At 52.5% G+C, this 56608-nt stretch carries 58 protein-coding genes, 1 tRNA gene and 1 pseudogene; 36 read left to right on the top strand and 24 right to left on the bottom strand.

Annotation, left to right across the window (positions count from 1 at the left end; all coding sequences use genetic code 11):
* Positions 1 to 160: 160 nt before the first annotated feature.
* Both GKG34_RS07070 and GKG34_RS07065 read right to left on the bottom strand, forming a co-directional pair.
* Entirely contained in the window at positions 161 to 412 is a 252-nt protein-coding gene (locus GKG34_RS07070) for a DUF6061 family protein (protein WP_097782243.1), read from the bottom strand.
* Between the two features lie 177 nt (positions 413 to 589).
* Positions 590 to 676: transfer RNA gene (locus GKG34_RS07065), tRNA-Leu, on the bottom strand.
* Positions 677 to 906: 230 nt separating this feature from the next.
* Here GKG34_RS07065 and GKG34_RS07060 point away from each other — a divergent pair.
* Together GKG34_RS07060 and GKG34_RS07055 are read left to right on the top strand one after the other, a co-directional pair.
* On the top strand, positions 907 to 1281 hold the full coding sequence (locus GKG34_RS07060) for a DUF3592 domain-containing protein (RefSeq protein ID WP_005946540.1): 375 nt from the start codon (positions 907 to 909) through the stop codon (positions 1279 to 1281).
* A gap of 14 nt (positions 1282 to 1295) precedes the next feature.
* Positions 1296 to 2249, top strand: coding sequence for a hypothetical protein (locus GKG34_RS07055; protein ID WP_005946538.1), 954 nt, complete (start codon positions 1296 to 1298; stop codon positions 2247 to 2249).
* Positions 2250 to 2306: 57 nt separating this feature from the next.
* Here GKG34_RS07055 and GKG34_RS07050 read toward each other — a convergent pair whose 3' ends face one another.
* Together GKG34_RS07050 and GKG34_RS07045 are read right to left on the bottom strand one after the other, a co-directional pair.
* A complete protein-coding gene (locus GKG34_RS07050) occupies positions 2307 to 4082 on the bottom strand; it encodes an ABC transporter ATP-binding protein (protein ID WP_005946536.1) in 1776 nt (591 codons plus the stop codon).
* A complete protein-coding gene (locus GKG34_RS07045; RefSeq protein ID WP_347474434.1) occupies positions 4079 to 5818 on the bottom strand; it encodes an ABC transporter ATP-binding protein in 1740 nt (579 codons plus the stop codon). The genes GKG34_RS07050 and GKG34_RS07045 overlap by 4 nt, the downstream gene beginning before the upstream one ends.
* A gap of 199 nt (positions 5819 to 6017) precedes the next feature.
* On the opposite strand from GKG34_RS07045, the gene GKG34_RS07040 reads away from it, so the two are divergent.
* The 3 genes from GKG34_RS07040 to dnaK all read left to right on the top strand — a co-directional run bounded on the left by GKG34_RS07040 (position 6018) and on the right by dnaK (position 10143).
* Positions 6018 to 6968: a glycosyltransferase family 2 protein gene (locus GKG34_RS07040; RefSeq protein WP_044954315.1), complete on the top strand. Its 951-nt coding sequence runs from the start codon at positions 6018 to 6020 to the stop codon at positions 6966 to 6968.
* 165 nt (positions 6969 to 7133) lie between these two features.
* Positions 7134 to 8234: an SseB family protein gene (locus tag GKG34_RS07035; RefSeq protein ID WP_005946528.1), complete on the top strand. Its 1101-nt coding sequence runs from the start codon at positions 7134 to 7136 to the stop codon at positions 8232 to 8234.
* Between the two features lie 91 nt (positions 8235 to 8325).
* Positions 8326 to 10143: a molecular chaperone DnaK gene (dnaK, locus tag GKG34_RS07030; protein WP_044954314.1), complete on the top strand. Its 1818-nt coding sequence runs from the start codon at positions 8326 to 8328 to the stop codon at positions 10141 to 10143.
* Positions 10144 to 10278: 135 nt separating this feature from the next.
* Here the strand turns inward: dnaK and GKG34_RS15655 are convergent, their stop codons facing one another.
* From GKG34_RS15655 to GKG34_RS07010, 5 genes are all read right to left on the bottom strand, one after another.
* Positions 10279 to 10416 (bottom strand): hypothetical protein, encoded by a 138-nt coding sequence (locus GKG34_RS15655; protein WP_005946525.1) that lies wholly within the window; start codon positions 10414 to 10416, stop codon positions 10279 to 10281.
* A 235-nt stretch (positions 10417 to 10651) separates the two neighbouring features.
* Entirely contained in the window at positions 10652 to 11416 is a 765-nt protein-coding gene (locus GKG34_RS07025; RefSeq protein ID WP_347563434.1) for an amino acid ABC transporter ATP-binding protein, read from the bottom strand.
* Complete coding sequence (locus tag GKG34_RS07020; protein ID WP_154255872.1) at positions 11406 to 12170, bottom strand: amino acid ABC transporter permease; 765 nt, start codon at positions 12168 to 12170, stop codon at positions 11406 to 11408. The genes GKG34_RS07025 and GKG34_RS07020 overlap by 11 nt, the downstream gene beginning before the upstream one ends.
* Positions 12171 to 12281: 111 nt before the next feature.
* A complete protein-coding gene (locus GKG34_RS07015) occupies positions 12282 to 13121 on the bottom strand; it encodes an amino acid ABC transporter substrate-binding protein (RefSeq protein ID WP_154255871.1) in 840 nt (279 codons plus the stop codon).
* Positions 13122 to 13317: 196 nt separating this feature from the next.
* A complete protein-coding gene (locus GKG34_RS07010; protein ID WP_044954313.1) occupies positions 13318 to 13893 on the bottom strand; it encodes a nitroreductase family protein in 576 nt (191 codons plus the stop codon).
* A gap of 179 nt (positions 13894 to 14072) precedes the next feature.
* Here GKG34_RS07010 and GKG34_RS16050 point away from each other — a divergent pair, with 179 nt between their 5' ends.
* The 3 genes from GKG34_RS16050 to GKG34_RS07000 all read left to right on the top strand — a co-directional run bounded on the left by GKG34_RS16050 (position 14073) and on the right by GKG34_RS07000 (position 15756).
* Positions 14073 to 14198: a hypothetical protein gene (locus tag GKG34_RS16050; protein ID WP_279235646.1), complete on the top strand. Its 126-nt coding sequence runs from the start codon at positions 14073 to 14075 to the stop codon at positions 14196 to 14198.
* Positions 14199 to 14445: 247 nt separating this feature from the next.
* The gene (locus tag GKG34_RS07005) at positions 14446 to 14994 is read left to right on the top strand and encodes a twin-arginine translocation signal domain-containing protein (RefSeq protein ID WP_154255870.1); all 549 of its coding nucleotides are present in this window, start codon (positions 14446 to 14448) and stop codon (positions 14992 to 14994) included.
* A gap of 219 nt (positions 14995 to 15213) precedes the next feature.
* A complete protein-coding gene (locus tag GKG34_RS07000; protein WP_154255869.1) occupies positions 15214 to 15756 on the top strand; it encodes a twin-arginine translocation signal domain-containing protein in 543 nt (180 codons plus the stop codon).
* Between the two features lie 236 nt (positions 15757 to 15992).
* On the opposite strand, the gene GKG34_RS06995 is transcribed toward GKG34_RS07000, so the two are convergent.
* Positions 15993 to 16439, bottom strand: coding sequence for a threonine/serine exporter family protein (locus GKG34_RS06995; RefSeq protein ID WP_005946505.1), 447 nt, complete (start codon positions 16437 to 16439; stop codon positions 15993 to 15995).
* Entirely contained in the window at positions 16436 to 17227 is a 792-nt protein-coding gene (locus GKG34_RS06990) for a threonine/serine exporter family protein (RefSeq protein ID WP_154255868.1), read from the bottom strand. Before GKG34_RS06990 ends, GKG34_RS06995 begins: the two co-directional genes overlap by 4 nt.
* Before the next feature lie 537 nt (positions 17228 to 17764).
* Between GKG34_RS06990 and GKG34_RS06985 the strand changes: the two genes are divergently transcribed.
* The 5 genes from GKG34_RS06985 (at position 17765) to metA (ending at position 23097) form a co-directional block, all read left to right on the top strand.
* A complete protein-coding gene (locus tag GKG34_RS06985; protein ID WP_097773984.1) occupies positions 17765 to 18685 on the top strand; it encodes a MetQ/NlpA family ABC transporter substrate-binding protein in 921 nt (306 codons plus the stop codon).
* A 150-nt stretch (positions 18686 to 18835) separates the two neighbouring features.
* The gene (locus GKG34_RS06980) at positions 18836 to 19849 is read left to right on the top strand and encodes an ATP-binding cassette domain-containing protein (protein WP_337679536.1); all 1014 of its coding nucleotides are present in this window, start codon (positions 18836 to 18838) and stop codon (positions 19847 to 19849) included.
* Positions 19846 to 20502: a methionine ABC transporter permease gene (locus GKG34_RS06975; protein WP_097773982.1), complete on the top strand. Its 657-nt coding sequence runs from the start codon at positions 19846 to 19848 to the stop codon at positions 20500 to 20502. Before GKG34_RS06980 ends, GKG34_RS06975 begins: the two co-directional genes overlap by 4 nt.
* A 228-nt stretch (positions 20503 to 20730) precedes the next feature.
* A complete protein-coding gene (locus GKG34_RS06970) occupies positions 20731 to 22005 on the top strand; it encodes an O-acetylhomoserine aminocarboxypropyltransferase/cysteine synthase family protein (RefSeq protein ID WP_097780906.1) in 1275 nt (424 codons plus the stop codon).
* Positions 22006 to 22164: 159 nt separating this feature from the next.
* Entirely contained in the window at positions 22165 to 23097 is a 933-nt protein-coding gene (gene metA, locus GKG34_RS06965; protein ID WP_154255867.1) for a homoserine O-succinyltransferase, read from the top strand.
* 342 nt (positions 23098 to 23439) lie between these two features.
* Here metA and GKG34_RS06960 read toward each other — a convergent pair whose 3' ends face one another.
* The 3 genes from GKG34_RS06960 to GKG34_RS06950 all read right to left on the bottom strand — a co-directional run bounded on the left by GKG34_RS06960 (position 23440) and on the right by GKG34_RS06950 (position 25850).
* Positions 23440 to 24024 carry a flavin reductase family protein gene (locus GKG34_RS06960; protein WP_154255866.1) on the bottom strand — a complete coding sequence of 195 codons (585 nt, stop codon included), beginning with the start codon at positions 24022 to 24024 and terminating at the stop codon, positions 23440 to 23442.
* Positions 24021 to 25001, bottom strand: coding sequence for a glycosyltransferase family 2 protein (locus GKG34_RS06955; protein ID WP_154255865.1), 981 nt, complete (start codon positions 24999 to 25001; stop codon positions 24021 to 24023). The genes GKG34_RS06960 and GKG34_RS06955 overlap by 4 nt, the downstream gene beginning before the upstream one ends.
* 168 nt (positions 25002 to 25169) lie before the next feature.
* Complete coding sequence (locus GKG34_RS06950) at positions 25170 to 25850, bottom strand: Crp/Fnr family transcriptional regulator (RefSeq protein ID WP_120081410.1); 681 nt, start codon at positions 25848 to 25850, stop codon at positions 25170 to 25172.
* A 218-nt stretch (positions 25851 to 26068) separates the two neighbouring features.
* On the opposite strand from GKG34_RS06950, the gene GKG34_RS06945 reads away from it, so the two are divergent.
* The 5 genes from GKG34_RS06945 (at position 26069) to GKG34_RS06925 (ending at position 32885) form a co-directional block, all read left to right on the top strand.
* Positions 26069 to 27133: an MqnA/MqnD/SBP family protein gene (locus GKG34_RS06945; RefSeq protein WP_097780903.1), complete on the top strand. Its 1065-nt coding sequence runs from the start codon at positions 26069 to 26071 to the stop codon at positions 27131 to 27133.
* A gap of 263 nt (positions 27134 to 27396) precedes the next feature.
* Positions 27397 to 28152, top strand: a complete 756-nt coding sequence (locus GKG34_RS06940; protein WP_044954309.1) for a DeoR/GlpR family DNA-binding transcription regulator — start codon at positions 27397 to 27399, stop codon at positions 28150 to 28152.
* The gene (gene pfkB / locus GKG34_RS06935; protein ID WP_154255864.1) at positions 28149 to 29054 is read left to right on the top strand and encodes a 1-phosphofructokinase; all 906 of its coding nucleotides are present in this window, start codon (positions 28149 to 28151) and stop codon (positions 29052 to 29054) included. The genes GKG34_RS06940 and pfkB overlap by 4 nt, the downstream gene beginning before the upstream one ends.
* Before the next feature lie 48 nt (positions 29055 to 29102).
* Positions 29103 to 31028, top strand: coding sequence for a fructose-specific PTS transporter subunit EIIC (locus GKG34_RS06930; protein WP_154255863.1), 1926 nt, complete (start codon positions 29103 to 29105; stop codon positions 31026 to 31028).
* Between the two features lie 363 nt (positions 31029 to 31391).
* Complete coding sequence (locus GKG34_RS06925; RefSeq protein WP_097776665.1) at positions 31392 to 32885, top strand: DUF1846 domain-containing protein; 1494 nt, start codon at positions 31392 to 31394, stop codon at positions 32883 to 32885.
* A gap of 70 nt (positions 32886 to 32955) precedes the next feature.
* On the opposite strand, the gene GKG34_RS06920 is transcribed toward GKG34_RS06925, so the two are convergent.
* A complete protein-coding gene (locus GKG34_RS06920; RefSeq protein WP_044954305.1) occupies positions 32956 to 33645 on the bottom strand; it encodes a GntR family transcriptional regulator in 690 nt (229 codons plus the stop codon).
* 392 nt (positions 33646 to 34037) lie between these two features.
* On the opposite strand from GKG34_RS06920, the gene GKG34_RS06915 reads away from it, so the two are divergent.
* The 5 genes from GKG34_RS06915 to GKG34_RS06895 all read left to right on the top strand — a co-directional run bounded on the left by GKG34_RS06915 (position 34038) and on the right by GKG34_RS06895 (position 39797).
* Positions 34038 to 35138 carry a TRAP transporter substrate-binding protein gene (locus GKG34_RS06915; RefSeq protein WP_154255862.1) on the top strand — a complete coding sequence of 367 codons (1101 nt, stop codon included), beginning with the start codon at positions 34038 to 34040 and terminating at the stop codon, positions 35136 to 35138.
* Positions 35139 to 35329: 191 nt separating this feature from the next.
* Positions 35330 to 35785, top strand: a complete 456-nt coding sequence (locus GKG34_RS06910; RefSeq protein ID WP_005946464.1) for a TRAP transporter small permease subunit — start codon at positions 35330 to 35332, stop codon at positions 35783 to 35785.
* A gap of 24 nt (positions 35786 to 35809) precedes the next feature.
* Positions 35810 to 37102: a TRAP transporter large permease gene (locus GKG34_RS06905; RefSeq protein WP_154255861.1), complete on the top strand. Its 1293-nt coding sequence runs from the start codon at positions 35810 to 35812 to the stop codon at positions 37100 to 37102.
* A gap of 158 nt (positions 37103 to 37260) precedes the next feature.
* Positions 37261 to 38634, top strand: coding sequence for a sodium-dependent transporter (locus tag GKG34_RS06900; RefSeq protein ID WP_154255860.1), 1374 nt, complete (start codon positions 37261 to 37263; stop codon positions 38632 to 38634).
* A gap of 758 nt (positions 38635 to 39392) precedes the next feature.
* Positions 39393 to 39797, top strand: a complete 405-nt coding sequence (locus GKG34_RS06895; RefSeq protein ID WP_015536742.1) for an AbrB/MazE/SpoVT family DNA-binding domain-containing protein — start codon at positions 39393 to 39395, stop codon at positions 39795 to 39797.
* A gap of 57 nt (positions 39798 to 39854) precedes the next feature.
* Here GKG34_RS06895 and GKG34_RS06890 read toward each other — a convergent pair whose 3' ends face one another.
* The 5 genes from GKG34_RS06890 to GKG34_RS06870 all read right to left on the bottom strand — a co-directional run bounded on the left by GKG34_RS06890 (position 39855) and on the right by GKG34_RS06870 (position 44052).
* The gene (locus GKG34_RS06890; protein WP_154255859.1) at positions 39855 to 41246 is read right to left on the bottom strand and encodes a site-specific integrase; all 1392 of its coding nucleotides are present in this window, start codon (positions 41244 to 41246) and stop codon (positions 39855 to 39857) included.
* Positions 41246 to 42136, bottom strand: a complete 891-nt coding sequence (locus GKG34_RS06885) for a helix-turn-helix domain-containing protein (protein WP_005928318.1) — start codon at positions 42134 to 42136, stop codon at positions 41246 to 41248. Before GKG34_RS06885 ends, GKG34_RS06890 begins: the two co-directional genes overlap by 1 nt.
* 90 nt (positions 42137 to 42226) lie before the next feature.
* A complete protein-coding gene (locus GKG34_RS16045; RefSeq protein ID WP_005933015.1) occupies positions 42227 to 42472 on the bottom strand; it encodes a helix-turn-helix domain-containing protein in 246 nt (81 codons plus the stop codon).
* Between the two features lie 30 nt (positions 42473 to 42502).
* Positions 42503 to 43288, bottom strand: a complete 786-nt coding sequence (locus GKG34_RS06875) for a DUF6551 family protein (protein ID WP_005928324.1) — start codon at positions 43286 to 43288, stop codon at positions 42503 to 42505.
* Complete coding sequence (locus GKG34_RS06870; RefSeq protein ID WP_242821980.1) at positions 43285 to 44052, bottom strand: type II toxin-antitoxin system PemK/MazF family toxin; 768 nt, start codon at positions 44050 to 44052, stop codon at positions 43285 to 43287. The genes GKG34_RS06875 and GKG34_RS06870 overlap by 4 nt, the downstream gene beginning before the upstream one ends.
* A gap of 730 nt (positions 44053 to 44782) precedes the next feature.
* Between GKG34_RS06870 and GKG34_RS15650 the strand changes: the two genes are divergently transcribed.
* The gene (locus GKG34_RS15650) at positions 44783 to 44944 is read left to right on the top strand and encodes a hypothetical protein (protein WP_005946444.1); all 162 of its coding nucleotides are present in this window, start codon (positions 44783 to 44785) and stop codon (positions 44942 to 44944) included.
* Positions 44945 to 45000: 56 nt separating this feature from the next.
* Here the strand turns inward: GKG34_RS15650 and GKG34_RS06865 are convergent, their stop codons facing one another.
* The 4 genes from GKG34_RS06865 to GKG34_RS06850 form a co-directional block, all read right to left on the bottom strand.
* Positions 45001 to 45276, bottom strand: coding sequence for a helix-turn-helix transcriptional regulator (locus tag GKG34_RS06865; protein ID WP_082210885.1), 276 nt, complete (start codon positions 45274 to 45276; stop codon positions 45001 to 45003).
* Between the two features lie 526 nt (positions 45277 to 45802).
* Complete coding sequence (locus GKG34_RS06860) at positions 45803 to 46510, bottom strand: ImmA/IrrE family metallo-endopeptidase (protein WP_173015230.1); 708 nt, start codon at positions 46508 to 46510, stop codon at positions 45803 to 45805.
* A complete protein-coding gene (locus GKG34_RS06855) occupies positions 46510 to 46791 on the bottom strand; it encodes a hypothetical protein (protein WP_005928337.1) in 282 nt (93 codons plus the stop codon). The genes GKG34_RS06860 and GKG34_RS06855 overlap by 1 nt, the downstream gene beginning before the upstream one ends.
* Before the next feature lie 43 nt (positions 46792 to 46834).
* A complete protein-coding gene (locus GKG34_RS06850) occupies positions 46835 to 47032 on the bottom strand; it encodes a hypothetical protein (RefSeq protein WP_005928340.1) in 198 nt (65 codons plus the stop codon).
* Between the two features lie 208 nt (positions 47033 to 47240).
* Between GKG34_RS06850 and GKG34_RS06845 the strand changes: the two genes are divergently transcribed.
* The 12 genes and pseudogenes from GKG34_RS06845 to GKG34_RS06795 all read left to right on the top strand — a co-directional run.
* Positions 47241 to 48167: a S24 family peptidase gene (locus GKG34_RS06845; protein ID WP_243139223.1), complete on the top strand. Its 927-nt coding sequence runs from the start codon at positions 47241 to 47243 to the stop codon at positions 48165 to 48167.
* A 7-nt stretch (positions 48168 to 48174) separates the two neighbouring features.
* Entirely contained in the window at positions 48175 to 48525 is a 351-nt protein-coding gene (locus GKG34_RS15645; RefSeq protein ID WP_173015229.1) for a S24 family peptidase, read from the top strand.
* A 19-nt stretch (positions 48526 to 48544) separates the two neighbouring features.
* Positions 48545 to 48670 (top strand): hypothetical protein, encoded by a 126-nt coding sequence (locus GKG34_RS16040; protein WP_278251705.1) that lies wholly within the window; start codon positions 48545 to 48547, stop codon positions 48668 to 48670.
* Entirely contained in the window at positions 48622 to 48747 is a 126-nt protein-coding gene (locus tag GKG34_RS16130) for a hypothetical protein (RefSeq protein ID WP_347563437.1), read from the top strand. Before GKG34_RS16040 ends, GKG34_RS16130 begins: the two co-directional genes overlap by 49 nt.
* 381 nt (positions 48748 to 49128) lie before the next feature.
* Positions 49129 to 50688 carry a cardiolipin synthase gene (gene cls / locus GKG34_RS06830; protein WP_154255857.1) on the top strand — a complete coding sequence of 520 codons (1560 nt, stop codon included), beginning with the start codon at positions 49129 to 49131 and terminating at the stop codon, positions 50686 to 50688.
* A gap of 210 nt (positions 50689 to 50898) precedes the next feature.
* A complete protein-coding gene (locus GKG34_RS06825; protein ID WP_005946430.1) occupies positions 50899 to 52332 on the top strand; it encodes a phospholipase D family protein in 1434 nt (477 codons plus the stop codon).
* Positions 52311 to 53021 carry a response regulator transcription factor gene (locus tag GKG34_RS06820; RefSeq protein ID WP_005946428.1) on the top strand — a complete coding sequence of 237 codons (711 nt, stop codon included), beginning with the start codon at positions 52311 to 52313 and terminating at the stop codon, positions 53019 to 53021. Before GKG34_RS06825 ends, GKG34_RS06820 begins: the two co-directional genes overlap by 22 nt.
* Positions 53021 to 54064, top strand: a complete 1044-nt coding sequence (locus GKG34_RS06815) for a HAMP domain-containing sensor histidine kinase (RefSeq protein WP_347563433.1) — start codon at positions 53021 to 53023, stop codon at positions 54062 to 54064. Before GKG34_RS06820 ends, GKG34_RS06815 begins: the two co-directional genes overlap by 1 nt.
* Before the next feature lie 33 nt (positions 54065 to 54097).
* Positions 54098 to 55162: an FUSC family protein gene (locus GKG34_RS06810; protein ID WP_005946426.1), complete on the top strand. Its 1065-nt coding sequence runs from the start codon at positions 54098 to 54100 to the stop codon at positions 55160 to 55162.
* A complete protein-coding gene (locus GKG34_RS06805; RefSeq protein WP_005921183.1) occupies positions 55152 to 55583 on the top strand; it encodes a hypothetical protein in 432 nt (143 codons plus the stop codon). The genes GKG34_RS06810 and GKG34_RS06805 overlap by 11 nt, the downstream gene beginning before the upstream one ends.
* 185 nt (positions 55584 to 55768) lie before the next feature.
* Positions 55769 to 56104, top strand: coding sequence for a hypothetical protein (locus GKG34_RS06800; protein ID WP_005946421.1), 336 nt, complete (start codon positions 55769 to 55771; stop codon positions 56102 to 56104).
* 192 nt (positions 56105 to 56296) lie between these two features.
* A pseudogene (locus GKG34_RS06795) lies at positions 56297 to 56608 on the top strand (hypothetical protein); the annotation flags it as partial.

Raw genomic sequence — 56608 nt, 5'->3', positions numbered from 1 at the left:
CTGCCGATGGTTGTTACCACCTATAAACATGATACGGTCGTGCTTGAAATTTCAAATTCAATCATGAGTCGATAATAACAAACAAGCCCACAGGATAGACCGCATAAAAATACGGCAGACCTGTGGGCTTGTTCCTTATATCGAGTTAATCTCTAAACGATCAATCCTCTAATCCATGGCTTTCAGCTACATTCCTCAAATATTTCTCCGGGTCTCCGTTCAGAATCAAATCGGCATAGCCAAGCGGGTCATTGTAGATAAGATAATCCAGTTCTGACCTCTGCGCCATGGTCACATCCAACGCATCCTCGACCCCGGTACAGTCAATGGAGATCATTCTCCCATCCCGGAGCAGTAGTTCCACGCAGCCGGTATCCATGTTGAACTTGCAGGCTCTTTCATCGTACTTCATGTTTGTGTCCTTTCTGCCTTACGGCACCTTTACAGTTGTGACCTTTGTGACACGGTCTTTTTTCTGATAAGGTTTCGGACACACAGCCGTCAGGGAAGAGCCATTGTTCTCTTTTCCGAAGAATACAAAAAATCCGAACCCTTCTCCTATCGAGAAAAGGTTCGGATTTTCATTGTTTGGTGCGGATAAGAGGACTTGAACCTCCACCGAGTTGCCCCGATTAGAACCTGAATCTAACGCGTCTGCCAATTCCGCCATATCCGCATATTCTGTTTTGTTCGTGAGCTGTGTCGCTCGGAACGATAGTTATTATACCAGATATGGCAGAATTGTCAAGCATTATTTTTAATTTTTCTCGACAAAATTTTGCTTGAAAATTGATGCATTCTGAATGGCAGCTGCAGGGCGAAATTTTTGCCAAAGTGTGATACAATAAACAGGACGCGCCGGGAGGGTGTCCTGCGCGCAGACTGAGAAAACGAGGGAAATGCAGAATGTTCAATATCATTATTTTCCTGCTGGGAGCAGGCATCATGTTCTTTATGGCTCTGCGCAGCGTGCTGGCACGGCGCAGGCTGTGCACGCAGGGGCAGAAGGTCACGGCCACGGTGGAGGGCACCGTGCGGAGCCGGGATGGCGGTGCCTATGTGCTGGCCTTTACCACCGCAGGCGGCAGCCATCGGCTGCACTACCCGAAGCCTGCGCGGGGCAAGAGCTTTACGGTGGGGGATACCGTCACCTTATACTATGACCCCGACGACCCGGAGAAGATGTACGTGGAAGGCGACCGGGCCACGCTGGGAGCCGAGGTGCTGTATGCCGTGATAGGTGTGGCCCTGCTGGTGCTGACCGTGGGCATTGCCCGCTGAAAGGGGAAAAGAGGATGAAACTAGAACATTTTGGCATGGCTGAGCCGGGCGACTGCCGTCTGGTATTCACAGCCGGTGCCGAGGAGCTGGCGGCAGCCGTTGCACAGGTGCAGGCGGAGCCGGACGCGCCGCAGGAAGAGGACGGTCTGCTGACCGAGGCGGTGAATCGCACCATTCTTGGCGGCTTTTCGGCGCTGTATGAGCAGCTGGTGCAGGAGTACCATGTGGTGCCGGTGACCGACCCGGATTTTGAATTGCTGGCGGTGAACCGGGCCGAGGGCTTCCGGGCGGGGGCGCAGTTCTACGCGCTGCCGCCGCTGGAAGTGGGAGCATACACCGGCTTTGTGCAGCCCATTGAGCCGCACCCCATCCGGCAGCTGACCATTGAACTGGAGATCAACCGTCACCACGGCGATGAAGAACGTGCAGCCGATGCAGCGGGCAAGGCGGCGCTGCGGCAGCAGGTGGCCCGCGAGATCTGGGCACAGCGCTGTGCCCAGGCTGAGCAGCGGGCACGCAAGGAGCTGGTATGGCAGCTGGGCGATGCAGTGAAAGGCCCGCTGCCAAAGCAGCTGGTGGGCGGTAACTATTTTGCCGAGCAGCGCCAGTTCAACCTGAGCCTGCAGGCCAATGGCATCAACTTTGACCAGTTCCTTAAAGTGCGCGGCCAGACGGTGGAAGAGTTCCGTGCATGGCTCCACGCGCAGGCAGAGCGCAAGCTGCGCAGCTGGCTGGGGCTTCTGCTGGTGGCAGAAAAGGAGGGCCTTGCACCCACGGACGCCGAGGTGGAAGCAGCTGCTGCCCACTGGGATGCCAAGCTGGACGGCGAGCGCACCTTCCCCGCCAACGATGCACGCAAGGTGCGCCAGCGTCTGGCCCGGGAGAGGGCGGAGCAGTTCATTGTGGAGCACTCTACCCTCACGCCGCCGCCCGATGAACCCATCGTGCAGAAAGTTGAAAGCAAATAATAACAAAAAGGAGCGATGCAGCGCATCGCTCCTTTTTGTTATTATTATCAGGAACTCTCAGGTCTCCACGCCCTCGAACTGGCTGTTGTAGAGCTTGGCGTAGAAGCCGTTTGCAGCAAGCAGCTCGTCGTGGCTGCCCTGCTCCACAATGTGGCCGTCCTTCATCACAAGGATCACGTCCGCCTCGCGGATGGTGGAAAGGCGGTGCGCCACAATAAAGCTGGTACGGCCCTGCATCATGCGGGCAAAAGCTTTCTGGATACGCACCTCAGTGCGGGTATCGATGGAGGATGTTGCTTCGTCCAGGATCAGCATCGGCGGCAGGCAGAGCATCACGCGGGCAATGCACAGCAGCTGCTTCTGGCCCTGACTGATGTTGCCGCCGTCCTCGGCGATAACGGTGTCGTAGCCCTCCGGCAGGCGGCGGATAAAGCTGTCTGCATGGGCGGCTTTGGCTGCTGCCACGATCTCTTCAAGGCTTGCATCCGGCTTGCCGTAGGCAATGTTTTCCCGCACGGTACCGGCCCGCAGCCATGTATCCTGCAGCACCATGCCGTAGCTGCCGCGCAGGGAAGCGCGGGTCACATCCCGGATGTCGGTGCCGGACACCTTGATGGAACCGCCGTTCACATCATAGAAGCGCATGAGCAGGTTGATGAGGGTGGTCTTGCCGCAGCCGGTAGGGCCGACGATGGCGATGCGCTGGCCGGGCTTTACGTCGAGGGAAAGGCCCTCGATCAGCGGGCGGTCGGGCAGGTAGCGGAAGGAAACATCCTCCAGCTGCACATGGCCGTCCGGCTGCAGCACGGGGGCGTTCTCGACTTCCGGCACCTGATCGTCGGCATCCAGCAGCTCGAACACGCGGGCGGCGCAGGCCAGGGCATTCTGCAGCTCCGTCACCACGCCGGAGATTTCGTTGAAGGGCTTGGTGTACTGGTTGGCGTAGCTCAAAAACACGCTCAGCTGGCCGATGGTGATGCCGCCCCGCACCGCGTACACGGCACCCACAAGGCCCACGCCTGCGTACACGATGTTATTCACAAAGCGGGTGGCGGGGTTGGTCAGGCTGGAAAAGAAGATGGCCTTCAGGCTCACGTCCTGCAGACGGCCATTCACCTCGTCAAAGGCGGTAAGGCTCTCGGCCTCGTGGCCGAAGGCCTGCACCACCTTCTGGCCCTCGATCATCTCGTTGACCAGCGCGGTCTGCTCGCCGCGCACGGCGCTCTGGCTCTGGAAGTAACCATAGCTGCGCTTGGCAAGGAAGCTTGCCACCACGAGGCTCAGCGGGGTGATGCACACCACCACCAGCGTGATGGGCACATTCTCGCTGAGCATGAACAGCAGGGTGCCGAGGATGGTCAGAACGCCGCTGAACAGCTGTGTAAAGCCCATCAGCAGGCCGTCCGCAAAGGTATCCACATCGGCCACCATGCGGCTGACGATATCGCCGGAGGGATGGCTGTCGAGGTAGGAAAGCGGCAGGGTCTGAATTTTGCGCAGGGCTTCGTTGCGCAGGTCGCGGCTGACAAGGAAGGTGATGCGGTTGTTGCACACGCTCAGCAGCCACTGTGCAAGAGCGGCCACACCGGCAACCACCAGCACCTCGATGATAATGCGCATCACACCGCCAAAATCTACGGCACCCTTGCCCAGCATCATATCAATGGCGCTGCCGCAGAGGATGGGGATATACAGCTGCGCGCCCACGCTCACAGCGGCCACCACAAGGCTGCACACCACAAACAGGGAATAAGGTTTGATTTTGCCTAGAACACGGGTCAAGGTGGCCTTGCGCTGCTGCGGGGTCAGCTTTGTTTTTGCTTTTGCACTCATTTCTGCGCATCCCCTTTCTTGAACTGGCTCTCGTAGATCTCCTCGTAGACGGGGCAGGTCTGGCGCAGCTGGTCGTGGGTGCCGATGCCCACCAGATGGCCGTCGTCCAGCACCAGAATTTGATCCGCGTACTGCAGGCTGGCGGCGCGCTGGCTCACGATGAACACGGTCAGGCTGCCGGGCAGAGCAGCCAGTGCCTTGCGCAGGGCGGCATCGGTGGCGTAGTCCAGTGCGCTGGCGCTGTCGTCAAGGATCAGAATTTCCGGCTTACCCACAAGGGCGCGGGCGATGGTCAGGCGCTGCTTCTGTCCGCCGGACAGGTTGCGACCGCCCTGCTCCACAGGCTCGTCCAGCCCAAGGGGCTTGGCTTTGACGAACTCCGCAGCCTGTGCTGTTTCCAGTGCGGCCCACAGGTCCGCATCGGTGGCATTCTTGTTGCCCCACAGCAGGTTGGAGCGGATGGTGCCGCCAAAGAGCTGGGCCTTCTGCATGACCATGGCTGCCTTGCCGCGCAGTTCTTCACGGGGATAGTTCCGGGCATCGCGGCCCATGATCTCCACCGTGCCCTCGGTGGCATCGTAGAAGCGGGGAATCAGGTTGACAAGGCTGGATTTGCCGCTGCCGGTACCGCCGATGACACCAATGGTCTGGCCGCGCTTTGCAGTGAAGCTGATGTCGGAAAGGCTGGGTGCACCGGCACCCGCATAGGTCAGGCTTACATGCTCAAAGCGCACGGCATCGCCGGATTTTTCGGCGGGCACCTCGCCCAGAAGCTTTTCCGGGAAGGCCATGCCGGGCGTGGTGTCCAGCACAGCCTGCACGCGGCCTGCGCAGGCCAGCGCCTTGCTCACCTGCACGATCAGGTTTGCCAGCTTGACCAGCTCCACAAGGATCTGGTTCATGTAGTTCACCAGCGCGATCACGTCGCCGGAAGCCATGCCACCCACATTGATCTCAATGCTGCCCACATATAGCAGCGCCACAATGGCAATGTTGATGAGCACATAGGTCAGCGGGTTCATCAGGGCAGAGATATGGCCTACATGGAGCTGCATCTTGGTCAGCAGGTCGTTGGCATTCTCAAAGCGCTCTACCTCGCTCTTTTCCTTATCAAAGGCGCGCACCACGCGCACGCCGGTCAGGTTTTCGCGGGTCAGGCCCAGCACCCGGTCAAGGCGATTCTGTACCGTCTTGTACAGGGGCCGGGTAGCAGCCATGATGCCGAACACCACCACGCTCAGCAGCGGGATGGTCACTACAAAGATCAGCGCTGCACGGGAATTCACCGTAAAGGCCATGACCATGGCACCGATCACCACGAACGGGCTGCGCAGGAACAGGCGTAAAAACAGGTTCAGGCCGCTCTGCACCTGATTCACGTCGCTGGTCATACGGGTGATCAGGGTGCTGGTGCCGAGGGTGTCCATCTCGGTAAAGCTCAGGGTCTGGATGTGCTCAAACAGGGCGTGGCGCAGAGCTGTGGAATAGCCCACGGCCGCCTTTGCGGAAAAATACTGTGCCGTCAGGCTGCAGGCAAGGCCGATCATGGCCAGCAGCAGCAAAATGCCGCACCGCACAAGAATATAGTGGAAGTCGTGGGCGGCAATGCCGATGTTCACGATATCCGCCATGACCAGCGGCACGAACAGGTCGAACGTGGCTTCCAGCATCTTGAAAAGGGGCGCAAGCACGCTCTCGCGCTTGTAGTCCTTCAGATAGCCTAGCATCTTGTTCAAGGCGATACTCCTTCTTTCTTGCATTATAAGGTTTATGAAATCCTACTTATTATAGCGTACAAAAACTTAAAAAGCCATAGAAAATGTTTTTATTGCAAAAGTGTGCTGAAAACCGCCGGGCAAAATGCCGAAAACGGTTGAAACCAGGGTGGGGGTATGCTACAATGATTTTAAATATTGCACAAAAGGGGAAACAGGAATGCTGATAAGTTTGGTCGTTCCGTGCTACAATGAGGAAGAATCACTTCCCATTTTTTATAAAGAGGCCAGCAAGATCGCACAGCAGATGGGAATATCCCACGGAGCAGATTTTGAGTTCATCTTTGTGGATGACGGCTCAAAAGACCACACACTGCAGATCGCGCGGGAATTGCACCGGAAAGATGCCCGTGTGCGGTACATCTCCTTCAGCCGGAACTTTGGCAAGGAAGCAGGCATTTATGCCGGATTAAAAGCGGCAAAGGGCGATTATGTAGCAACGATGGATGCGGATCTGCAGGACCCGCCCTCGCTGCTGCCGGAAATGCTGGAGCTGCTGCTCTCCGGCGAATATGACTGCGCGGCCACCCGCCGCACGACACGCGAGGGTGAACCGCCCGTTCGCAGCTGGTTTGCCAAAAAGTTTTATCAGATCATCAATAAGCTCTCGGATACAGAGATCGTGGATGGAGCAAGAGACTTCCGCCTGATGAGCCGCAAAATGACTGATGCTGTGCTGAGCATGGCGGAATATAACCGCTTCAGCAAGGGCATTTTCAGCTGGGTCGGCTTTAAAACAAAGTGGATCGACTACAAAAACGTAGAGCGTGTGGCGGGCACAACAAAGTGGAACTTCTGGGGTCTGCTCAAATATTCGATCGAAGGCATTGTGGGCTTTTCCACAGCTCCGCTGCTGATGGCGGCGGGCCTTGGCCTTGCCTTTTGCGTATTGGCGTTTGTAGGCATCATAATCGTGGTGGTGCGTGCACTGATGTTCGGCGACCCTACTTCCGGCTGGCCGAGCCTTGTCTGCATCATCCTTTTGTGCAGTGGTGTGCAGCTGCTGTGTACGGGCATTGCGGGCGAGTACCTTGCCAAAACATATCTTGAAACAAAGCACAGACCGATCTATATTGCTGCTGAGACCGAAGAAGATCTGGACGCGGAATAAGGCGTTTCAGGAAAAATGTTTTTTTAACGGGGTGCCAGAAGACGCTGATCTGGCACCCCGCTTTTTTTGAGCAGGGAAAAATGGATACATACAGATAGGCGTTGTACCCAAAGCCATTTCCTGCTATACTAAAAATTGACTAGAAACTGGAAGAATGGTGAGCAGATGGCAAAAAGACAAGACGGCGGCATCCGGCTGCGCCCGGTGGGCACCCGCAAGCATCGGCAGAACGCTCCGGCCTACAGCCCGGCGGGCACCGGCTGCCCGGCCTTTGAGCAGGCAGTGGAAAATTTATATAAAGGCCAGAACGAAGAAAGCTTCTGGACGCTGATGGGCGCTTTGAACTATGCACTGGAAATGGAGACCCATGTTCTGGTGCCGCTGCGCACGGCACTGACGGTGCACAACACGCCTGCACCGTGGACGGAGCATCCGGTGCCCACGGCAAAGGCTAAGGACCTGCAGTTGTGGACCCTGCGCAACGAGAAGGGCCGCACATGGCTGCCTATGTTTACCTCTGCAGCTGCGGCCTGCGCCGACCGCAGCACTTCTGCCCGGCCAATGGCAGATTACACCCTGCAGGATGCCATGGAGCTGGCCCTTTCCACTGAGGGGATCGACGGCGTGGTGCTGGACCCGTGGAGCCACTCGGCTACGCTGGACGGCGCTCTGCTCAACGGTTTGCTGCACGCGGGCCATACGCCGGAAGACCCCGGTGATGAGAAAGCGGATGCCGGAAAGGAAGCCGCCCGCAAGGGCAACTGGGCGCAGGCTGTGGAATGCTTTGAAAAAGCAGCCGAGCTTGGCAGCACCATGGGACTTGCCCTGCTGGCAGACTGTATTTATAAGGGCCGCGGCACCCGCACGAACCGTGCCGAGGCCCGCCGCATGTGGAAGGAAGCAGCGGACAGCGGCGAGATCTTATCCAACATTGCACTGGGCGATGACTGCGCTGCCCGGGGCGACAATGGCCGGGCACTTTTGTATTACCGCCGTGCCCGCGCCAACGCAGCCCATATGCCGGATATCGAGTACACTCCGCAGGTGTGCCTGCGTGTGGCCCAGACCGAAACGCGCTACACCAGCCGCAAAAAGGCGCTGGCACTGGCCGCAGAAGCAAGGCAGGGCTTTTCCATCAAGGCCCGTGAGCACGAGCCGGACGCAGAGCAGTGGCTGGCCGAAGCCGACCAGCTCATCCGGGAACTGACCAGTGAACTGCCTGCCCGAGCCACAGCTTACGACATGGAATCTTTACAATTGGACTAAAAAATCGTCATATCGGGACGGTAAGATATACTCGGAAATGATTTGAAGAGCTGCGCCCAAGATGCACAGCACCGGAGAGGAAACAGACAGTATGAGCAAAGTAATCGGCATCGATCTCGGCACGACCAATTCCTGTGTGGCAGTGGTGGAGGGCGGCAAGCCCGTGGTCATCACCAATGCGGAGGGTGAGCGCACTACCCCCAGCGTTGTGGCCTTCACGAAGGATGGTGAACGTCTGGTGGGCGGCGCGGCCAAGCGACAGATCGCCACAAATTCCGGGCGCACCATCTCCAGCATCAAGCGCCATATGGGCAGTGACTACCGGGTGCACATCGACGGCAAAGACCTGACCCCGCAGGAGATCAGCGCCATGATCTTGGCCAAGATCCGCCGCGATGCCGAGAGCTATCTGGGCGAGCCGGTGACCGAAGCGGTCATCACGGTGCCCGCCTACTTCGACGACAGCCAGCGCAAGGCTACGCAGGATGCAGGCCGCATTGCAGGCCTGAACGTGCTGCGCATCATCAACGAGCCTACTGCTGCCGCTGTGGCCTATGGTTTGGATAACGAAGCGGCGCAGAAGATCCTCGTCTACGACCTCGGCGGCGGCACCTTTGATGTGTCCATCATCGAGATCGAGGACGGGACCTTTACGGTGCTTGCCACCGGCGGCGACACCCATCTGGGCGGTGACGACTTCGATCAGCGCATCGTGGAATATGCCGTGGCCGAGTTCAAAAAGTCGGATCGCATCGACCTCTCCCGCGACCCGGCAGCTATGGGCCGGCTGAAAGAGGAAGCCGAAAAGGCAAAGAAGGAGCTTTCTGCCGCGCCGTCGGCACAGCTGAACCTGCCCTTTATCGCAGTGGGCAAGGACGGCCCTCACCACTTGGATATCTCGCTTTCCCGCCCGCAGTTTGAGATGATGACCGGCGACCTGCTGGCCCGCACAGTGGCTCCCGTGCAGAATGCGCTGCGGGATGCAGGCATTTCTGCCAGCCAGCTGGGCAAGGTGCTGCTGGTGGGCGGCAGCACCCGGATGCCTGCGGTGGAGCGTCAGGTGAAGGAGCTGCTGGGCTGCGAACCCAGCCACAGCCTGAACCCGGACGAGTGTGTTGCCATGGGTGCGGCTGTGCAGGGCGGTCTGCTGCAGGGCGGCGGCAAGCTGGCCGGTGCCACCGGCGCAGCCGCGCAGGGCCTTGTGCTGATGGATGTGACCCCGCTGACCCTCTCCATTGAGACGCTGGGCGGCGTGGCCACCCCGCTGATCACCCGCAACAGCATGATCCCCACCCGCAAGAGCCAGATCTTCACCACCGCACGGCCCATGCAGACCAGTGTGGAGATCAACGTGCTGCAGGGCGAGCGCCACTTTGCCCGCGACAACAAGAGTCTGGGCAAATTCAAGCTCACCGGCATCCGGGCAAGCTTCTCCTCCAAACCGCAGATCGAAGTTACCTTCGATATCGACGTGAACGGCGTGGTGAAGGTATCTGCCAAGGACCTTGGCACCGGCCGGGAGCAGAACATCACCATTACCGGCAGCACCAACCTTTCGGAAAATGAGATCCAGCGCGCCATGGCAGACGCTGCCGCCTACGAGGCCGAGGACAGCCGCCGCAAGGAGCGGCTGGACCTGCACAATCAGGCCGAGGTGCTGGCCTACAAGGTGGACGAGGCTCTTTCCAAATGCAAAAAGGAGCTGGACAAGGACGAGAAGAACCGCATCAAAACCGACCTCGCCAACCTCCGCCGCTGCCTGCGCAAGGATAAGCCGGAAAAGATGAATGAAAACGAGGAAGCCAATCTCCGTCAGGCCAAGACCCAGCTGGAAGAGAGCGCAAACCATCTGATGGTGCTGTATACCAGCGAGCAGGGCGAAAGCGGAAACGGAGAAAATAATCTGTAACACGTAAAAAAGGTCGCCCTTGACAGAGCGACAGAAAAAAGTTATACTACAAACAGAAGGGGCGCTGACTGCAAAGGTCAGCTTTCCATCCCGTTAGTCAAAAAGATTGACCGCTCGGCTGGTAACTGTAGGCGGTCAATCTTTTTTGTTATCATCGCTTTTCGTCTGGGAAAACTTTGCCATAACCTCGACGGTCAGGCGGATCACATCCACGATCAGACCCAGCAGCGTGAGAATGAACGTAAGCAGTGCGAGAGTTTCCAACAGAGTCATCCGATATCCCTCCCTTCGCCTTCAAGGCTCCGGGCAGGGTACTTCCCCAAAAAAGTTTCCTCCCGGAACCTCTGCTTCGTTCTATGTGAAAAGAAGCAGCGATACGGGATAGAAAGCATGACCACCAATTTTGCAATCAGCGCCTTATTTGCATTATACCATAATTTTTGACGAAGTACAACAAAACGCTCCGCTGTGTTTTGCACAGCGGAGCGTTTTCTATGTGGAAAAAGCCTTACAGCATCTTGGAAAGGAATGCTTTCAGTCTGGGATGCTTCGGATTCGTGAACAGTTCCTGCGGCGGCTCGTCCTCCTGGATCTTGCCGTCGTCGATGAAGATGACGCGGTTGGACACCTCGCGGGCAAAGCCCATTTCGTGGGTGACCACCAGCATGGTGATGCCGGTGTGGGCCAGCTCCTTCATCAGTTCCAGAACCTCGCCCACCATTTCGGGGTCGAGGGCGCTGGTGGGCTCGTCGAACAGGATCACGTCCGGATCCATGGCAAGGGCACGGGCAATGGCAATGCGCTGCTGCTGGCCGCCGGACAGGCTCTTGGGGTAGACGTTGGCCTTGTCGGCCAGACCCACACGGGCCAGCAGCTCGTCGGCGCGCTGGGAAATGGCTTCCTTGTCCTTCAGCTTGAGCAGACTGGGGGCCAATTCCAGGTTCTTCTTCACGGTCAGGTGGGGGAAGAGGTTGAAGTGCTGGAACACCATGCCCATCTTCTGGCGCACAGCGTCGATGTGGGCATCGTCCACCTCCACCCCTTCAAACTTGATGGAGCCGGAGGTGGGAATCTCCAAGCGGTTCAGGCAGCGCAGAAAGGTGGATTTTCCGCAGCCGGAGGGTCCGATCAGGCAGACCACATCGCCGCGGTAGATGTCGATGTCAATGCCCTTCAGCACGTCCAGAGTGGGGGTGGGCAGCTTTGCGCCCGGCTTCTTTTCGCCGCCGTAGGTTTTTGTCAGGCCGCGGACTTCCAGAATTTTATCGGTCACTTTGAGCCAGCCTCCTCTCAAACTTTGCCAGCAGACGGGTGAACAGCATGACCAGCACAAGGTAGATCAGTGCATCGCCCAGCAACGGGAACATGGGCTCGTAGGTGCGGTTCATGATGCCCTGTGCGGCGTACAGCAGCTCCTTGCCGCCGATGACCGTGATCAGGGAGGTATCCTTCAGCAGGACGATGAACTCGTTGCCCAGAGCAGGCAGCACCGCACGGATGGCCTGCGGGATGATGATGACCACCATGGTGGTCATGTAGTTCAAACCAAGGCTGCGGCCGGCCTCCATCTGGCCGGGGTCAACGGCCATCAGACCGCCGCGGATGATCTCCGAAACATAAGCACCGGAGTTGATGCCCAGTGCCAGCGCACCTACCATGGTAAAGTTGCGGCTGTTGGCAAAAATGACCATGCTCATGATGAGCAGCTGCACCATCATAGGCGTGCCGCGGATGATGGTGGTGTAAATTTCGCAGATGATGTTGAAGAAGCCCAGCACCGGGTTCTTGTGGCCGGGGCGCTGCTGGTCGTGTGCCACACGCACCAGAGCTACCACGCTGCCCAGCACGATGCCCAGCGCCAGCGCGAGAGCTGTGACCAGCAGGGTGGTGCCCACACCGCTGACATACTGGAGCCAGCGGTCTTTCAGGATGAACGCCTGATAAAACTTAAAGAAAAATTCCTGCCCGAAGCTGAGCTTCGTACCGCCGTTGAGCAGCTCTTTGAGCAGTTCGTATTGAGCAGCCATTCGCATCCTCACTTTCCTGTTTTGTTAGAATTTTGTAACCTTATTTTTCCAAAAAAGGGGAGGTACCCCAGTTGGGGCTGCCTCCCCGTGGTTCCGTTATCAGCCAGCTGATTATTCAGCGGTGATGTACTTGTCCACGATGGACTGCAGGGTGCCGTCAGCCTTCAGCTCTTCCAGAGCGGCGTTGACGACATCTTCCAGAGAAGAACCCTTTGCCATGCCGATGGCGTAATCCTCCTCGGCGTAGCTGGTCTCCAGCACCTTCAGGCCGGGGTTGGCAGCCACATACTCCTTGGCGGGAGCGTTGTCGATGACCACAGCGTCCACCTGACCATTGTTCAGGGCCTGCACAGCGGTCAGACCGCTGTCGTAAGCCACCACAGCGTCCTCGCCGAAATCATCGGTGCAGTAGATGTAACCGGTGGTGCCGCGCTGAGTGCCGATCTTCTTGCCCGCCAGATCATCGGGAGATGCAATGTCGGAGCCTTCGGGCACGATGATGGACTGGATGCCGGTAGCGTAGCTGTCGGAGAAGTCCATCACAGCCTTGCGCTCGTCGGTCACGGTCACACCGGCCATAACGATGTCGGCCTTGCCCTGCTGCACGCTCAGCAGCGCAGCGTCAAAGTCCATGTCGTCGATCTGCAGCTCCAGACCCAGCTTGTCGGCAATGGCCTGAGCGGTCTCCACGTCGATGCCCTCGATGTCACCGGCGTCGGTGGTCATCTCGTAGGGAGGGAAGGTGGCGTTGGTGGCCATGGTCAGCTTGCCGGCCTCAACGGTGGTCAGCTCGCCAGCGGCAGCGCTGGTGGAAGCAGCTTCAGAAGAAGCAGCAGAGCTTGCCACGGAGGAAGCGGTGCTTGCGGAAGAACCACCGCAGGCGGTCAGAGCCAGAGCGGCAACGGACAGACCGGCAGCTGCCAGAAAGCTGCGACGAGAGATCTTTTTCATATTCAAACACTCCTCAAATGTACTGTATGTTTTTGCGGTACGCCAGAACGATGCGATTCATCGAACATCTGGCGAACGAATTTAGTATAGATTGTACAAATTGAAAAGTCAATACTTGTGCAAAAAATCTCATCAATTGAAACCGAATTGAAAACAATTATACAAAAAATGCGTTGAAGAAATGTATATATACAAATTATAGATATTTTGCAATCTCTTCTTTGCTTCGCTTTGGCACGCAGTAATCCCGGTTCTCGTCCAGATAATATTTTACGCCGGTCTCAGCCGTCAGCGGCACAATGTGAGCCTTGTGGGCCGGGTAGCCGAACGCCACCATGAATGCCAGCTTCTGCGGTTCTTCAATGCCCAGCAGTTCGGTGAGGGCAGGCTTGTTGATCGCGCCCATGATGCAGCTGCCCACGCCTTTGTCCCATGCGGCAAGGGTCATGTTGGCAAGGGCGATGCCGGTATCGGTGGCAAGGTCGCCGGGGATGGAAGTGTCCTGCACCACGGCCACATACAGGGTGGGCAGCTCGTCGGCTTTGGGCGTGCCCTGCTCCGGCGGCAGATAGGCAGCCCACTTGACCAGCGGCTGCACCTTTGCCACCGCCTCGGGCTTGTTCACCACCACCAGACGCACAGCCTGACGGTTGGCTCCGCAGGAGGACAGGCGGACGGCCTCGACGATATCATCCACCACATCCTGCGGAACAGCTTTCTGTGCAAAGCGGCGGTAGGTGCGGCGGCTGACAAGAGTATCCATAACAGACATAAAGAGCACCTCCTTTATATAAGTGTTGTCAAAAGTATAGCAGATGCGGCAGAGTCTTGCAACGCTCCGGCGCAAAAAAGCTTGCACGTTGGGCAGTGATCTTGCCTTTTGCGACAGGCTGCAATTGCATCCGACAAATGATATATGGTAAAATATGGTAGAAGAAAGGGGGCGGCGCAATGGTATTGGCGGCAGGCATCGTGGGTTTTATTCTAGGGGTCAATGTGGGTTTTTTGTTTGCCGGGCTGATGCGGGCGGCAAGAGGGGAACATGAGCAGACAGAAGATGAAAACAAGACATGTTGAGAATGAATGAAAATAACGGTGAACAGAAAGGGCCCCTGCACGGAATGATGTGCAGCGGCCCTTTCTGCTGGGTTTGACCGTACCCTCGATTTTTTCCTTGTTGCTCCCGCTTTTTCTGCATCCGGCGGCAAAAGATGCCAAAAACCACTTGACAAACGGTTACCGGGGGGGGTATTATATAAGAAAAGCAGGCTCCGCAAAAAAAGTAATGGGGGCGTGCCAAAAAAAGATTGTGAGGTTGATTCTTATGTCTAACATTTCTCGTCGTAAGTTCCTCAAGGGTGCAGGTGTGGCTGCTCTGGCTGTTGCTGCTGCCGGTGTTCTGGCTGGCTGCTCCGGCAACGATGTCCCTTCTATCCCCGATGTGACTGCTAAGAACGTCACCGTCAAGTTCGTTGACCGTAAGGGCAAAGAGGTCGGTACTACCGTTGTCAAGAATGTTAAGCTGACCGAGACCAAGATGAACTCTAACGATGTGCAGGCACCCGAGGGCTATGTGGTCGGTATTGTTGGCGACCAGTTCATCGACTGGGACAACCAGACTGTCACCTTCACGGTTGACAAGGTTGACAAGAAGGAAACGGATAAGGTCACTGTCAACTATTACTACCGTGGGGTGGCAGGCGTAGACGGCTCTGAGACTGTCGGCACCGAAGTTCTGGAAGTGGAAAAGGGTGCAACCAAATTCAATACCAGTGAGCTGAAGGAAATCCCCAAGGGCTTTAAGCTGGATACTCTGGGCGATATCGCAATCAACAAGTTTAAGAATGTGACTGTCTACGTCAGCCGCAAGTAAGCTGAACCGGATTTTTCAAAATTATTTGAATTTTTAAATTAAAAATTTAAGAAGACAACACCAACAGGGTGGCGGCCAACAAGGCCTCCGCCCTATTGGTGTTGTTTTTTTGTTGAAATTTCACTTGACAAACAGTTACCAGGGAGGGTATTATATAGAAAAAGCAGGCTCCACAAAAAAGTGATCGGGGCATGCAAAAAGATTGTGAGGTTGATTATTATGTCTAATATCTCTCGTCGTCAGTTCCTGAAGGGCGCAGGTGTCGCTACTCTGGCTGTTGCTGCTGCCGGTGTTCTGGCTGGCTGCTCCAAGGAAGACATCGAAAAAGTTGTGACCAAGGACGTCAAGGTCGTCTTTATGTGCAACGGTGCCACCGTGGGTGACCAGAACTATCTCAAGGTTGCACAGGATAAGATCACGGTTGAAGTGTCTGAGATCCCCAGCAATTACTTCCCGGTTGGCTATAAGGTCGTTTCTACTGGCGAGCTGAAGATTGCTAAGCTTCCTACCGGTGAAGATGGCATTAAGGTGATGCTGGACGAAATCGAAGTGCCGGTGGATATCTACTACTATGAGGTAGTTGACGGCAAGGAAGTCGACCGGATGATCTTTGAGGACGTCACGGTTTATGCAAGCCAGAAGACTATCACCAAGAAGGTGGCAGAACAGTATGCAGGTGATTCTTATACTGTTGTGGGTGATGGTCCGTTTACAATCAACTGGAGCAACAATACCGTTCGCGTCGAGGCAAAGAAAAATTAAGGCTTTGAGTATTATCTGCGCTTAACGTATAAAAAGGCGGCAGTCGTATGACTGCCGCCTTTTTGTGCTTATAGTCAGTTTCGCCGATTCTCCGGCTGCGGGCAACTCCTTCCGTCAAAGCCTGCGGCTTTGCTACATTCTCCCCAAGGGGACGGCTTTAAGGCTATACCGGAAAGTTTCCCTTCTCGGCATAGGCGTTTCCTTGGGGGGAGCTGGCGCGTTAGCGCCTGAGGGGGTTACTTCCGCTTCGGCAGCGGCACACACAGCACCAGCGTGATGCCGATGGCCAGCGCAACGGCTACTTTAAAGGTGCTGATGCCGTTGGAAAGGGCCAGCGCATTGTTGCCCTGTATAAAATAGTAGGCGCAGTAGTAGATGCCAGCGCCGGGCACCAGCGGGAAGATGCCGGACAGCAGGAACACCGTTACCGGCATTTTAATCACAATGGCAAACACCCGGGTGAGCAGGGTGAGAGGAATGACCGCCAGCAGGGAGGCTGCGGCACTGTCTGCCCCCAGCATCACGGCCAGCTCGTAGACAAACCAGCCCACGGCACCCACCAGCCCGCAGAAGGGCAGGCTTTTGCGCGGACAGCCGAACAGAACGGCAAAACTCAGGGTGCCTGCGCCGGCAATAAAGAACTGCGCGGCCAGCTCCCCAATTTGTGTACTGGTCAACATCATGCCACGACCACCCCCGTAAAGAATGTATAAAGGCTCAGCACAAGGCCGGTGCCAATGGCAATGCTGGCTGCAATGAGCAGCGCATCGATCATGCGGATGGTGCCGGAGAGGTAATCTCCGTGCACAAAGTCGCGGATGCCCATGGTAAAGGCGATGCCGGGGGTCAGGATCATCAGCGAACCGATAATAGAATGACTGGCCGGTGTGCCCAGCATTCGGCAGGCCAGAATGCACACCAGCGTGATAAGTGCAGCACAGCTGATCTTGCAAAAGCCGCCGGGCAGCTCGTGCTGCTCACACAGCAGCAAATAGCCGCTGGCAAGAAAGCCTGCCAGTGCCGCCGCCAGTGCACTGCGCAGTGTGCCGCCGAAGATCAGCGCAAAGCAGAACGCGCCGCACATGCCGGAGACCAGCTGCACCCAGTCCTTGGGGAAGGGGATACGCCGTGCCAGCACAAGGCGGCTCTCGGCCTCGTCCAGAGTCATATTGCCCTCGGCGATCTCGCGGGAGAGGGCGTTCACCGCCGCCACCCGGCTCAGATGGGTGGTACGGCTGGGCACGTTGCGCACCTCGCTGATCTCGGCGGTGCCCGCACTGGCAAAGATGCCGTTGGTCAGCACATAAACGTGGAACTCCCGCAGATGGAACGACCGGGCCATGATCTCCATGGTCTGCTCCACCCGGAACACCTCGGCACCGTTTTCCAGCAGTGTCTGCCCCGCCGCCATGATAAAATCCATGATGCGGCGGCGCAGTTCTTCATCCGGGAAAACCTCGCGGCTGTTCATTGCCGCACCTCCTTTATAAATAATGCTGTCTTATTCTACCATGTCCGCGGCTGGCGCACAAGATAAAAAAACGCAATTTCCTACTAAAAAACTTCGTTGTAGGTGTTGACAAATCCGGTCGATTGGATTATTATAAATGCAATATCACAAAAATGGCTGTGAAGAGAAGAGTAGGCCTTCGCATTGATCCTTACCAGAAAGCCCGGGCGATGGAAAAGGGCAGGAAACAGGAAGCTGAAAATGGTCTCGGAGCTGTGCGGGCGAGGTGCATGAGCGCTAAGTTCGCAACGGGATGCGCCCGTTACAGCGTCCGGCTGTAAGCAGCAAAGCTGCCGCAGCATTGAGGCTGTGCCCGCAAGGGTGCGGTAAACCAAGGTGGTACCACGGAAGTATGTTATGCTCCCGTCCTTGTCTGAGCGTTGGCTCAAGGTCAAGGACGGGAGCTTTTTTCATGCATCCGTCAAAGGCCCTTAGCACGGAACTGTGCCGTGCGGGCCGCTGTACATTATAATAAGCAAATAGAGAGGGAACAAAACTATGATTACTCGTCGTGATTTTCTGAAAGTTACCGGAGCTGCAGCAGCTGCAGCTGCCCTGACCGCATGCGGCGGTTCTTCTTCCACCGCATCTTCTGCTGCTTCCGGCACTGCTTCTTCTGCAGCTTCTTCTGCTGTGGCTAAGCTGGACAAGGTGAAGGTGGCTGTGCCCAACGACACCACCAACGAGGCACGCGCCCTGACCCTGCTGGAGAAGAACGGCTTCTTTAAGCTGAAGGCTGATGCAGGCCTGACCGCAACCGCAAAGGACATCGAGGAGAACCCCCTGAATGTTTCCGTCGATGAGGTCGAGGCTGCTCAGGTGCCCAACGTCCTGCAGGACGAGGACTACGCCGTCATCAACTCCAACTACGCCATCTCCGCTGGTCTGGACCCCATGACCGATGCTCTGGCAATGGAGGACGGCACCTCTGCTTACGTCAATATTCTGGTCTGCAAGGACGGCAATCAGGAAGAGCCGAAGATCAAGGCTCTGGCCGCTGCTCTGCAGAGCCAGAAGGTGAAGGACTTCATGGATGAAAACTACAAGGGCGCTGTGGTGTCCGTTGTGGAGAACCCCACCGACGGCTATGACTCCTCCATCGACTACGATGCACTGAACGGCGAGACCGTCAGCTGCGCTGCTACTCCGGCTCCTCACTGCGAGGTTCTGGAGATCTGCAAGGACATTCTGGCCGAAAAGGGCATCACGCTGGATATTCAGGAGTACGACGACTACATCATTCCCAACAACATCGTTGAGGACGGCCAGTGCGATACCAACTATTTCCAGCATCAGCCGTATCTGGACGACTTCAATGCAGAGCACGGCACCCATCTGGTGACGGTTGCCGGCATCCACGTGGAGCCTATGGGCATCTACGGCGGCAAGCAGGACAGTCTGGCACCGATCGAAGGCTAAGCAAACTCCCCCAGTCACCTTGCGGTGACAGCCCCCTCGGGGAGGGGGTCTTTGCCTGACCGTTCCGTTTCAGGCTCCCTCCATGAGGGAGCTGGCAAACCCGCAAGGGTTTGACTGAAGGAGTTTATTCAACAGCAAGGAGCAATTTCTGTGATCGAGATCAAACATCTTTCCAAGACCTTCCAGATGAAGGACGGCGCGGTGAATGCGCTGAAGGACATCAACCTCACCATCCCGGATGGTTCCATTTATGGCATCATCGGCATGTCCGGTGCGGGCAAATCCACGCTGGTGCGCTGCATCAACCTGCTGGAACGCCCCACCGAGGGCAGCGTTGTGATCGATGGTACCGCTATGGAGACTTTAAACGCAGCCCAGCTGCGTGAGCGCCGCCGCGATATCACCATGATCTTCCAGCAGTTCAATCTGCTGATGCAGCGCAGCTGCCTGAAGAACATCTGCTTCCCCATGGAGCTGGCCGGTGTGAAAAAGGCGGATGCCGAAAAGCGTGCCAGAGAGCTGCTGGAAGTGGTGGGCCTGCCCGATAAGGCCAACGCCTACCCGGCACAGCTGTCCGGCGGCCAGAAGCAGCGCATTGCCATTGCCCGCGCACTGGCAACGGACCCCAAAGTTCTGCTCTGCGATGAAGCCACCAGCGCACTGGACCCCAACACCACCCATGCTATCCTGACCCTGATCAAGGACATCAACAAGAAGCTGGGCATCACGGTTGTGGTCATCACCCATCAGATGAGCGTTGTGGAAGAGATCTGCGATCACGTTGCCATTCTGGATGGCGGCGTTGTGGTGGAGGAAGGCTCCGTGCAGGAGATCTTCTCGAACCCCAAAACGCCCGCAGCAAAGCGTCTGGTGGCCCCCAACGGCGGCAGCGCCGCACGGGATCTGTCCAGCTTTGCACCGGACGACCATGTGGTGCGCGTCACCTTCAACGGTTCGTCCACGGCTAAGCCCTTGGTGGCAAGCCTTGCCGCAGAAAAAGGCATTCTGGTGTCGGTACTCAGTGCCGACACCCGTGATCTGAGCGGCCAGTGCTATGGCTCCATGCTGCTCAAGCTGCCCACTGATGTGGAGCAGGCAAAGCAGGCTGCGGCCTATATGCGCGCCCAGCCCGGCATTACGGTAGAGGAGGTGACCGGCGAATGAGTATTGCAGATTACGGCTTTGCCATCTGGGAGACCTTTTACGTGACGGTCCTTTCCACCGCGTTTGCGCTGGTGCTGGGCCTGCCGCTGGGTGTGCTGCTGGTGGCCGGTGATAAGGACGGCATTCTGCCGCTGCCCGGCTGGCTGATGCACATTCTCAACATCGTTATCAACATCCTGCGCAGTGTTCCGTTCCTGATCCTGATGATCTGTGTATTCCCGCTTACCCGTGCCATCGTGGGCACCACGGTGGGTACCAAAGCCACCATCGTTCCGCTGGTGGTGGCAGCCTTCCCGTTCGTGGCGCGTCTGGTGGAGACCAGCCTGCGCGAGCTGGACGAGGGCGTGGTGGAAGCGGCCCAGAGCATGGGCGCAACGCCGTTCCAGATCATTACCAAGGTGATGATCCCGGAATGCCTGCCCGGCCTGATCTCCAGCATGACCACCGCACTGACCACCATTCTGGGCTACTCGGCCATGTCCGGTGTCATTGGCGGCGGCGGTCTGGGCAAGATCGCTTTGTCCTACGGCTATTACCGCTACCAGACCGATATCATGATCGTGTGTGTCATTTTGCTGGTGCTGATGGTTCAGGTGTTCCAGACTTTGGGCACTGCTTGGGCCACCAGAAGCGATAAGCGGCTGCGGAAGTAACTCCTTCAGTCGCACTTCGTGCGCCAGCTCCCCCGGAGAGGGAGCCTCTGGCGAAGAGGAAAACTTTCCGGTATTGCCAAAGCCGAAAGGCTTTGACGGAAGGAGGCCTCTCCTCATTTTGCCCCCGAACGGGAACTAAAATTTAACGTTTCAATTCCCCGCCGGAGGCTGCAGCACTCCTGCGGGGAATTGTGCTATATGGACAAACCCAGTAAAGGAGTATGTAGTATGAATCGCGATACCATCTGTGTGCAGGGCGGTTACACCCCCGGCAACGGCGAACCCCGCCAGATCCCCATTATCCAGTCCACCACCTTCAAGTATGCCACCAGCGAGGATATGGGCAAGCTGTTTGATCTGGAAGCTGACGGCTACTTCTATTCTCGTCTGCAGAACCCCACCTGCGACCTTGTGGCTAAGAAGATCTGCGAGCTGGAAGGCGGCACGGCTGCAATGCTGACCAGCAGCGGTCAGGCTGCAAACTTCTTTGCCCTGTTCAACCTCTGTGAAGCAGGCGACCACATCGTGGCATCCAGTACCATCTACGGCGGCACCTTCAACCTGATCTCCGTCACCATGAAGAAAATGGGCATTGAAGCCACCTTTGTGGATCCGCTGTGCACCGAGGAAGAATTGAACGCCGCATTCCGGCCCAACACCAAGGTGGTGTTCGGCGAGACCATCGCAAACCCGGCCTTGACCGTGTTGGACATTGAGAAGTTTGCCAAGGCTGCTCACGCCCACGGTGTGCCGCTGATCGTGGACAACACCTTCCCCACGCCGGTCAACTGCCGCCCCTTTGAGTGGGGCGCGGATATCGTGACCCACTCCACCACCAAGTACATGGACGGCCACGGCGCAGTGCTGGGCGGTGCCATCGTGGACGGCGGCAAGTTCGACTGGATGGCCCATGCCGAGAAGTTCCCCGGCCTGTGCACCCCGGACGACAGCTACCACGGCATCACCTACGCCGAGCGTTTCGGCAAAGAGGGTGCCTTTATCACCAAGGCTACCGCGCAGCTGATGCGTGACTTTGGCTCCATGCAGTCGCCCATGAACGCCTACATGCTGAACCTCGGTCTGGAAAGCCTGCATGTGCGGATGCAGCGCCACTGCGCCAACGGCATGGCCGTGGCAGAGTTCCTTGAGAGCCATCCCAAGGTGGCCTACGTGAACTACTGCGGCCTGGAGTCCAGCCCGTACCATGCACTGGCGGAGAAGTATCTGCCGAATGGCAGCTGCGGCGTGGTCAGCTTTGGTCTGGCCGGCGGCCGTGAGGCTGCAAGCATCTTTATGAAGAACCTGAAGCTGGCAGCCATCGAGACCCATGTGGCCGATGCCCGCACCTGTTGCCTGAACCCTGCATCCAGCACCCACCGCCAGATGAACGATGAGCAGCTGAAAGCCGCCGGTGTGCCCGCAGAGCTGGTGCGCATGAGCTGCGGCTTGGAAAGCAGCGAAGACCTCATCGCAGATATTGCACAGGCGCTGGATAAGATCTAAAAGGTGAGTTCAGCAGCATCTATCGGTTCCGGCCCTTCTCGTAAAAACGCGTTTGGAGCGCCCCGCAGGGCGCGACAAACGCAAAATATAAAAATAAATTCCGCTGAAGATAGCCAGAGCGTCAGCGGAGGCTATTCTAAATCGTTAGGAGTACGAACTATGCCGCTGATCATCCCCAAGACCCTGCCTGCTTACGATGCCCTCTACAACGAAAATATCTTCGTCATGCATCGTGAGCGCGCCCTTGCCCAGCACATCCGCCCGCTGGAGATCCTGATCCTGAACCTGATGCCCACCAAGATCACCACCGAGACCCAGATCGCCCGTCTGCTGGCAAATACCCCGCTGCAGGTGCACATGACCCTGCTGCAGACGGCCAGCCATGCGGCGACCCACGTTTCGGCAGCACACCTCGAATCGTTCTATAAGAACTTCAACGAGGTGAAGAACAACCGCTACGACGGCATGATCATCACCGGCGCACCGGTGGAGACCATGGACTTTGAGCAGGTGGATTACTGGCCGGAGCTGTGCGAGATCATGGACTTCAGTGAGACGAATGTCTACTCCACCCTGCATGTGTGCTGGGGTGCACAGGCGGGCCTGTACTACCACTACGGCGTGCACAAGCAGCTGCTGCCGGAAAAGATGTTCGGCGTGTTCGAGCACCGGGTCACCCGCCCGTCGAACCCTTTGGTGCGCGGTTTTGACGAGGTGTTCTATGCGCCCCACAGCCGCCACACTGGCATCAGCCGCGAGGATGTGGACAGTTGCAAGGCTCTGCGCATCCTTGCCGAGAGCGATGTGGCCGGCCCCTTCCTCATGAGCACCGAGAACGGGCGGCAGATCTTTGTTACCGGCCACCCGGAGTACGACAAATATACGCTGGATTCGGAGTACCGCCGCGATGTGGACAAGGGCCTGCCCATCCATGTGCCGGTGAATTACTACCCGGACGATGATCCCACAAAGCCGCCGCTGTTCCGCTGGCGTGCCCACGCCCACCTGCTGTATGAGAACTGGCTGAACTACTACGTCTACCAGAATACCCCCTACGATCTGGGCGAGATCCAGCGCGTAAAGCACGAATAAATGCACAAAAACCGGTATTGCGTCAAAATTGCGCGATACCGGTTTTTATGCTATACTGTTCCTGCGGCCCTTCTCCATTCCCCTAACCGCGGAAAGGAGGTGAACCCCTTGGAAACTCTCTCTACATTTATCCAAACCGTTGCCGCGCAGGTAGTTGCCTACTATCTGTGCACATGGATCGACGGTAAGATCGGCAAGGGCAGCAAACACTAAAAGAAGCCCCCGGTACTGACACTACCGGGGGCTTCGTGTTTCGGCATGAACCCGATGGATTCAATCTCTCTACATTGCCTATCTTTAGTATATGCAGTTTTGGGCAAAAGTCAAGCGATGAAATATAAATTATTTTTTACGCCTTACCGGCTTTTTCTTGCGCACGCTGTAGCCAAAGGTGCCCAGCTTTTTGCCCAGTGCCAGATATTCGCCGTGGCTGTAGACGATGAGCTTTGCCTTTTCGAGACACAGCTTGCCGTTTTCGTCCAGCAGGCTTTCGTCTACATCGCAGGCTGCCACTTCGGCAAGGAACAAATCGTGGCTGCCCAGCGGGATCACCTGAGTTACCTTGCATTCCAGATTGACCGGGCTTTCTTCCAGAATGGGGCAGTCGGTCAGCACGCTGCCGGGGGCAGAATGCAGGCCGCAGGCGGCAAATTTATCCACATCACGGCCGCTTTTTACGCCGCACCAGTCCACCGAACGCACCAGCGCTTCGGTGGGCAGATTGATGGCAAACTGTCCGCTTTCCTGAATGAGGTGGTGGCTGTAGCGCTCCGGCCGAACGCTGATGGACACCATGCTGGGCTGGGTGCAGATGGTGCCCGTCCAGCCGATGGTGATGAGGTTTGGCTTTTCCAGCCCGCCGCAGGACACCAATACCGGCGGTTCCGGGTTCAGCAGGGTGCTGCCGCGCCAGCTCTGTTTGCTCATCCGTGATACTTCCTTTCGTAGGGTGCCCAGGTGCGCTCGCTGATGATGTAGCGCGGGCGGGCTTTCGTCTCCATATAAATTTTGCCGATATACTCGCCGATCACGCCTAAGCACACCAGCTGCACGCCGCTCATGAAGCAGACGATGCACACGATGGAGGCCCAGCCGGCCACGCTGCTGCCCATGGCGGCGCACACGATGGCCCAGATGACTCCGATAAAGCTGATCAGGCTCACAAAGATGCCAGATCCGGTAATAAGGCGGATGGGCTTGTTGGAAAGACTGGTGATGCCGTCAAAGGCAAGGGCCAGCATCTTGCTCAGCGGATAGTGGCTCTCACCGGCAAGGCGTTCGTGGCGCTCGTAGGTGACAACATCGCTCTTGAAGCCAACCAGCGGCACCATGCCGCGCAGGAAAATGTTCACTTCCCTATAGTCGGCAAAGCTTTCCAGCACATGGGTGCTGATGAGGCGGTAGTCTGCGTGGTTGAACACGATGTCTGCGCCCAGAGCGTTCATCACATGGTAAAAGCCCTCGGCGGTGAAGCGCTTGAAGAAGGTGTCTGTATCGCGGCGGCTGCGCACGCCGTAGACCACCTCGGCACCGTCCAGATACTTTTTAACCATCTCGTCCATGGCGTTGATGTCGTCCTGACCATCACAGTCGATGGAAATGGTGACATCGCAGGTGCCGCTGTGCAGTGCCTCCATCAAGCCTGCCAGCACGGCGTTCTGGTGGCCGCGGTTGCGGCTCTGGGAAATGCCGATGTAGTGCTCGTCCTGTGCGGCAAAACTCTGGATCAGTTCCCATGTCTTGTCTTTGGAGCCGTCGTTCACGAACAGCACCCGGCTCTTCTCGCTCACAAGGCCCTGTGCGGTCAGAGAATGGATCTTTTCCAGAAACATGGGAGCTGTAATGGGCAGCACCTGCTCCTCGTTGTAGCAGGGGATCACGATCCATAAAATCGGTTTTGACATATTTAAAAATACTCCTATATTAAAAATAACAAGATGATGCCGCTGACGGTTACGGCCTTCCAGTGAAAAAGAGTTTTAGAAAAATCCGTAGATTTTTCTAAAACGCAAATATAAAAATAAAATTTCAGCTGAATACAGCCAAAGCGCACGCGGCGGCTATTCAAATGGTCACTGCACCATTTGCTTCAGTACCGCAGGCTCCAGCAGCTTGAAGCTGCTTTTGTAGGTGTCCAGCAGGCCGTCCCGCTGCATCTGGCTCAGCTCGCGGCTGAGGGCACTGCGGTCGCAGTTCAGGTAATCCGCCAGCTGGATGCGGGAGAACGGGATGCTGAAGGTCAGGCTGCCAGCCCGCTCGGCTTCACTGAGCAGATAGGCGCACACTTTGGCCCGCAGGCTTTTGAGCACCAGCAGGTCGATGCGGCGGGAGAGGGAAAAATATTTATCGCTGATGGTGCGCACCAGATTGCGCAATGTCTGCTGGTGCGCCGGACTGCCATCCGAAAGCAGCAGCCGCTCGTAGGGAATCAGCAGCACCTCGCAGGGCACCGAAGCCATCACCGTGACCGGGCTTGCCAGACTGGAACCGCTCAGCACATCGCCGAACACGCCGCCCGGTTCCATGTGAGTGATGGGAATGCGCGCACCCTGCGGCCCGGGACGGTAGGCTTCCAGCTCACCGGACAGTACGATGCCCACCCTGCGGTTGGGTTCGCCCGCCAGAACAAGCGCTTCGCCTTTGCCATAGCTGCGCATAACGGCACCCAGCTGAGCCAGCAGGGTCTGCAGCTCTTCAGGGGTCAGACCATTGAATAAAGAGGTGGAGCATAACAGCGGAAGAAAGTTTTTCATCACAATTCCGTGGGAAAGATCCGGCTTCCCACAGCCCTCCTGCAATTCCGTTGCACACGCAACGGTATTTTTGACTCTATTATAGTAAACTTAGACCCGCAAAGCAAATGATTTTGCAAATTTGCCTTGTAAAAAATATGAAAAGACCGACCCATGGTTCTGTGCAAAATTTTCAGGCACAAAATGGCGCGGTCTTGTGAGGAAAGAGGGAACCCCGCATGAAAAAACTGACATCCATGCTGCTGGCTCTGGCCCTTGTGCTGAGCCTTGCCGCCTGCGGCGGCGCGGCATCCAGCTCTGTTGCATCCAGTGCAGCTTCCAGCGAAGCTGTCCCAGAGGCTGCTTCGGAAGCCGCTTCCAGTGAGGAAGCAAAGGAACTGTCCACCACCGATGCTCTGCGCATTGCCGGCCTGAAAGGCCCCACCACCATGGGCCTTGTCAACCTGCTGAGCATGGAAGAGGATGGCACCGCTTCCATGGATTACGACCTGCAGCTTTACGGCGCTGCCGATGAGATCGTGCCGCTGCTGATGAAGGGCGAGCTGGACATGGCTGCCATCCCGGCAAATCTGGCCGCCACCCTGTATCAGAAGACGGAGGGCGGCATTCAGGCTGTGGCCGTCAACACGTTGGGCGTGCTGTACGTAGTGGAAAAAGGCGGCGACACGATCCAGTCCATGGCAGACCTTGCAGGCCGTACCATCCTGTCCACCGGCAAGGGCACCACGCCGGAGTACGTGCTGCGCTATCTTCTGAACGCCAACGGCATCGACCCGGACAAGGACGTGACCATTGAATACTACAGCGAGGCCACCGAGGTCACGGCCCAGATGGCCAATACCGAGGATGCCATTGCAGTTCTGCCCCAGCCCTATGTGACTGCAGCCGGCCTGCAGGACGACACCCTGCGTGTGGCCCTCGACCTGACCGAGGAATGGAACAAGGTCGCGGATACCCAGCTCATCACCGGCGTGACCGTGGTGCGCAAGGAGTATGCCGAGGAACACCCGGATGTTGTGGCCGCATTCCTTACCGACTACGCCAAGAGCGTGGAAGCTGCCAACACCGATCTGGACGGCACTGCCGCTCTGTGCGAGGAGCAGGGTGTTGTGGCCAAGGCGGCCATTGCCAAGAAGGCCCTGCCCAACTGCAACATCGTCTGCCTGACCGGCGACGAGCTCAAGACCAACGCATCCGCTTATCTGCAGGTGCTGTTTGATGCCGACCCCAAGGCAGTGGGCGGCGCAATGCCCGGCGACGATTTCTACTGGACTGCCGAGTGATTCCTCAATAAGCCATCTCTCCGGCCGCTGTGCGATTGGTACGCACGGCGGCTTTTTTGTTTGCACAAAATGCTTGTATCCCAGCTTTTGTGCTCCCTGCACAAATTTCAAGACAAATTTTTGTGAACGGAAATGAATGAAATTGACTGAAAGCGATTGATTTTGGCGCTGCATTTGCTATAATAAAGATGAAATCAACCAAAACAACGCACAAACGGTCATAAACCGTCAAAGATAAGATCAAACCAAAGGAGAGAATGCCGATGCTGGCAGAAGAACGCTTCAGCCTGATCATGGAACAGCTGAACCGCAAGCGCACCGTGACAGTGCAGGAACTGTGCGAGGCGCTGAACACCAGCGAATCCACCATCCGGCGCGACCTGACCGAACTGGACCGGCTGGGCAAGCTGAACAAGGTGCACGGCGGTGCCACCCTGCCGGACAGCCGTTTTCTGGCGGATGAACCCACCATGGAGGCCAAGGAGTCGCAGGCTGTGGAGCAGAAGCACAGCATCGCGCAGGCGGCGGCAAAGCTCATCAACGCCGATGATTTTGTGTTCATCGATGCAGGCTCCACCACGCTGGAGCTGGTGCGTGCACTGGCGGGGGATGCCCTCAAAGCCAGCTATGTGACCAACGGCGTGGCCCATGCCCGGGCACTGGCCCGAAAGGGCTGCCGGGTGTATCTGCCCGGAGGACTGCTACGGCCCGAGACCGAAGCCATTGTAGGTGCACCCACAGTCACCAGCCTGCAGCGCTACAATTTTACCAAGGCGTTCATGGGTGCCAACGGTGTGGCGCTGGATGCCGGTTTTACCACGCCGGACCCCGAGGAAGCTGCCGTGAAAGCAGCGGCAGTGCACCGTGCACGGGAAGCCTGGTTCCTTGTGGATGATGCCAAGTTTTCCCGCATCTACCCGGCAGTCATTGCCGACCTGCAGGGCGGTGCCATTCTCACCAACCGCTGCCCCAACCCCAAATACAAACAATTCACGCTGGTAAAGGAGACGGAAGTATGATTTATACCGTAACATTCAACCCGGCCATTGACTATGTGGTGCGTTTGGATGCACCGCTGGAAGTAGGCGAGGTGAACCGCGCCAAAGGCGAGGACTGCGTGCTGGGCGGCAAGGGCATCAATGTGTCCGGTGTGCTGGCACAGCTGGGCTGCGAGAGCGTGGCGCTGGGCTTTGTGGCCGGTGAGACCGGCGCATGGCTGGAACGCGGTCTTGCTGCACAGGGCTTAAAGACCGATTTTGTGCATCTGGAACAGGGCATGACCCGCATCAATGTCAAGATCAAAGCCGGGCAGGAGACCGAACTGAACGGCGCAGGCCCCGACATCCCGGAGAGCGCCATGCAGGAGCTGGAAAAGAAGCTGGACAGCCTGAACGAGGATGATATTCTCATTCTGGCGGGCAGCATCCCGGCAAGCCTTTCGCAGGATACCTACGAGCGGCTGCTGGCCCGGCTGCAGGGCAGGGGCGTGCGTGCTGTGGTGGATGCCACCCGCGACCTGCTGGTGAACGTGCTGCAGTACCACTCCTTCCTCATCAAGCCCAATAACCACGAGCTGGGCGAGATCGTGGGCAGGGTGCTGACTACGGACGAAGAGATCATTGCTGCGGCCCGCACCCTACAGCAAAAGGGCGCTCGCAACGTGCTGGTAAGCATGGCGGGCGACGGTGCCCTGCTGGTGGACGAAAATGGCGAGGTGCACCGCATCGGCTGCCCCAAGGGCAAGGTCGTAAACAGCGTGGGCGCAGGCGACAGCATGGTGGCCGGCTTTGTGGCTGGCTGGATGCAGACCCGGAGCTATTCCTTTGCACTGCGTTTGGGCACCGCCTGCGGCAGTGCAACGGCGTTCAGCCTTGGCCTTGCCACCAAAGAAAAAATCGACGAACTGATGAAGGAAATCTGACCCTCTGTGACGGAGAGGGTTGCAGTTATACAGGAAGGGAGAAAAATCATGCGTATTACGGAATTATTCACCGCGCAGTCCATCGCACTGGATGAGGCTCTGACCGATCAGGAGCAGATCATCAGCCGTCTGGTGGAGCTGCAGGCCACCCATGGCAACATCACGGACAAGGATGCCTACAAAAAGGCCCTTTATGCCCGTGAGGCGGAGGGCTCCACCTATGTGGACAACGGCATCACGGTGCCCCACGCCAAGACCAATGTAGTCACCCGGCCCAGTCTGGCGGCGCTGCGGCTGAGCAGCCCTGTGCAGTACAATGCCGAGGACGACGGTACCACCGACCTGCTGTTTGCCATTGCGGCTCCGGAAAACGGCAGCCTGCATGTGGACATGCTGGCCCGTATGATGCAGATGCTGATGAACGAGGACTTTGTAGAAAAGCTGAAGGCCGCAAAGACCCCTGCAGAGTTCCTTGACTGCATCGATGCACAGGAGGAGGCTCAGTTCGGCGCGGAGAGCTTCACCCAGCAGGAGATCCCCCAGAGCGGCTACCGCATTCTGGCCGTGACCGCCTGCGTCAACGGCATCGCCCACACCTATATGGCAGCGGAAGCCCTGACCAAGGCCGGTGACAAGCTGGGTCTGCCCACCAAGGTGGAGACCAATGGCTCGGATGGAGCAAAGAACATCCTCACCAGAGAAGAGATCGCAAACTGCGACGGCATCATCGTGGCAGCAGAAAAGAAGGTAGAGACCGCACGCTTCGACGGCAAGCCGGTGCTGTTCACCCGGGTGGACGATGGCATCCACAAGCCGGAGGAGCTCATCAAGAAGATCGTGCACGGCGAGGTGCCTGTTTACCACGCCGAGGGCGGCGCACAGGCCGCCGAGGATGCTTCCGGCAAGGACAGCTTTGGCCGCGCTCTGTACAAGAACCTGATGAACGGTGTCTCCCACATGCTGCCCTTCGTGGTGGGCGGCGGCATCATGATCGCGCTGGCGTTCCTGCTGGACGATTACACCATCGATCCCTCCAACTTTGGCATGAACACCCCGGTCGCTGCCTTCTTTAAGACGGTGGGCAGCGCAGCCTTCGGTTACATGCTGCCAATCCTGTCTGCCTTCATTGCCATGTCCATCGCGGACCGTCCGGGTCTGGCGGTCGGTTTTGTGGGCGGTGTGCTGGCCATGAACGGCACCAACTTTGCAGGCATTGCAGCGGGTGAGACCACCGGTGTTTCCGGCGGCTTCCTTGCTGCACTGCTGGCCGGTTTTGCTGCAGGCTACATCGTCGAGCTGCTGAAAAAGATCACCGAAAAGCTGCCTGCCAGCCTGAATGGCATCCGTCCCATGCTCATCTACCCGCTGGGCGGTATGCTCATCCTCGGCGCGGTGATGTGCGGCATCAACCCGGTCATGGGCATGATCAACACGGCCATGACCGATTGCCTGAACGCCATGGGCGGCACCTCCAAGGTGCTGCTGGGTGCCGTCGTGGCCGGTATGATGAGCATTGATATGGGCGGCCCGTTCAACAAAGCAGCTTATGTCTTTGGCACGGCAGCCCTTGCCTCCGGCAACTATGAGGTGATGGCCGCTGTCATGGTGGGCGGCATGGTTCCTCCCATCGCCATCGCCCTGTCCACCACCTTCTGCCCCAAGAAGTGGACTGCCGACGAGCGCCGCAACGGCATCGTGAACTACGTCATGGGCCTGTGCTTCGTCACCGAGGGTGCAATCCCTTATGCAGCAGCAGATCCGCTGCGCGTCCTGCCCAGCTGTGTGGCCGGTGCAGCGGTGGCCGGTGCGCTCTCCATGACCTTCGGCTGCGCTCTGCGTGCACCGCACGGCGGCATCTTCGTGTTCCCAGTCGTGGACCATACCGCTCTGTACTGTGTGGCGCTGGCTGTGGGCAGCGTTCTGGGTGCTGTGATCCTGAGCCTGCTCAAGAAAAACCGTACCGACGCAGAATAAACGCCATTCCCTCCATATTCGAGATACTTCATAAAGCTGCAGCAAGCCTCCGGGGAGACCCGGGGGCTTGCTGTATTACGCAGGATCGCGCGAAGGATCAGAAGGATAAAAAGAAAAAGTAACCGCCCACGACTTCCAATCCAATCAGATATAACATGATACACCCGCTGTCAAAAACGCGGCAAGAACCATTTTCACAAAAAATGCAGCAAAGAACAGCGCGAAACACCGCATTTGCTGGAAAAAGCTTTGCAGCCGCCCTTTTGGATTGCACCCGGTTTTTGAGTGTGGTATACTGTTTCTGTTATGGAAAAGTTCCGGTGCGGTGTGCCGGGCACAGCAAAGAGGAAAAGGAAACGAACGATGAAAATTGGATTTGACAACGACAAATATCTCTCGATGCAGTCAGAACATATCCGCGAGCGCATCAAGAAGTTCGACAACAAGCTCTATCTGGAATTCGGCGGCAAGCTGTTCGATGATTACCACGCGTCCCGCGTGCTGCCGGGCTTCCAGCCCGATTCCAAGCTGCAGATGCTGCTGCAGCTGAAGGATCAGGCCGAGGTGGTCATCGTTATCAGCGCCGAGGACATCATCAGCAACAAGATCCGCGGCGACTACGGCATCACCTACGATCTGGATGTGCTGCGCCTGATCGATGCCTTCCAGGAAGTAGGCCTGTATGTGGGCAGCGTGTGCGTGACCAAGTACGCCGCTGCACCGGAGGTGGAGGCCTTTGAAAAGCGGCTGAACGGTCTGGGCATCCGCACCTTCCGCCACTACAAAATTCCCGGCTATCCCAACGATGTGGCCCGCATCGTCAGCGACGAGGGCTACGGCAAGAACGATTACATCGAGACCCAGCGCCCGCTGGTGGTCATCACGGCCCCCGGCCCCGGCAGCGGCAAAATGGCCACCTGCCTTTCCCAGCTGTACCATGAGTACAAGCGCGGCGTGAAGGCCGGTTACGCCAAGTTCGAGACCTTCCCCATCTGGAACATTCCCCTCAAGCACCCGGTGAATCTGGCCTACGAGGCCGCCACAGCCGACCTGAACGATGTGAACATGATCGACCCGTTCCATCTGGAAGCCTACGGCGTGACCACCGTCAACTACAACCGCGATATTGAGATCTTCCCGGTGGTGAACGCCATGTTTGAGCTGATCGCCGGCAAAAGCCCGTATAAGTCCCCCACGGACATGGGCGTGAACATGGCAGGCAACTGCATCGTGGACGATGCGGTCTGCCGCGAAGCCTCCCGCAAGGAAATCCTGCGCCGCTACTTCAAGTGCCTGTGTGAGCAGAAGATCACCGGCACGGTCAAGGAGACCGAGCGCTACAAGCTGGAACTGCTGATGAATCAGGCCGACCTGACCGTGGGCCAGCGCGAAGTGGAAAAGCAGGCTCATGCCCGCAGCGAGAGCACCGGCGGGGCCCCTGCTGCCGCCATTGAGCTGCCGGACGGCACCGTTGTTACCGGCAAGACCGGTCCGCTGCTGGGTGCAGCAGCATCTGCTCTGATGAATGCTCTCAAGGTGCTGGCCGGTATCCCGCAGGAGACCGACCTTGTGAGTGCGGCTTCCATTGAGCCCATCCAGACCCTCAAGACCAACTATCTGGGCGGCAAGAATCCCCGCCTGCACACCGACGAGATCCTGATCGCGCTTTCCAGCTCGGCTGCTTCCAACGAGCAGGCTGCAGCGGCCATGCATCAGCTGCCCAACCTCAAGGGCTGTGATGTGCACTCCACCGTGCTGCTCTCGGGTGTGGATACCAGCACCCTGAACCGGCTGGGAATGTACCTGACCTGTGACCCTGTTTACGAGGAAGAGGACCGCAAGTACCACAAGCAGTAAATTATACAAAAAACAAAACAGGCGCATCCAAAGGCCGAAAGGCTGGCGGATGCGCCTGTTTTTTATTGGTTCAGATGCCGGTAAAATAAGGTCTGTACTTTTCTGCGTACAGCTGGGTGCCCATGCGGCGCAGGCCGCCGTACAGGTGCCGCCGGATCAGCGGTTCAATGGCATCCAGGTCTTTTTCCCGGATCACCCGCAAAATTTCCCGGTGCTCGCTCAGCACATCCGGCACATTGTTGGCCCGCACCACATCCAGACGGGTAAAGCGGGAATAATCCGGCTGCGGCTTTGTCAGGTTCTGCCAGATATACCACTTGTTCATGCTGCAAAACCAGATGGCGTGCATTTCCAGATCCAGCGTCAGGAAGGCATTGATATCCACATTGTCTGGGTCGGTCATGGTCTGGGCCATCTCTTCCAGCAGGTCATATTTGTGCTTGATTTCGATGTACTCTTTGGGCGAACAGACCTGAATGAAATCGCGCAGCACCGTGCTTTCAACGGCTGTGCGCTGGTATACGATCTGATCCACGATATCCAGATTGATGGGGGTGACGATGGTGCCCTTGCAGGGAATGATCTGCACAAAGCCGTTCTGTTCCAGCCGCTGCAGGGCAGCGCGCACCGGTGTGCGCGAAATGCCGAACCGTTTGCACAGCTGATTTTCGCTGATGGTCTCTCCGGGCTTGATCTTCAGCGTAACGATTTCATATTCCAGCGTCTGGTAGATGTCCTCCGGATGCAGCTGTTCAGCCATGTGCTCACACTCCATTTACATAGTTGATGATAAGATATTTCTATTTTAGCCTGCCAAAAAGAGATTGTCAACGCATGAGAATGAAGTATACAATAGCCTGTATACAAGTATAGGAAAAGCTCCGAAATTTATCATATCTGACAAAAATTGATATATCAGATGAAAATGAACGGGATTGTGTCATCAGATTGTAACAGTTTCCACGAGAAACGGATAAGATTGTTAGTTATGCACAAAGAAACTTTACGAAGTTGGTGAAGTTTGGCTCTTATGCGGATGTGAATTTTCTGTTACGATTAGCGTGCAATGAAAATGCTGTATACAGGGGTCACCAAAAACTTTGCTAGCGTATAAGGCAAAAAGGCACCCCTGAAACAAGGAGGAAGAAGATTATGAAAAAGGTCTCTCGTCGCAATTTCCTGAAGGTGTCTGGTGCAATGGCAGCTGCAGGTGCTCTGGCAGCCTGCGGCGGTTCCGGTGCATCCACTCCGGCTGCTTCCGGCGCAGCATCCACCAGCACTGCAGCAAGTGCCGCAGCAGCCGGTGAGGACAAGTTTGCATCTCTGGGCGACTTCACCATGACCGTGGGTCATGCACAGCCCGAAGGCAACCCCCGCTTTGTTTCCATGGAGCAGTTTGCCGCCGATGTGGCAGAGGCCACCAATGGCCATGTGAAGATCGAAGTTTACGGCAACGGCCAGCTGGGCACCGAGAAGGAGATGCTGGAGCAGGTTGTGGCCGGCACCGTGCAGGGCATGCGCGGCGGTCAGTTCGACTTCAGCCCCCGTCTGCTGATGTTCACCCTGCCCTTCCTGACCAACACCCGTGCGCAGGTCACGGCTCTGCTGCAGAGCGATCTGGCACAGAAGGTGTGCGCTGAGGCCGAAGGCGAGACGGGCACTGTCATCATTAACCTGTGCGATGCAGGCGGCTACCGCCAGTTCTCCAACTCCAAGCACCCCATCAAGGCTCCCGCAGACCTGAAGGGCCTGAAGATGCGCACCAACGGCATGAAGACCATTGACATGACCTTCCAGGCAATGGGTGCTACCACCACCACCATCCCGTACTCCGACCTGTACATGGGCCTGAAGACCGGCGTTGCAGACGGTCAGGAGAACCCTTGGGTCAACGTGGAGGGCATGAAGTTCTATGAAGTGCAGAAGTACTTCACCGAGGTCAACTACCAGTTCCATCCGGACCCCTTCTATGTGAACGCAGCATGGTGGAACGGCCTGCCCGAGGAGTACCGCGATATCATTACCGAGTGCGCCACCAAGATGGGCGAGTACAACGACGAGCTGATCGACAAGAACTCCAGCGCCGCAAAGCAGACCATCGTGGATTCCGGCTGCGAAGTCTACGAGCCCTCTGCCGATGAGCTGAAGGCCTTTCAGACCGCTGTGCAGTCCGTGTACGACCAGTGTGTCACCGAGGGCATCTGCACCGCCGACGAAATCAAGGAGATGCAGGATATCGTCGCAAAGGCATAAGCAGAAACGACCAAAGGCTAGAACGGCCATGTTACGGTAAAGGCGAGAGGGCAGCCTGCGGGCTGCCCTCTGCTGTAACAGGCCGATGGAAAAAGTTGTAAAATAACCGAAAGGGGCTGAGCACCATCGAAAAGCTGAAAAAAATCGGCAAGAAGCTGTTTGACATATACTTTACCATCGGCGTGATCGCCATGGCACTGCTGGCAGCTCTTGTGATCTTTACCGTTATTGCGCGCTACTGCTTCTCCCTGAGCTGGAAGCAGCTGGCAGAGTTCAACACCACCCTGTTTGCATTTACCACCTTCTGGGGCATGGGCATCAACGTGATCAAGGACGAGCACGTCATGATCGACATCCTTTACGACGGTGTCAAGCCTGCCCGCAAGCGCTGGCTGGCTATCGTCAATTACCTCATCGTGCTGGCCGTGGTGCTGGTGTTCACCTATCAGGGCTTCAAGTATGTGGGCGTTGCCGGTAAGCAGATCAGTCAGGGCATGGAGATCCCCATGATGTATATGTACGGCATCATGCCGGTGTGCGGCATCATCTGTGCCATCTGCGTCGTGATCAAGATCATCACCCTGTACAAGGCCGATATTTCCTACTTTGCGCCCAAGAATCAGGCGCTGAGCCGTGACGACGCATAAGCGGAAAGGGGAGAATACACAACTATGGCAATGCTCATCCTTCTGGTGCTGCTGATCTTCTTTGCCGCGCTGGGCATCCCGCTGGCCTTCGCCATCGGCGCTTCCTGTGTGACCTACATCCTGATCTATGCACCTACCTTTATTACCATGCTGCCGCAGCGCGTGTGGAACGGTGCCTACAGTGAGCTGATGATCGCCATGCCGCTGTTCATGCTGGCTGGCGAACTGATGAACACCGGCGGCATCACCCAGCGCATCATCAACTTCTGCATGGAGCTGCTGCGGCCCATCCGCGGCGGTCTGGGCGAAGTGAACATCGTGGCTTCCATGATCTTCGGTGGCATTTCCGGCTCCTCTGTGGCCGATACCTCGGCTCTGGGTTCCATCCTGATCCCCGCCATGGAGAAGGAAGGCTACCCGCCGGAAGCTTCTGCCGGTATCACGGTGGCATCCTCCACCATGGGCATGATCATCCCGCCCTCCACCCCCATGATCGTTTACTCTATGATCTCCGGTGCATCGGTGGGTGCGCTGTTCGTGGCAGGTGCCGTGCCCGGCATCCTGATCGGTCTGACCCAGCTGGTGCTGGTGTACATCATCAGCGCCAAGAAGGGCTGGCATCCGGAAAAGATCAAGTTTGACGGCAAGCGCGCCGCCAAGAGCCTGCTTTCCGGCATTCCTGCCCTCATCATGCCGCTGTTCATCATCATCTGCGTTTCCTTCGGCGTGTGCACTGCATCCGAAAGTGCCGGTGTGGCCGTGCTGTATTCCATGCTGGTGGGCTTCTTCGTCTACAAGGAGCTGACATGGAAGGGTGTCTGGGAGGCTTTGAAAAAGACCCTGATCTCTTCTTCCTCCATCATGCTCATCATCGGCTTTACCACCATCTTTACATGGGTGCTGACCATGCAGAAGGTGCCGCAGACGGTGGGTGCCTTCTTCATGTCCCTGAACATGCCCGCATGGGCCATTGCACTGATCTTTGATGTGCTGATCCTGATGATCGGCACCTTCATCGATGTCAGCCCGGCCATCCTGTTGCTCACCCCCATCCTGCTGCCGGTCATGGTGCAGTACGGCTTCTCGCCGCTGCAGTTCGGTGCCATGATGATCACCGGTCTGGCCATCGGTATGGTCACTCCGCCGGTCGGCATGTGCCTGAACGCCTGCAACAAGATCAACCGTATGCCCATCATCGAGATCTTCAAGGGCGCAGCGCCCTACGTGATCTGCAACGTGATCGTTCTGATCTCCATCAGCCTGTGGGGCCCGCTTACTACCGCCCTGCCGCAGCTGCTGGGCTACAGCATCTTCTGAGCTCAACGCGTATACCTCTTATAAAGACAGGCAGCGCTCCCTTGCGGGGCGCTGTTTGTTTTTTGCACGCAAACAGGCGGGACCATTGTATTTGACGGACAGATATGGTACACTAAGGCCACTTGTGTATAGGAATATAGGAAAAGAGGAATTAAATCATGGATACGCAAAAACAAAAGCGCAGCGCCTTTTCCGGCAAGATCGGCTTTGTGCTGTCGGCCGCAGGCGCTTCGGTGGGTCTGGGCAACATCTGGCGGTTTCCGTACCTCGCCGCGAAATACGGCGGCGGCATTTTTCTGCTGGTGTACATCGTGCTGGCCGTCACCTTTGGCTACACGATGATCGTGGCCGAAACGGCACTGGGCCGCATGACCCGCAAAAGCCCGGTGGGTGCCTTTGGAGCTTTTGGCAAAAAGGGCGGCCTGCGGTTCGGCGGCTGGATCAATGCGGTCATTCCCATTCTGATCGTGCCGTACTATTCGGTCATTGGCGGATGGGTCATCCGCTATCTGGCAGAGTATGTCAGCGGACATGGCAGTGAGCTTTCGCAGGACGGCTATTTTTCCAATTTCATTTCCAGCGGACTGTCGGCAGAGGTGTGCTTTCTGATCTTCACGGCCTTTACGCTGGCCATCATCTTTGCCGGTGTGCGCAACGGCGTGGAGCGTGTTTCCAAGGTGATGATGCCGGTGCTGGTGGTGCTTTCGGTGGTCATTGCGGGCTACTCGGTCACGCGCCCGGGCGCACTGGCCGGTGTCAGATATTTTCTGGTGCCGAACGTGGCAAACTTCTCCTGGATGACGGTGGTCACGGCCATGGGCCAGATGTTCTATTCGCTGTCCATCGCCATGGGCATTCTGGTCACTTTTGGCTCCTATATGAAAAAGGATGTCTCCATTGAGGATTCCACCGAGAACGTGGAACTGTTCGACACGGCCATTGCCATCATGGCGGGCCTGATGATCATTCCGGCGGTGTTCTCCTTCTCCGGCGGCGACCCGGACACCCTGCAGGCCGGCCCGGCGCTGATGTTCATTACCATCCCCAAGGTGTTCGAGAGCATGGGCTTTGGCCATGTGGTGGGCATCCTGTTCTTTTTGCTGGTGCTGTTTGCAGCCGTGACCAGCTCCATTGCCCTGACAGAGAGCGCTGTCTCTACCTTTGAGGACGAGCTGGGCTGGAGCCGCGAGCGCGCAACGGCACTGATCGGCCTGATCATGGTGGCGCTGGGCAGCCTTTCGGCACTGGGCTATGGCCCGCTGGCGGGCGTGACGGTGTTCGGAATGCAGTTTCTGGATTTCTTCGATTTCCTCACCAACTCTGTCATGATGCCCATTGCAGCCATTGCTATCTGCCTGCTGGTGTCCCGCGTGATCGGCGTGCAGAAGATCGAAGAAGAGGTGACGCTGGGCGGCAAGCCCTTCCGCCGTAAAAAGATCTTCAACTTCATGATCCAGTATCTGTGCCCCATCTTTGCGGCCATTATCCTGATCAGCTCTGTGGCAAATGCTCTGGGCTGGATCGCAATGTAAAAACAGAAAAGCGCAGAAGGTGTTTCTCAAAGGAAGCCTTCTGCGCTTTTTTGTATGTCCAAAAGGTTTTCTTATGCTGTGAAGTTGCATAAAGCATAGAAAACGGCGATTTTGGCCTCAATTAGCTGGAAGCCTGATTTTATTAGCTGGAACCGAAAATTCTGCTAATGGCATTCGCTGGCTAATTTTGGCGATAGGTTCAAAATGAAAAATGCGAAGATCGTCTTTCACATGGAAAAATGACCTTCGCATTTTCTTAAAATGGCGTCCCCGCCCGGATTCGAACCGGGGGCCTCAGGCTTAGGAGTAGGGGCTGAAGCCATAAATCCTAGGCAAAAGTAGGTAAAACAAGTAACGTTTTATCAATTGATTTTTTGTTACGCTGTCAATCTGAGTAAAGAACACAAACCCCGAAATAAAACGAGTAAAAGGCTTTTCATTAGCAGAAAATTAGCAGAGCTAATGAAAAGTGGAAGGTTCATTGTAAAATGCCCACCTTTCATTAGCTGGGAAGTGTACGTTTCCCTACGGATATTTGCTTGTTTAGCATTCGTGAACCAGACCATACAGCCGTAGCTGGTGTGATGGACAAATGTTTTCAATAGAAAAAGACCAGAGCTTTCTGCGAGAAAACTCTGGTCTATGTAACAGTGCGAATGGAAATGCGCATTGTCTTGTAAAAGGAAGGGGCTTATGGTATTCTTACGGGAGTAAAGGCACTGGATGCAAGGAACTTTGCGTGATTTTAGGAGTGTGCGATGGAAAAGAAATTTAATATTGTAGTCGGTGAAGATGGAACTGTAAAACTCCCAGATGCGGTTCTGGAAAAACTTGAAGTCAAACCCGGAGAGGAAGTTCGCTTCGAGGTAGATGACAATTTCTATGCAGTCAGGCTTCTATCGCGGATAGAAGCTGAACGCTTGGATTACTTGAATTGGATGCATAATAAACATTGCCCCTCTATTGAGGAAATGATTGCAGAGTCGAGAAAACAAGCCACTCAGAACATTGTGATCTCCCGTATCCTTGATGGGATGCCGGCAGAAAAAATCGCAGAAGGCTATGAAGTTTCACTCGATTATGTAAAACAGCTTACACATCAGCTGAAGATGGACATAGAGGAAGCTAAGGCGAAAAAACACAAAGAAACGGGATCATCCTAAAACAGATAGCGGCAGTTTTCCATATACGGAAAACTGCCGCTGTTTATGTATAGAGGCTTATAGGTTCTTTGCAAGATTTTTAATGAGTGTAGCCATAGAGGGGTCAGCCAGCAGTTTAGCAAGAGCTGCTGCCGCATCTGTATCGACTGGACTGGCTTTGGGAGTGGATTGCTCTGCGCGAGGGAGGGCTTCAGGCTCTGCACCATGATGCTGATAGAAGAAATCGTCGAATCGTTGTGCGTTCAAACGCCGATCATCATCCAGAATGTGTGCGTACTGCTCGGTGACCATCGAAGCCTGTGCATGACCGGAATCGCCCTGCACGGCTTTGATATCGCCGCCGTTCAGCTTGAGCTTGTATGTAATGCTGGAGTGTCGGAAGCTGTGGAAAACCACTTTGGGGAGATTGTTTTTCTCAATCAGCTGCTTCAATGCACCGTTGATGGTGGATTGTTCGGTCGGCATTCCCAGCGGGCCGGCGACCACAAGATTATAGTCAGCGTACTCTGTGCCCAGTGCATCCCTTGTCATGTCTTGCTCGGCTTTATATTGGACAAGCATCTCAGCAACTGTTTTGGGGAGAAAGATGGTTCGGATACTGCTGTCTGTTTTGGGGCTTTTCAGAACCTGAACCGTGGTACAGCGGGAACTCAGCGAGGGAAAACGAGTGATGACATTTTTGTTTTCCAAGGCGTTTAGCGAAGCAATGTCTACACGCTGCAATTCCTTATTTATGTAAATGGAGGCTCGCCCGGCTTCGATGCTTTCAGGAGAGATATCCACGCAATCCCAAGTCAAACCGAGCAGTTCGCCAAGGCGCAGAGAACAAGAGAAGGAGAGGTTGATGCAGAGCCGGAGCCGTGGATCATCACAGACTTCTAAGGCATGGAACAGGGTCTCGGCAGTCCAGATATCACGCTTCTTTGCAGTGTATTTGGGCAAGGTGGCATAAATACAGGGATTCTTTTCCATAAGTTCCCACTTTACAGCCTGCTCAAAGGCACTTCTCAAAATTTTGTGAACCGAACGAACCGTGCCGGGAGAAACGTATTGATGCTGACGCTTTCCACACATAGGGTCAACGGCTTCGTATTTAAGCAGCCGCTGATAATATCCCTCAATTACGCGGGTGGTGAGATCTTGCAGCTTCATTGAGCCGATAAGCGGTTCTATGTAGTTTGAAATCAGTGCAGTGTTTGATTGATAGGTTGAAAGTGCCCATTTGGTTCTTCCGTACAGGGTGACGTATTCTTTAAGCAGGTCTTTTAGAGTTCGGCACTGGGGTGCCACAAAGGTACCGACGGATTCTTTGTATTCGACCTCTTTCTTACGGTTTTTGGCATCTGCAAGGTCGGTAAAGGTTTCCCATTTCTGCTTTAGCGTTCCATTAGTGTGTTTGTAGGTATAGACAACGCAGTATCGGTTATTGCGTTTGACAATGCTAGCCATTATACATCCTCCTCTACTTTACGTTTGGACTTCAGAACTTCATCGAAAGCATCTTTTTGGATGCGTTTTACCCTTCCCAACTTCATCGTTGGAATTCCTTCTTTGAGAACCCACGAGTCAAGTGTTGGGCGGCTGATTCCGTAAAAAGCCTGAATTTCCTGAAAACTGTAGTATTTCCCATTCTTGGGACATTGCAGTTTTAGCGGCGGCTCCTCATGCGTTTCTTTTTTCGGTTTTTGAAGTTGGTATGTAGATTGGCTTTTAAGCCATGCCTTAAAACTTTTTTTGGTAATGCGCGGCCTGTCGGCCACGCGCTCAATGACGAAACAATCTCGGTATTTTTTGCAATCAAGAATCCCATAAACATTCTTGCGTGGGATACCGAGTAGTTTTGCCATTTCCGGGATGGAGATGGTTTGCGCTTCAATCTCCCGGTCACGCTCACGGTCGGCTGCTGTGCGGTAGCGACTTTGTGATCGGTACCACCGCTCAAAGTCCTCTTTGGGAATTCTCATACAGAAGTCTGCCGTTTCTGTTTTCAACTTGCCCTGTCGGATGAGTGTATAGATCGTTTCGGGTTTCACCTTCAATATCTCGGCGGCGTCAGGAACGGAATAGGACCGTTTGCAAAGTTCCTCGCCCGGTGGCGAACCATTGACCTTATGATATTTGACCTGATTGGCATACCATTTCTCAAAGCTGGAAATAACGATACGCCTTTTGTCGTTTATCAGAATGACTTCAAAGAGATTCTTATGAAGCAGCCAATAGCTATCTGTTTTGCCAAGGCCGAGAAGCTGCCGCATCTCACGAACCGACATGGTGGTTTTGGTAGTGGCAGGTTCAGCTTTTCCGTATAAGGGAGCCGAAGTATTCCGCATATCATCCATGAAAGACACCTCTCTATCTATGTAAAAGTTTAGCCGGGATTTCTCATCCCGGCTAAAGAATAGCAGATTTCGCGTGAAATGTTGAGGATGTCAAACAGCAGGATTGCGTTCAACAGTGCCATCATTGAGCCATGCTTCAAAGCTGGCTTTGGAAATACGGTAAGCGCCGCTTACCTTGAACCAGCGGAATTCGTTCTGCTTCAGTAGACGGTAGACAGTGGGACGGCTCAGGAGCAGCATTTCCATCAGGTCTTCTACGGTATAGCAGCGGCTGTCCTTTGCTGTGGAAACAGGGGAGGAAACCGAGTTGGGCGAAGGTTCTTCATGGATAATCATTGGATAATACCTCGTTAAATATACTTAAAGTTAAAACTTGAGCGGCAATGCAGCCCGGCGGCTGCCACCATTATAAATAGTATAGACCTGCTGAAGGTACTTCGTCTTGCCGGGAAGGCTTACGCCTGCGGTTCGTGCAAGGCGAAAAATCGTGAATGCATCGACCTGCCGCAGTTTGGCAATCAGACGGCTTTTACTGTATTCGGAGTGGTACAGTTCTACAAAGCGGCAGATGCCGAGCAGATTTGCAGAACTCATGGAATCAGGTTCTCCGTCCCACGCATTCAGCAAAACATCAAGGGATTCGATATACAGTTCAGGACCAAGCCGGATGAATTCGTGATAGGCGGTTGCGATGCAGCTGATCCGCTGCTTGCCCCGGCCTTCTTCAAAAGAAAGATGAACGCCAGCCAATTCGGTGGCCTGCTGGAATGCAACGGCAGCAGGCTCCCCTGCAAAAATCAGGGCACGGAGCTTCTGCCCTGCACTCAGCCGTTCCGAAATGCCTGTCTGCTGTGCAAACAGGAGGGCTTCTTCCTGCTCGGTCATGTTAAAGTAGACCTTGCAGCGAATCTGCAGATCATCACCACCGTTCAGGAACTTCCGGGCAGCGATGGTGTTCTGCCCGTCCATCACATAGTAGTGACCATCCCGGAAGCTGATCTTCGGCTCATTGGCAACCCGCTCGTCAAATTCTTTTGCGATACGGGCAACACGAGCGGGGTGAAGAGCACGCTGATAAGTGTCGCGCGGCACGATCAGCTCACTGCTGTTCAGGCACATTTCATGGTAAGGTTTTACCACTGCGTTCATCATAAAGGAACCTCCTTCTTTTTTTGCAGAAAATCAATTCCTGATTGGATAATCGAACCGATTTTCTTCTTTTCGTTATCGGATAAGCGGAAAGTGGAATACCGTTCATAACAGATATTCCAGCGGAACATAAGCGATTGAAGCGCATCATCCAGTTCTGCAACCATGAACTCAACAGAAGATTCCGTCGGGGTGGAGAGCATCCTTTCCGATATCTGCTCAATGCTATGTAGATCGCCTTTTGTGTGCTTGGCGAGAGCAGGGGGCTGACTGTTCAGCACCCGAAGATTCTGAAACTGCTGGGAGAGCAGCTCTTTTGCAGCGGCGAGAACATCCTCCTGCGGAGGAGCCGTAAGGTATTTTCGGAATGACTTATACCCAATGAACCCAAAGCTGTATTGCAGACACACTGACACTTGCCGCATTTCATATTTGGACAGGTGCCCAAGGTAGCTTAACACTCTGGATTTATCTGCGGGGCGCGGGCTTTCGCAAATCGCCATAGATGGCGCACTCAAAAAACGATTGTGCAGAATAAAATGCGTTGGTATATTTCGCTTTTTGATCTGTGTTGTCAGTGGAACGACCAGAAGAACATTGGAATAAAAATTACCGTCATCGTTTTGGACAACAATGGCAGGTCGGATGCCGCCTTGCTCGGAACCGCTGTAAGGATTCAGATCCATCATGTAGACATCCCCGCGCTTGTACATCCAGTTTGCGGGCATAGGCGGATACTCTTTCTCTTTTTTACCTCGTGTGGCCAATTTGGATTTCTCCTTTCTATCCGTATATGTAACAGTGGGCTGCTCGCACAGCCCACCCTACTATCTCAAACAGCAAATTGCTGTGATTTATAGTTCTATACCTTTCCGTATTTGTCCCTGACATCCCCGGAAACCGAAAACTCTGTTTTCGTGTGGGAAATCTTTCAGCCGTCCGGCAGCGTACCGAATCCATAGGGTTCTCACCTCTCCGTGGTTCTCACCGAGCTGCCCGAAGGCAGAAGTATCATTATTCTGTGATGGCTCTTAGCTATGGAGAAGCTGTCATCCATTTACCGTCAACCTACCGCTCATTCCCTCAGTGGGAGATCATCGCATTTGTTACGGACGTGGCTCATCATCACAGGAACGTGACTGAAGAATGCGTGTTCAATTTTCAAGGGGCGGGATAGCTTGAGGGCTGCTTTGAACGCTTGCCGAAGCTATGGCTGTATTGTAACCGATGCGGAACGAAATGAACAGGAACTCAGAGTTCACAATTTTTGAGGAAAATAGGAAGTATCGTTCCTATTTCTCGATGAGCCGTCAAAAATATATTTCCTGACTTTATGTAAGAAATGAAGTATTATACTCGTAAGAAACTAACTTACGAGTATATAAATTCGATAAATACACTTTTGGGAGGGAACAAAATGAGCCGATTTTACTGCCGCGATGAGGAACTTCGGAAGTTAAATAAACGATATGAGAATACCGTAATGAAAAAATCGGTTTGGACGAACTGGAACTGATTCGGGAATATGCAGCAGTCTTTGGGAAAGGAACAAACTACCACTACTACATTTTCTCGAAAGGCGGATTTACGGACGGACTACTTCAGGCACAGGAACGCGGAGAAGTACAGCTGCTTACCCTCGCCGATATTTTTGAATAACACAAGAAACGCTCTTGCCGGTGTAAAACTGGCAGGAGCGTTTCTTGTTGAAGTGATTATAAAAGACCTTTGATTTTTTCAATATGATCTATAGCGGCTTGCAGTTCATTTTGAAACTGATCCCTAGAAGGATCTCGACCCAAAAGAAGATAATCCATACTGACATGGAAGTATTCTGCAATATCGATCAGGATTTTTACAGAGCCATTGGAGCTTCCCCTTTCAAGATCGCCGAGGTGTCGATGGGAAACACCAAGTTTTTCCTGCGATAACTTCGCATTTGTACGCAAAGTAAAAATACGGTTACCAATAGCATTCGGATCAAAGCTCATGTGTGACCTCAAAATTTTCGATAAAGCGTGAGAAGTCGAAAACTCGGAGTTGCTACGGATATCTAGCCGCTTGGGGCATCCACGAAAAACGGACAAACATAAAGCCTGCTCCTTTTTACGGGAGCAGGCTTCCTGAAGGCTAAAAAAATAGCCGGACAACAACCAACTGAGGGATCTTCAATGAAAATCTCTCAATCAGCTGTTGCCCGGCTATTTGGAGCACGTTTCATACATTGCCTTGCGGCAAGGGCCCGTTGCTCGGAGCGAACAGTCCATATTCAGGGTGCAATGCACCCGTATTTGTTAAAATGACTGGAAAATCACCGGCATCTAAATGCCAGATCAAGTCTCAGGGTTTCTTTGCATCTATTGCACTTCACTTGTAGTATACCTGAACACCCCTCGATTTTTTGGTATAACTTATTTCCACAAACAGGGCAAAATCTCCAGCCTATGCTAAATTCTGCCTGCTGTGTAGTAGTCGGTGCTTTACCGGCAAAGGGACGGTTCTTTAACTGAATCATATTCATTCTCCAAATCGCATGATGTCCAATGGATGGCAGTGGATGGGTTTGCCTTTTATAACCTGCATCTGCTGCAGTCTGATCCTGATTGCAGACCAAGAAACCCCAATCCGTCGAGCCATCTCCAGAATTTTTTCATAGTTAGGGTCAGACACTGATTTGTACAGAATCCCATTTGGCAGAGTCAACGCCACACGTTCTATTTCGGCATTGATCAGAAATGTTGGCATCAGCAGCTCTGCTGCAAGGGTATCCGCCTGCCATTCTTCCCACGAGGCCTTTCCGTTTCTTTCCCGATAGACAATGTGCCCACGGCACTTGACTGCTTTTCCGTAGTCGTTCGGAAACAGATCAGCCAAAATCTGATGTGCTGCTTCATGCGCTATTGTGAAATTCCGGCATCCAGTGCATCTGTCTGCCGCAAGAGCAGAATCGATTACGATATCCCTCGGCATAAATACTTCAACAAGCTTTGTTCCATCCTCAAGGGTTGCTGTGAAGCTACATCTCTGGAAAACCGTTAATCCAAGGATGTGACCATCGCTACACAGCGGCAACATCTTCAGGTTCAGTCCAAGAACAGAATTTGCAAACTGCTCTGGGTTAATAGGAGCGGGGTCATTTTTGCTTATTCCGAAGAGTGCATAGTACATTTCAATATATTTGCCTGCTATGCACGAGAGTTCTGCACGCGATAAGTATCTTGCCATTATGAAGCCCTACCTTCTGATGTGGCACAGTAGGCTTCCACGAACCACTTGCCCTTTTCAAGCCAAAGATTCCGCTTCTGCCCGCAAATCAGGCAGGTGAAGCAATGTCCTTTCACGCCAAAACGTGATGTACCGTGCTTGACTGCCAAGACACGATCAATTCCATAAGTGCGAGTCTTGTCATAGTTTATGGCAAGAGGACGGATCTTGCCGTCAGGAGTAAAACGAACATCCACTTCGACGTATCTTTTCTCACGGCGAAGGTTGTAATCACCACACATCAGAATTCCTCCTTTTTGCAGATTTATCAGAATGCAGCGTGCATTACTTGCGAATCATACTGCGTGCCACGAGCTGTTTTTCGTTTAACAGAGGAACGGACACTGTATGCTTTTTCCACTCATCCATAGAGCAGGTTACTGCTTTGCACAGACGGCATTTTGTCCAGCCGTCGGTTGCATCAAGATCTACATCATAGTTCATGGTTCCGCACATCGGGCATCTTACATTTTCTTTTCTCATATTATCACCTCTCAAAAACGCCAAATATACACGATTTCGGTCCAGAATTAACACCAAAAAGCTGTTATTTGTGGATTTGATTCGATTATACACCCACTTTATGGAGATGTAAATTACGCATTTGTCGCTATTTTGGAGATTTCTTATTGATTTCCTGTATTTTCTATACTATAATAGAGCTACCGGATCACAAAGGAGTGTTCTTGTTATGAAAAAGAAAACCATGCTCACCAAAATGCACATAGCCCCATCCACAGTGCGCTATGATGCAGTCGCTGCGAGGGATAGCAATGAGGTTGGTCAGATTCTCGCAGGCACACGAAAAAGGAATGGCTATTCACTTGTAGCTTTCTCTGAACTTCTCCGTCACTATGGCGTCGATGTCAGTGATAAAGGAATCAGCAAATGGGAAAAAGGCTATACCACTCCTAGCATCTACCAACTGGTTGCAATCTGTCACGCATTGAACATCAAGGAAGGACCTTCCTACTTTACAAAGGCCTTTCAGAAACCCGCCCTTCTAAATGATATAGGGCAAAAAAAAGTTGCCGAGTACGAAATGGACTTGATTGCATCCCGGCGCTACCAGCCAGATACAGAAGAGCCCGCGGAAATCGACTACATAATGATGCCTGTATCAGAGTTGCCAGTATCGGCAGGTCTAGGAGCTTTTCTTGAGGGTGAAATGTTCCAGCAGATACAAGTGCCTGCCAGTAGCGTTCCGGCTGGTGCCGAGTTCGGGATATATGTTAGCGGTGATAGTATGGAGCCACGCTATCATAACGGACAGATTGTATGGGTGAAGCGCTGCGAAGAACTTGAGTGCGGGGATATCGGGATATTCGTATATGATGACTGTGGATATCTGAAAAAATACGATGAACATACCCCAGACAAATCCCAAGCAGAGTTCCTTACCGACAGCTATGGCGTGGTGCATAACCAACCGGTTTTGGTTTCTCTTAACACCAAATATTCGCCGATCCTTATATCTCCAGAGCAAAGATTCGAGGTTGTTGNACTTGATTGCATCCCGGCGCTACCAGCCAGACGCAGAAGAGCCCGCGGAAATCGACTACATAATGATGCCTGTATCAGAGTTGCCAGTATCGGCAGGTCTAGGAGCTTTTCTTGAGGGTGAAATGTTCCAGCAGATACAGGTGCCTGCCAGTAGCGTTCCGGCTGGTGCCGAGTTCGGGATATACGTTAGCGGTGATAGTATGGAGCCACGTTATCATAGCGGACAGATCGTATGGGTAAAGCGCTGCGAAGAACTTGAATGCGGGGATATCGGGATATTCGTATATGATGACTGTGGATATCTGAAAAAATACGACGAACATACCCCAGACAAATCCCAAGCAGAGTTCCTTACCGACAGCTATGGCGTGGTGCATAACCAACCGGTTTTGGTTTCTCTTAACACCAAATATTCGCCAATCCTTATATCTCCAGAGCAAAGATTTGAGATCGTTGGAAAAGTTTTGAACTAAAAAGATGGGAGGGGTTTTCGTGGATACGATCAAGCGTGTTCAGGATTTGATGCAAGAGCGTGATATGAATCTATGTGTGTTGACAAAAAATGCGGGATATCGTACTCCACAATCCAAAGTACTGCCCGTCGAGGAGGGCAGTTAAGCGTAGAGACGATTGAAAGAATTTGTCAGGGTTTGGGAATTACATTAAAAGACTTCTTCGATTCCTCCTACCTGTAAATATAGGGGCAGCAAAAAAGCCGTTCGCCACGCTGGAAAATCTGCGTGGTGAACGGCTTTAATACTGCTTCTATTTATCCTTTGGTAATCTCCAGATAAACACTAATCTCCATGATTGTTACCATTGAAGGAATACATTTGCGACGATCTTCGGGCATACCGAATAAGATTTGCCTTGGCAGTTGAAAACAGCTCAGGTTACCTATTGCAATTCTGACTATTTGGAATATACTTGTAAGTATCAAATTATTTCACTGTATGAGGACATCCGCACCAAACTTATCCAGTCCGGTGTAATGAAATGCAGAGAATAAAAGACAAAATTGGTATGTTTCATGAAATTTAGGCAGAAAACTGAGCAAGTAGGAAGGTGGAATATATATGAAACAAGATACTTTAGAGGGCAAAGCAAAAACAAAAAATGGGGTAAAACGGCTGTGTTTTTCCATAGTCTGCATTCTTCTAGAAGTAGTTTTTATTATTACTATTGTAACACGCTTAAATGAATATGCAGAAATCATAAATCTATTTACAAGGATTTTAAGTGGAATTTTAGTTTTGGGATTGTATGCATCAGATAAGACATCCTCTATGAAAATGCCTTGGGTCATCTTAATTCTAATTTTCCCAATTATGGGTGTAGGCCTGTATTTGTTGATTGGTTTGAATGGCGGCACACATAAAATGCGTGAGCGATATGCAGAAATTGATAGCAAATTGTTACCAATGCTTTCCGATAATCAGGAGTGCTTAAACAGAATAAACGAAACGATTCCGAAGGCAGGAAATATTGCAAGTTATATACAAAGAAATTCGCAGTATCCAATCTATCAGAATACGGATATTGTGTATTTTGATGAAGCAGTGAAAGGATTAGAGGCACAGCTTAAGGATTTGGAGAAAGCACAAAAGTTTATCTTTATGGAATATCATGCGATAGAAGACGCTGAAGCATGGCATAAGATTCAAGATGTTCTGGAAGAGCGAGTAAAAGCAGGTGTGGAAGTTAGAGTATTCTACGATGATATGGGTTCTATAGGCTTTATTAACACAGATTTTGTGAAAAAAATGGAGGCAATAGGAATTCATTGCCGTGTATTCAATCCGTTTATGCCAGGTTTAAATCTGTTTTTGAACAATCGTGATCATAGAAAAATAACAGTTATTGATGGAAAAGTCGGATTTACAGGTGGATATAATCTAGCAAACGAATATTTTAATTACACACACCCGTATGGACAGTGGAAAGATACAGGTATTCGTTTAGAAGGAGATGCTGTTCAGTCGCTTACAGTGACATTTTTAGAAATGTGGAATGCTGTTAGTGAAAAAGCTACGAATGATACTGATTTTAGTAAATACATTATTCATTACGATTATAAAGCACAGCAAACAGGTTTTGTTCAGCCTTATGCAGACAGTCCTATGGATAATGAGCAGGTCGGAGAAGAAGTTTATATCAGTATGATAAATAAAGCTGAAAAATATTGTTGGTTTATGACTCCATATCTAATCATAACAGATGAAATGACGCATGCGTTATGTCTGGCTGCTAAGCGAGGGGTAGACGTAAGAATTATCACACCTGGTATCCCTGATAAAAAATTCATTTATAATGTAACTCGTTCTTTTTATCATGGATTAGTTAAACATGGTGTTCGTGTTTATGAGTGGACTCCTGGTTTCTGTCATGCAAAAATGAGTGTGGCAGATGACTGTATGGCAACTTGTGGAACAATTAATTTGGATTATCGAAGTTTATATCACCATTTTGAGAACGGCTGTTTTATGGCAAATTGTCAGGCAGTTGTGGAAATAAAAAATGATCTGATAAGAACGATGGGAGAATGTCGTGATGTGACAGACCAATATCAAACCGGACGAAGTGCATATTTGCGACTGGGACAATTATTTATGAGATTATTTGCTGGATTGCTATAAGAATCTGATGAAACGACCTTTCAAAAAACAGTTGATTTAGAAGTCAACTGTTTTTGAAAGGCCGTTTTTGCTATATCTAACAGTCTGTTGTACAAAGAAGATTTTGCATGGATGAAAAAACAAACCTTGTTGAGGTTAAATTGAGTTTTCTATTGTATTGTATTGCTAATGAATAAGAATAAGAAATAAAAAGGAATCAGGTGATGTACAATGAAAAAGCATAAAATATGTAAAATCCTTCTTGTTATACTGGCAATTTTTTTATGTGTAGCTTTTTATGAATTGCTCGGAATCTGCGTTGCATATAAAAAGCAGCCGGAAGTGTCCAATACAACCAAAAAAGAAACAAAAAATGGGTCATGGAACGAATGCAGTGAAAATACAGAACGGGCAGTAATCATAGAAAAGAATCCAGAAGCGCTTTTACAAAGAGTGCGTTTGATCAAGAATGCACAAAAGGAAATTATTCTTTCTACTTTTGCATTTCAATCCGATGAAAGTGGAAAATTGATCTTAGGAGCACTGCATGATGCGGCAGACAGAGGTGTACATATTCGTCTGTTAGTAGATGGAATGGAGAGCTGGATTGATATGGAAGGAAATCCGTATTTCTATGGATTATCTTCCCATGAGAATGTTGAAATTAAACTGTATAATAAGGCCAATCCGTTGAAACCGTGGAAAATAATGGGTAGAATGCATGATAAATATTTGATTGCAGATGGAAAGAGATATATTCTTGGGGGAAGAAATACATACAATTATTTCCTGGGTGATTTTCCGGGACATAAAAACTATGACAGAGACGTGTTAGTGGTTTGCGATGAACCTGAGAAAGAAAATTCAGTTAACCAGTTGTTAGAGTATTTTGAAACGATATGGGAACAAGAAGACAGTGATTATTTTCATGACAATAAAAAACTGGCAAATAGAAAATCTGTAAAGAACGCAGTTTTAGAGCTGCAGAACGGCTATCAGAAATATTTTGAAGAGAATAAGGAAAGAATCTGCGATACCGATTACACGGACGAAACTTTTGAGACAGAAAAGATTGCATTAGTGTCAAATCCTATTCACACAGGTTCCAAAGAACCAGTAGTGTGGTATCAGTTGGGAGAATTGATGAAAAATGCAAAAAATCGTGTGAAGATCCACACGCCATATATTATCTGTAATGATATGATGTATAATACATGGGAGGAGATTGCAGAGAACGTTTCAGATTTTTCTATCATGACAAATTCAGTTGCGAATAATGGGAATCCATTTGGGGCTGCCGATTATGCGAAAAACAGAAATAGAATCTTAAGTACAGGAATTAATATCTGGGAATATGAAGGCGGTTATTCATACCACGGAAAAAGTATTCTGATTGACGATGATCTGTCTGTAATCGGTTCCTTTAATATGGACATGAGAAGTGCATATCTGGATACGGAACTGATGCTTGTAATTCGCAGTAAAGATATTAATAAACAGTTGGAAGAGGGCATGATGGACTATGAAAGAGTGTCCCGCCAGGTATTGGAAGATGGAACCTATCGTGATCCATATCATGTAGAGCCAATCGAATTAACAAAGAAACGTCAGAGAAAAATATTTTTGGTACAGCATCTGCTTGGATGGGCAAGGTATCTGTTTTAATAAGGAGGAAGGAAAACGTGTTTCAAATATTGATTGTAGAAGATGATAAAGAATTAAGCCAGCTATTCCAAAAAGTGCTTGAGAAGAATGGATATCAAGTCAAAAGTGCATCGGATGGAGCACAGGCATTAGAAGTATTGGTTAAGGAATATATTGATCTGATCATTTCTGATATTATGATGCCGGTTATGGATGGTTATGAACTGGTGTCGGAACTCCGTTCAGCTGGATATCAGATACCTGTACTTATGATCACTGCGAAAGGTTCCTTTGATGATATGCGCCAGGGATTTCTTTCGGGAAGTGACGATTATATGGTAAAACCGGTAAATGTGAATGAAATGGTTTTAAGAGTCGGAGCACTGCTTCGCCGTGCACAGATACTGAATGAACACAAAATTGTGATCGGTTCAACAGAGTTTGATTATGATGCAATGACGGTTACAACTGATAAGGAAAGTCTTGTTTTGCCTAAAAAAGAATTCCTGCTTTTATATAAGCTTGCAGCTTCGCCAGGCAGAATATTTACAAAACAACAGTTGATGGATGAAGTATGGGGATACGAGACGGAGGCAGACCCACATACGATAGAGGTACATATAGGAAGAATCAGGGAGCGTTTGAAAGATAACCCTGATTTTGAAATCGTAACAATGCGTGGAATTGGATACAAGGTGGTGAAAAAATAGTGGAACAAAAGAAAGAAAAAGGATTGCGGATCCGATCCTGTCTGACTGGTGCAATCTGGCTGGCACTTGTATTTTCAACAGTCATATCTGCGTTATTATTTGCTTTTTTGAATCATTTTTTTAATCTGCCGGGCAGCATACCTGTGCTTGGCTGGCTTTTGATTTTCAATACATTGATTGCAGGGCTGATCACTTCCTTTATTAATGCAAAGTTACTGGAACCAATTACAAGACTTAGTAAAGCAATGAAGGAAGTTTCTCGGGGAGATTTTGAACAGCATTTGGAAACGAACAGCCGTATAGAAGAAGTTGGAGAATCTTATCAAAGTTTTAACGTTATGACAAAAGAACTTCGTGCAACAGAGGTGCTGCAGATGGATTTTGTATCTGATGTTTCTCATGAGTTTAAGACCCCGATTAATGCCATTGAAGGATATACAATGCTGCTTCAGGGAGAAGAACTGTCTCCGGATCAAGAGGAATATGTAGAAAAAATCTTATTTAACACCCAAAGACTTTCCGGATTGGTTGGTAATATTTTGCTGTTATCCAAGTTAGAGAATCAGAATATACCAATGAAAAAAACAGAATATCGTCTGGATGAACAGATCCGCCAGGCAGTTCTTTCATTGGAAACAAAATGGACAGAAAAAGAAATTGGTTTTCAGGTAGAATTGGAGGAAGTTAAATATACTGCGAATGAAGGACTTTTTATGCATATCTGGATAAATCTTTTAGATAATGCGATTAAGTTCAGCCCTTCAAAGGGGACAATTACGATGTTTCTGAAACAAGAACAGGATTCTGTTAAGTTCATTCTGGAAGATGAAGGACCAGGAATAGAGGATGATGTAAAATCCAGAATATTTGACAAGTTCTATCAGGTAGATGGATCTCATAAAGCAGAAGGAAATGGCCTAGGTCTTGCACTTGTAAAACGGATTGTAGATAGTGCCGGAGGAACAATCAAAGCAGAAAACCGTGAATATGGTGGATGCAGATTTGTTATAGAGCTGCCAAAGCAGAAAGATGAGATTATCTAGTTTTAAGATAAATTAGAAGATGGGAGGATTTATATGACATTTTATCAGGAGTTGCAGTTAAATCAGGCAGGTTCTAAAAACCTGTTGAAAAAGAGTGAAACACTAAAAGAAAAACTATATCATATGTGGGTATATCTGGTGAAGATAGCTGCTACAATGGCATTTTGTTTTTTCTTTGTTAGTATTTTCAGCATCCTATTTGGAAATGAGAACAGCATTGTAGGTGTAGTAGTCTTATTATGTCTCATGGTGTTTAGGAATGCGGATCTGGGGATCCACACCGGACAATCTACGATGCTTTTGGCTTTGTTCTTTGTAATTATGACTGTATGTCCGCATTTAGCAAATCAGTTTTCACCGGTATTGGGAATGCTGTTAAATATTGCGGCACTGGCTGTGTTGATTCTGTTCGGATGCCATAATCCATCCATGTTTAATCAATCTACATTGGTTCTTGGGTATCTGCTGCTATATGGTTATGATGTTACGGGAAAAAGCTATCAGATGCGATTAGTCGGAATGGCTTTAGGTGCAGCACTTACCTGCTTCGTATTTTATCGAAATCATAAAAACAGAACTTATAAAAGAAATCTGAAAGATCTGATACAAGAATTTGATATCACTTCTTCCAGAACAAAATGGCAGATATGTCAGATTTTATGCGTACCGATTGTCCTTTGCATTGCAGAACTTTGTAATATGCCACGTGCAATGTGGGCTGGTATTGCGGCCATGTCCGTGATTTTGCCGTCTATGGAAGATATGCACTACAGAGTCCGTAAAAGGATTGTCGGAAATATTGCAGGTGTTATATGTTTTACAGTATTATATTTTCTGCTTCCTTCGTCAATCTATGCATATATAGGAATTCTTGGTGGAATCGGTGTAGGATTTTCAGCACAATATGGCTGGCAGGCAGTATTTAACACATTTGGTGCTTTAGCCATTGCTGCAGAGACATATGGACTACAAGGAGCGGTTAGTCTTAGAGTGAGTCAAAATGTTTTTGGTGTTGTGTTTGCTTTAGCATTTTGTGTTATATTTTATTGGTTTATGCCTAAAAAAAAGGAAAGTGAGGTGACCGTACATGCAGAGTGAAGTGAATCAGGAAGAAAATTTGAATACCACTGATTTTGACGAGCACTTCGCTAAAATTTCGTCCTATATTGTAGACACATTGCACGGCGTTCCACTTGAGATGACCGAGGATGAAAAAGAACAATTTCGCATACAGGTTATTTCAAATCAGTATGCAGAACGGTTGCTAAGTGAAGCCGAAAAGACAGAAACGTATAGAGGTTTATCAAAAATTGATATTCTCCATACAGTTTCTATCCCTCAACTGGCTAGAACAATCCCACTTAAAGGTTTGAATCTCAGTTTAGAAAAATACAGAATGCCGGATGGTGTAATAATAGAGGTTGAGAGTTCGTCACATTATTTGGGGTCATTTAGTGAGAAAAATGATTCTTCCACAAATTGGATAGAAAAGATCATGGAGGGTGTCGGTATTCACTAGATGGATTCTCAAGAAGCATATGCACGAAAGTTCTGCACGCGATAAGTATCTTGCCATTATGAAGCCCTACCTTCTGATGTGGCACAGTAGCAGTTGAAAACAGCTCAGGTTACCTATTGCAATTCTGACTATTTGGAATATACTTGTAAGTATCAAATTATTTCACTGTATGGGAGGAAATTATTATGGCAAGACCCAAGGGAAGCAAGAATAAGACCCGTATTGTAAATGCCAACGTTGATTATGCAGCCGTCGTTGCAGAAAAGACCGCTGAAAAGGAAAAAATCGAATCTGAGGTTGCTACGCTGACTGCAAATCTCGATGATCTGAAAACGCAGCTGAAAGCCAAGAAAGCAGAATTGAAAGCCGCCACCAAGGAACTTGCCAAAGCCGAAAACAAAAAAGCTGCCGCCGAAGCAAAGGCAGCAGAAGAAGCAAAGAAGGGCGAAGCAGAAGATGTGCTGAAGAAGCTGCTTGCCAGCGGTATGACGGCTGAAGAAATCCTTGCAAAGCTCCAGTAATGCAATATGATGAACTGGACAAGCTGCTGAAGTAAAGGAAGGGGGCTGTTGCACACGGATAAAAGCCGGTGCAACAGCCTCTTTTTCATTCATGCTGCAATTTTTTCAGCGTTTCAAACGTATCTAAATTAAAGTGGCATATCATATTCCTTTTCACACATACTTGCCATTTTCAGACAGGAGGTTGCTTCTATGAAAATATCTGCCGACTATCGTATGCTCGCTCGCGATGCTCTGCGCGGAAAATGGAAAACTGCTGTTCTGACAGGTATTGCCGCCAGTGCGCTCGGTGCTACCATTGTGAGCAGTTCCAACAGTGTCGTTTCCAATTCCAATCAGGCAAAGGACATTCATTTTAACCTGTTCGCCCAGCCAAACGGCGGTCGGCTGCTTGCTGTTTTGCTTGTCGGCATTGGTCTGTGGGCAATCCTCCAACTGATCGTGGGCGGTGCAGTTCAACTGGGATATGCTCATTTTAATCTGAACCTTGTAGATGGAAATGAT

It is taken from the genome of Faecalibacterium sp. BIOML-A4, assembly GCF_009679665.1.
Classification (GTDB): Bacteria; Bacillota; Clostridia; order Oscillospirales; family Ruminococcaceae; genus Faecalibacterium; species Faecalibacterium taiwanense.
Note: the sequence above shows the minus strand (reverse complement) of the source record. Positions and strands in the feature narration are given on the sequence as shown.

Bases quoted from the DNA above. Each gene is read 5' to 3' on its own strand.
- GKG34_RS07070 (WP_097782243.1), bottom strand. From the start codon at position 412: ATGAAGTACGATGAAAGAGCCTGCAAGTTCAACATGGATACCGGCTGC.
- GKG34_RS07060 (WP_005946540.1), top strand. From the start codon at position 907: ATGTTCAATATCATTATTTTCCTGCTGGGAGCAGGCATCATGTTCTTT.
- GKG34_RS07055 (WP_005946538.1), top strand. From the start codon at position 1,296: ATGAAACTAGAACATTTTGGCATGGCTGAGCCGGGCGACTGCCGTCTG.
- GKG34_RS07050 (WP_005946536.1), bottom strand. From the start codon at position 4,082: ATGAGTGCAAAAGCAAAAACAAAGCTGACCCCGCAGCAGCGCAAGGCC.
- GKG34_RS07040 (WP_044954315.1), top strand. From the start codon at position 6,018: ATGCTGATAAGTTTGGTCGTTCCGTGCTACAATGAGGAAGAATCACTT.
- GKG34_RS07035 (WP_005946528.1), top strand. From the start codon at position 7,134: ATGGCAAAAAGACAAGACGGCGGCATCCGGCTGCGCCCGGTGGGCACC.
- dnaK (WP_044954314.1), top strand. From the start codon at position 8,326: ATGAGCAAAGTAATCGGCATCGATCTCGGCACGACCAATTCCTGTGTG.
- GKG34_RS15655 (WP_005946525.1), bottom strand. From the start codon at position 10,416: ATGACTCTGTTGGAAACTCTCGCACTGCTTACGTTCATTCTCACGCTG.
- GKG34_RS07020 (WP_154255872.1), bottom strand. From the start codon at position 12,170: ATGGCTGCTCAATACGAACTGCTCAAAGAGCTGCTCAACGGCGGTACG.
- GKG34_RS07015 (WP_154255871.1), bottom strand. From the start codon at position 13,121: ATGAAAAAGATCTCTCGTCGCAGCTTTCTGGCAGCTGCCGGTCTGTCC.
- GKG34_RS07010 (WP_044954313.1), bottom strand. From the start codon at position 13,893: ATGTCTGTTATGGATACTCTTGTCAGCCGCCGCACCTACCGCCGCTTT.
- GKG34_RS16050 (WP_279235646.1), top strand. From the start codon at position 14,073: ATGGTATTGGCGGCAGGCATCGTGGGTTTTATTCTAGGGGTCAATGTG.
- GKG34_RS07005 (WP_154255870.1), top strand. From the start codon at position 14,446: ATGTCTAACATTTCTCGTCGTAAGTTCCTCAAGGGTGCAGGTGTGGCT.
- GKG34_RS07000 (WP_154255869.1), top strand. From the start codon at position 15,214: ATGTCTAATATCTCTCGTCGTCAGTTCCTGAAGGGCGCAGGTGTCGCT.
- GKG34_RS06995 (WP_005946505.1), bottom strand. From the start codon at position 16,439: ATGATGTTGACCAGTACACAAATTGGGGAGCTGGCCGCGCAGTTCTTT.
- GKG34_RS06990 (WP_154255868.1), bottom strand. From the start codon at position 17,227: ATGAACAGCCGCGAGGTTTTCCCGGATGAAGAACTGCGCCGCCGCATC.
- GKG34_RS06985 (WP_097773984.1), top strand. From the start codon at position 17,765: ATGATTACTCGTCGTGATTTTCTGAAAGTTACCGGAGCTGCAGCAGCT.
- GKG34_RS06975 (WP_097773982.1), top strand. From the start codon at position 19,846: ATGAGTATTGCAGATTACGGCTTTGCCATCTGGGAGACCTTTTACGTG.
- GKG34_RS06970 (WP_097780906.1), top strand. From the start codon at position 20,731: ATGAATCGCGATACCATCTGTGTGCAGGGCGGTTACACCCCCGGCAAC.
- metA (WP_154255867.1), top strand. From the start codon at position 22,165: ATGCCGCTGATCATCCCCAAGACCCTGCCTGCTTACGATGCCCTCTAC.
- GKG34_RS06960 (WP_154255866.1), bottom strand. From the start codon at position 24,024: ATGAGCAAACAGAGCTGGCGCGGCAGCACCCTGCTGAACCCGGAACCG.
- GKG34_RS06955 (WP_154255865.1), bottom strand. From the start codon at position 25,001: ATGTCAAAACCGATTTTATGGATCGTGATCCCCTGCTACAACGAGGAG.
- GKG34_RS06950 (WP_120081410.1), bottom strand. From the start codon at position 25,850: ATGAAAAACTTTCTTCCGCTGTTATGCTCCACCTCTTTATTCAATGGT.
- GKG34_RS06945 (WP_097780903.1), top strand. From the start codon at position 26,069: ATGAAAAAACTGACATCCATGCTGCTGGCTCTGGCCCTTGTGCTGAGC.
- GKG34_RS06940 (WP_044954309.1), top strand. From the start codon at position 27,397: ATGCTGGCAGAAGAACGCTTCAGCCTGATCATGGAACAGCTGAACCGC.
- pfkB (WP_154255864.1), top strand. From the start codon at position 28,149: ATGATTTATACCGTAACATTCAACCCGGCCATTGACTATGTGGTGCGT.
- GKG34_RS06930 (WP_154255863.1), top strand. From the start codon at position 29,103: ATGCGTATTACGGAATTATTCACCGCGCAGTCCATCGCACTGGATGAG.
- GKG34_RS06925 (WP_097776665.1), top strand. From the start codon at position 31,392: ATGAAAATTGGATTTGACAACGACAAATATCTCTCGATGCAGTCAGAA.
- GKG34_RS06920 (WP_044954305.1), bottom strand. From the start codon at position 33,645: ATGGCTGAACAGCTGCATCCGGAGGACATCTACCAGACGCTGGAATAT.
- GKG34_RS06915 (WP_154255862.1), top strand. From the start codon at position 34,038: ATGAAAAAGGTCTCTCGTCGCAATTTCCTGAAGGTGTCTGGTGCAATG.
- GKG34_RS06910 (WP_005946464.1), top strand. From the start codon at position 35,330: ATGGCACTGCTGGCAGCTCTTGTGATCTTTACCGTTATTGCGCGCTAC.
- GKG34_RS06905 (WP_154255861.1), top strand. From the start codon at position 35,810: ATGGCAATGCTCATCCTTCTGGTGCTGCTGATCTTCTTTGCCGCGCTG.
- GKG34_RS06900 (WP_154255860.1), top strand. From the start codon at position 37,261: ATGGATACGCAAAAACAAAAGCGCAGCGCCTTTTCCGGCAAGATCGGC.
- GKG34_RS06895 (WP_015536742.1), top strand. From the start codon at position 39,393: ATGGAAAAGAAATTTAATATTGTAGTCGGTGAAGATGGAACTGTAAAA.
- GKG34_RS06890 (WP_154255859.1), bottom strand. From the start codon at position 41,246: ATGGCTAGCATTGTCAAACGCAATAACCGATACTGCGTTGTCTATACC.
- GKG34_RS06885 (WP_005928318.1), bottom strand. From the start codon at position 42,136: ATGGATGATATGCGGAATACTTCGGCTCCCTTATACGGAAAAGCTGAA.
- GKG34_RS16045 (WP_005933015.1), bottom strand. From the start codon at position 42,472: ATGATTATCCATGAAGAACCTTCGCCCAACTCGGTTTCCTCCCCTGTT.
- GKG34_RS06875 (WP_005928324.1), bottom strand. From the start codon at position 43,288: ATGATGAACGCAGTGGTAAAACCTTACCATGAAATGTGCCTGAACAGC.
- GKG34_RS06865 (WP_082210885.1), bottom strand. From the start codon at position 45,276: ATGAGCTTTGATCCGAATGCTATTGGTAACCGTATTTTTACTTTGCGT.
- GKG34_RS06860 (WP_173015230.1), bottom strand. From the start codon at position 46,510: ATGGCAAGATACTTATCGCGTGCAGAACTCTCGTGCATAGCAGGCAAA.
- GKG34_RS06855 (WP_005928337.1), bottom strand. From the start codon at position 46,791: ATGTGTGGTGATTACAACCTTCGCCGTGAGAAAAGATACGTCGAAGTG.
- GKG34_RS06850 (WP_005928340.1), bottom strand. From the start codon at position 47,032: ATGAGAAAAGAAAATGTAAGATGCCCGATGTGCGGAACCATGAACTAT.
- GKG34_RS15645 (WP_173015229.1), top strand. From the start codon at position 48,175: ATGTTCCAGCAGATACAGGTGCCTGCCAGTAGCGTTCCGGCTGGTGCC.
- cls (WP_154255857.1), top strand. From the start codon at position 49,129: ATGAAACAAGATACTTTAGAGGGCAAAGCAAAAACAAAAAATGGGGTA.
- GKG34_RS06825 (WP_005946430.1), top strand. From the start codon at position 50,899: ATGAAAAAGCATAAAATATGTAAAATCCTTCTTGTTATACTGGCAATT.
- GKG34_RS06820 (WP_005946428.1), top strand. From the start codon at position 52,311: ATGGGCAAGGTATCTGTTTTAATAAGGAGGAAGGAAAACGTGTTTCAA.
- GKG34_RS06810 (WP_005946426.1), top strand. From the start codon at position 54,098: ATGACATTTTATCAGGAGTTGCAGTTAAATCAGGCAGGTTCTAAAAAC.
- GKG34_RS06805 (WP_005921183.1), top strand. From the start codon at position 55,152: ATGCAGAGTGAAGTGAATCAGGAAGAAAATTTGAATACCACTGATTTT.
- GKG34_RS06800 (WP_005946421.1), top strand. From the start codon at position 55,769: ATGGCAAGACCCAAGGGAAGCAAGAATAAGACCCGTATTGTAAATGCC.